Raw genomic sequence first — 56,783 nt, 5'->3', positions numbered from 1 at the left:
AAAGAAAAGGAAAAAAATTCCTAGTGCCCGCCACAAAATATTGCCTTGCGGTTTGTAAACACCGCAGGATGTGCCCGCGCCTCTCCTGTCAGTCATTTTTGTCTCTACCCAAAATTATACGACTTTAACGTTGAGTACCGGGATTGTTGGGGCTTGTCAAAAGCCCAAAAGACAACGCGGCCCAATGGGCCGCGCAACTGAATTTCCAAACATATTCAGGGAATCACAAAGATAGTACGTAGGCGCAAATAGCCCAGGCAACGGCAATGGCCCCAACGCTCAGGAACCGGTCCCAGTTCAGCGTCATCAAAAGGGTCAGGCCCTGATAGGATTGCTGCAGCGTGTTTAACATCGCCTTCTACTTCTCTTGTTCCACAAAGGTCTTTTGCGATGACAAATTTAGCCCACAATTGAGGCGACATTTTGTCATTTTCTGGGTAGCCGGGTCACAATCAACAGAAGAGGTCATTGCTCAGAGAAAAGACCATCAGCATCAAAATCAGGCTTATCCCGATTCCCATCAGAACCCGCAAAGCAGAATCGCTGGGCGGTTTTCCCACAACGGCCTCATAAGCGTAGAAGACAAGATGCCCCCCATCCAGAGCCGGTATCGGGAACAGGTTGAGCAACCCAACCGCTGTCGACAAAACAGCGATAAAGAACACAAAGCTCTGGGTACCCTGACTGGCCATCGCGCCTGACGTTTCGGCGATCCCGATGGGTCCGGAAATATTGCACGTGCTAATCGCACCGGTGATCATATGCCAGATGCCCGACAATGAACCATCGATAATACGTATGGTCTGGTTCACGCCGTTGGACAGTGATGCCCCCAACCCGGCAGGTTCTGTCGCCGGTTCCAGCATCATTCCCCCGACTATGCCAATCCGCCAATGGGTTACAAACCCCCCATCTGGCTGCGGTTCATCGGTGCGACGTGGCGCCAGCGCAAACTCAAGTTCCGTCCCATCACGCCATACATTCAGCAGCAAAACCCGCCCATCCGAAGATTCAACGTGCTCTTTCAACTGTTCAAAGGCAAAGATCGGCTCACCATCCACCGCGGTGATCACGTCACCGGGGCGTAGTTGTATATCCATTGCCGCACTTCTAGGCGCAACCTGTTGGATCAGCGGCGGGAACAGCCACGGCCCGGACACATTAACCTCCTGACCTTCACGCAGAACCGAATATTCCAGAACCGGCTGCACCGGCAATTCGTCGACAAAATCACCCCACTCACCACCTTGGTCAAAATCAGGTGTGCGGATGCCTTGGATTGCGACGATCTGATCGCCATCCCTGAGTTCCTGCACGGTCCCAGGCAGCGGCTTCAAATTTCCCACCGTTAACGGTTCTTTAGCCACCCCTTGTGACCAGAAGATCAAGCCGAAAACCAGGATGGACAGCACAAAGTTAAAGATCGGCCCAGCAGCAACCGTCGCCGCACGCGCCCAAAGCGGTGCACCGTGCATAGTGCGACGCAGCTCTTCCGGGTTTTGTTCGGAAAGCTCTTCCATCGCTTCCTCGTCTTTGCCTGAGGCCGCGTTGGCGTCGCCCAGAAACTTGACGTAACCACCGAATGGAAGAGCTGCGACCTGCCATTTGGTACCGTGTTTATCCACTCGACTCCAAAGAACGGGGCCAAATCCAAGCGAGAAGACCTCGGCATGAATGCCAGACCAGCGACCAACAATGTAATGACCGTATTCGTGCACGGCCACAATGACCGAAAGTGCCACGACAAACGCCGCGATTGTGTAAAGTAGCCCACCAAATTGCGGGATCAGAGATATGATGTCCAAGTGTCTATCCTGCTCGCGTGATCACGGCTTCATCCACCCACTTACGTGCCAGATGGTCCGTTTTAAGTACGTTATCAAGGGTCATGTCGGCATCAATCAGGCCGGTGGTCCTCTCGAACCGATCCAATACGGCCTCTACCACCCGAGCCATATCCAGAAATCCGATCCGCTTTTCGATGAACAGATCCAGTGCGCGTTCCTTGGCGGCATTGAATACAGCTCCGGACAACCCGCCTCTCTCCATAACATTCCGAGCCAGCCTCAGCGCCGGATACCGGGCAAGGTCCGGGTCTTGGAAATGCAGCTTGCCTAGCTTGGCCAAATCCAACCGAGCGACTGGCAGTTCACGCCTTGCGGGCCAGTGCAACGCGTATCCGATAGCGTGCCGCATGTCCGGCGCGCCCAGATGCGCCATCAGTGCGCCATCCCGAAAACCGACCAGCGCATGAACCATGGATTCAGGATGGATAAGAACCTCGATTTCACCCGGCGCCACCCCGAAATATTCCTTGGTTTCTATGACTTCCAACGCCTTATTGAACATAGAGGCACTGTCGATGGTGATCCGCTGACCCATGTCCCAGTTTGGATGGCTGGACGCTTGTTCGACAGTTGCCTTCGACAGTTCCTCCAGCGGCCAGTCGCGGAAGGCACCACCACTTGCGGTAATGACGATACGTTCAACTGACGCGATCTCTTCACCGACGAGCGCCTGAAACACTGCCGAATGTTCGCTGTCCACAGGCAACAATCGCGCATCGTGTTTTTTGGCGGTTTCAATCACCAGTGAACCAGCACAAACCAGCGTTTCTTTGTTGGCCAATGCCAGGGTCGCCCCTTGCTTCAGCGCCTCAAGACCCGGGTTCAGACCTGCGGATCCGACGATTGCCGACATGACCCAATCGGCGGGCCTAGTCGCGGCTTCGTTCAAGGCAGTTGTTCCTGCAGCAGCTTCGATCCCGGTCCCGGCAAGCGCGGCTTTTAGGTCTTCCAGACAATCATCAAAGGCCGTTACGGCCACCTTGGCGCCCAATGATCGGGCATCTTGTGCAAGCTGTGCAATGTTCCTGCCGCCGGTCAACGCAACGACATCATACGATGATCGGTCCCGAGAAATCAGGTCGATGGTGTTCTGCCCGACCGAGCCGGTGGCACCAAAAATCGATACCTTCCGCATCACATTCCTCCGGGAGAGAAAAACAGCCCCAGAATAAGAACCAGCAACGATGCGCCCATCATCCCGTCAAACCTGTCTAGAAACCCGCCATGCCCGGGGATAAGGTTCGAACTGTCTTTCACGCCCAGTTTCCTCTTGGTCGCACTCTCAACGATGTCGCCGGCCTGACTGGCCATGGATGCAAGAACCGACACCATGACAAAGGTAATGCCAAACCCCGCATGCACCGCAAAACCTGCCCCGACCAACGCGGCAGCGACCCAGCCACCGGCAGTGCCGGACCACGTTTTCTTTGGGCTGACTTTCGGCCAGAACTTTGGTCCGCCAACCGACTTGCCGACAAAGTACCCCGCAACGTCAGTCGCCACGACAACCGCGATCAACCAGACCATCCAGACAAGGCCCATATTTTCGCGAATCGAAATAAAGCCGAGCCCGGCTGCGGCAATCCAAACGGCAAACAGTGCATACAAACCCTTGTGCTGTTTCACCTGCCCCGCCCCAACCAAAGCCGGAGCCAACAACAAGGGCAATTTGTAAAGCGGCGGAACGTGATAGCTAAGCGCAATGGCAGCGCCAGTCAGAATAGCAAGCTGAACGGCAACGCCCATACGATCGGGGTCGACCATCCGCACCAATTCCCAGATCATCAATCCACAAGCGACAGCAATGAAACTCTCGAACCACAGCCCGCCCAGCCAAACTTCAATTGAGCCGATGCCAACCAGCACCAGAGCAGACAGTACCCGAGCGGTCAGATCGGACCACCTGCCGTCACTCATGCCAGAACCGCTCCAAACCGGCGCTCGCGCGATCCATAACTGCGGCACAACCGTTCCAGCTCATCCGCTGTGAAATCCGGCCACAGCGTGTCGATGAACTCGTATTCAGAATACGCGGACTGCCAAAGTAGGAAATTGGAAATCCTTGCTTCTCCGCTGGTTCTGATCACCAGATCCGGGTCCGGCAGGACATGGGTATCCAGATATTTTGGAAGCGTTTCCACGTCCACATCCTCGGGCCGCAGTTTTCCATCGGCGACATCCCGGGCCAACCGTTTTGTCGCCCTGGCAACCTCGTCCCGACCGCCATAGTTCAACGCTACTGTCAGATGAACCAGATCATTGTGGCTGGTCGCCTGTTCGAGCTTGTCCATAAGCTCGATCAGCTTGGCGTCCAGACGCATGCGATCGCCAATAAACCGCACGCGCACACCGTTTTCCTTCAGTGCGCGTGTTTCCTTGGTGATATAGCGCCGGAACAAGCTCATCAGGCCAGCAACTTCGACCTGAGTGCGTTTCCAGTTCTCGGTCGAAAAAGCAAAGACCGTCAGATACTTGATGCCAAGAGACGGGCACGCTTCGACGACCTCGCGTACGCGCCGTGCACCGGCGTGATGCCCAAACAATCGGGGGCGCCCCCGTGCCTGTGCCCAACGTCCATTTCCGTCCATGATGATGGCGACGTGCTGCGGGCCGACAGGCTCCAGGATATCCGGATCTTTGGGCATTATCAGGTCAGACCTGCATGATCTCGGATTGCTTGGTTTCAAGCGCTTCGTCCACGACCTTGATCATCTTGTCGGTCAGCTCCTGAACTTCGGCCTCCCAGAATTTCTGGTCATCCTCGGACAAACCGTCACTTTTGGCCTTTTTGATCTGATCCATACCGTCGCGCCGCACATTTCGGATCGCAACGCGTGCATGTTCCGCATACTGGCCTGCAACTTTGCCAAGTTCTCGCCGGCGTTCTTCGTTCAGCTCCGGAATGGGCAGCATGATGATGGTACCGTTGAGCTGTGGATTGATGCCCAGCCCACTTTCACGGATCGCCTTTTCCACTTTGCCCACCAGGGACTTGTCCCAAACATTGACAGTTACCATCCGAGGCTCAGGTACGTTGACCGTACCAACCTGATTGACCGGCGTCATGGAACCATAGGCATCCACCATCACTGGCTCAAGCATAGACGCCGACGCACGACCGGTACGCAAAGACGCAAATTCGGTCCGCAGATTTGCCATCGCGCCATCCATGCGGCGCTGGAGATCATCGGTGTCCAGTTCGAAATCGTCAGACATGCTGCTCACTCCCCGTTTTCAGGTACTGTTCCGATGGGTCATAAGACATCGGAATTGGGATGTATAGCAATCATGAACGGGAAATGTGACGATAGCGAGGGGTGTTTCACGGCTTTTTGGTGTTTTTCCTGCCCAACAGGAAAGCTGCCCGAAAAAGTGAGCGGACAGCTTTCGTTACAGGGATCGCTCAGCCGTTTACGTCGACAACAACGCGACCCTTTACCTGACCTTTCAAAATATCTGCTCCCAGCTGCGGCAGGTCGCTGAGGTTTGCAGGCTGAATCATTGCGTCCAGCTTATCCATCGGCAAATCGGTCGAGATTCTCTGCCAGGCGCGTACCCGGTTTTCATATGGCTGCATCACACTATCGATACCCAACAGGTTCACGCCTCGCAGAAGGAAGGGAATCACCGATGCCGGCAACGAAGCCCCTCCAGCCAGACCGACTGCGGCAACCGAACATCCATATTTCATCTGGCCCAGAACGCGCGCCAGCATTTCACCACCGACCGCATCAACGCACCCGGCCCAGTTCTCGCTCTCAAGTGGTCGCTTGGTTGTTTCGTTCAGTTCTTCCCGCGCAACGATTGTCGTAGCACCCAGCGATTTAAGATAATCGGCTGCTTCCGGACGACCGGTCACGGCAGCAACCTCGTAACCCAGATTGGCCAGAATGGCGGTTGCAACTGATCCGACACCACCTGCTGCCCCCGTCACCAACACAGGGCCATGATCCGGTGTCAGTCCATGATCTTCCAGAGCCATCACTGCAAGCATCGAGGTCAGGCCCGCAGTACCGACGGCCATTGCGTGCCTTGCATCCAAGCCCTCGGGCAGCGGTACCAGCCAATCCGCCAGCGCGTTGGCTTTTTGAGAGTACCCACCCCAATGTGCCTCGCCCACGCGCCAGCCGGTCAGCACGACCTTGTCGCCAGGCTTATAACGGTCGTCCGAAGATGACTCGACTGTTCCGGCATAATCGATTCCGGGTACATGCGGGTACTTTCGAACCAACCCACCACCACTGGGGCTCAGACACAGGCCGTCCTTATAGTTCACTGTCGAATATTCCACAGCGACGGTGACTTCCCCATGCGGGAGAGTATCCTCAGAAATCTGCTGAATTGCGGCACTTGCTTTGCCACTTTCTTCATTCTTTTCAACAACCAATGCGTTGAACATCATGCCACTCCTCTAATCTGGACGCGGTGCGCCCGGCATTTCATCTATCTTCCAAACGTCAACGATGATCACAGTCATCGCCAAAACCGTTCCTGTACAACGGCCCATCTCATTCCGTGTTCTGTCAGCACCTCGATGCGGGTACCCGGTGACCAATGCGATCGATCAATCATGCCAATGGCCACGTTAACTCCGAACTCGGGTGAAAAGACCGCCGAAGCTATCTGCCCAACCTGACTTCCTTTGGACATGAGTGGCCAGGCCTCGGAACAGGGTCCAATATCACCCTCGATCACAACGGGCCGAATCTGCCGCGGCGGGCCATCTTGGGCCTGCTCCACCAGCGCCGCCTTTCCGATGTAGCTTTCGGGCGAGTTGCAAAATCGACCCAGACCACATTCAAACGGCGTATTCTCGCGCGTCATGTCCGATCCGAAACTCAAAAGCCCGCTTTCAATGCGCTCAATGTTGTTCGGACAACCAGCCCGAACTTTTAGATCGCGTCCGGCGGCGAAAAGAGCGTCCCATAGTGGCATGCCATAATCGGACGCATCCACATAGATTTCAAACCCGCCCTGTTTTGACCAACCCGACCGGGCCACAACAAATTCACGATCTTCGAAAGCAAGGCGTTTGTATCTGAAGAACTTGATATCCCGGACCTGCTCGCCGAAAACCCGGGCCATCAGTTCGTCGGCCTTTGGCCCCTGCACTGCCAGCGGCGAGACATCCGGTTCTGCTACTTCGACATCGAGGCCAAGCGCGACAGCAATTCCCAATGCGAACTGCCACAAATCACCATCTGCCACCGACAGCCAATAGTGATCGTCTGCCAGTTTTACGGCCACCGGGTCGTTCAGCATTCCGCCGTTCTGATCAACGACCGGGACATAGTAACACTGATCTTTCTGCATCCGGTCCATATCGCGCGGACTGAGCATTTTCATCAGCCGCAACGCATCCGGACCCTTTATTTCAACCTGCCGTTCGCAGGCTACATCCCAAACCTGCACATGTTGCTTGAGGTGTGCCGCATCTGCTTCGACACTTTCAAAAAACGTCGGCAACAACATATGGTTATAGACAGTATATCCACCAACTCCGGCGGCTTCGACGCCGGGTGTAAACGGAGTTTTGCGGACGCGGCGACTGGGCGTGATTACTGCCATATCAGAACCCCTCGGGAAGGAATACCAGATCACTGACAGGTGCTTTTGATCCTGCCTCGGTCAGCATTTTGTGCAGCTGGCCGCGATGGTGCGTCTGATGATTGAACATGTGAATCGCGCATTGAGCGTATGATTTGGTTACGTCAGCCTCTTTTGCAGCCGAATACCACGTAAAATCCCCGGACAACGGCCCTTCTTCAAGGCCATGAGCCCAGCCTTTGATACGCTCATCAATCTCCTCGCGCATTGGCAACCATTCAGAAAGATCGCCACATATCGAAGTGCTTTCCGGAATGCCGCCTCCGGGACCTGGGCCTTTGTCAAAACGGGAAATCCAAATCCAGTCGCCCCACAGTAGGTGGTTCGCGGTGCCGAGTATCGAACCGAAAAAAGCGCCACGATCACGTGTCAGTTCAGCCAGCGCCAGCTTTTCAAGAAAGCCTGACAACTGATTGTTTTGCCAACGATTATAGCGCGACATCTCTTGTGCATAGGCCGCGGTGATCATCACTTGGGCCCGTGCCAGTCGATCTGACAGATTTCCGCCGAACGTCCTTCAAAATCCCAAACCCGACCAAAGGCGCGTACACGGCCCTTGCTGGCTGTGGCTACAGTGATGTCCGGACCCATCCAGTATTCGGTATTCGATATTACAATATCGCTTTCCTTATCCTTGCCCTGAACCGGAAAGACCGTGCCCTGAATTTTCTTACCAACGGTTATGTGGCGGTTCTTGCCATCGTTCACATAGGATACGGGCTGCCGTTCGGCGCCAAGGAACTCACCCACCAAAATCGAGAACAGCCCGGTCGTACCGCGTGCCTGCCCCGAGAATATCTTGACCAATCCTTCATAGGCTGCGTGGCTGGCGCGATCATCGATAAACACTGCAGCCTTCCAGTTGCCGCGCGACATCATTCCCGGAATTTCGATCAGCAAACCGATATTCAAACCAGACAGATCTTCGTCGCCATAATGGCCGCTATCGATGCGCACGCCACCCCAGGTCTGACAATGCCCTTCGGTTGGTTCATGCTTGCCCAGCGAAACCACGCACGGACAGAAAACCGTGCAATTGCAATTCAGTACAAGCTCGCCTTTAATTGTCCACGGCGTCAAACCGGGGTCTTTGCGATCCGCAGCCGGATGTCGGCTGTCGATCTTCTCGGCGACTTCCAGTCGATCGTTTGCCATTCTTAATCCTCCTTCAAATCAGGCCAAATCCGATTGCAACCGACGCGGCAATCAGTGCTCCACCCAAGGGCCGGGTAATCCAGCGCCCCAAGTCGGGCAGTTTCTCAAAAACCATGATGATGGTCGCCAGCCCCATGAAAGCCAGGTTCATGACACCACCCACAAAGGCCAAAAGCATCAGGGCCCAGCAACACCCAAGGCAAACCAGTCCCAGCCGAATGCCATTGCGCCACGGACCTTCATCCCAATGGGTCATGAAGAACATCATGGGTGAGCGGCATTTCTCCAGACAGGCATCCTTAACAGGTGAAAATTGATAGCCACCGGCAACCGCCAGAAGCCCTGCGGACAGAAAACGGGTGCCGCTTTGGCCCAAGGGATCGATTAGACCGGCCTGAAACAGGGCCATTTGCAACGCGGCAGCAGAGAGAGAAAACCCCAGCCAAACCAAAAGGTAGCCGCCAAGCAGGTGCCCCATATGGACGCCCGCACCAGTCTCACCCAGTTCTTCATATGTTGCGAGAGCCGGTAGAACAGTCGGGGCCATCATTGCGGCCGACATCAGTACCCACATCAAAACCATCCGGACAAATCCGGCGGCATCCGGGGTGACAACGCACAGACTTGACCAGAAGTCCGCCCCGTAAACCATTCCGATCTGACGCAATTCCGCTGGAACTGCCATCAAATATAAAACGGTCCACGCTCCGGCTATACCGATAAAAAGCGCCAGCCAGTGCGGCGCGGTCATGGCCCTGATGCGTTCCGACAGCATGGCTCTCCCTCCCTCGCTCCCGACTCATCTCTTGCTTTTCAAATGTCAGACTTTTAAATGTCAGACAAATAAAAAATTACATATCGCACGCCAAACATGAAAATCGACCCTTTGAAACCTGCCGATCTGTCGGCGCAAATCGCTCAGGCTATCCGCGATGCTATCGTCACGGGAAAGCTGATCGTAGACGAACGCCTGCCGTCCGAGGCGGAACTGGCGGACCAGTTCCAGGTATCACGCCCTACCGTACGCGAAGCCCTGAAAAGGCTTGCAGCGCAGTCGCTTATCCGTACTCAGCGCGGTGCAACAGGTGGCGCCTTCGTGAATCGCTTAAATTTCGAAGATGCGTATTCACAGCAGATTACGACCTCGACGTTACTATTGTCGATGAACGCCGTCAGCTTCGATACGGCATGCGAGGCCCGATATGCACTGGAGCGCGCATGTGCCCCCTTGTCTGCGCAACGACGCACGGCCGATCATCTGGCGACCATGCGTGCAGAGATATTCCGCCAATCGCAACCCGGCCTGACAGACGAGGCGTTTTGCGCATCGGATGTGGCCTTTCACCGTGCCCTTGTCGATGGCGCGGCAAATCCAGTTCTGTCATATCAGTTGGCTGGCGCGGTCGAGGCAATGCAACCCCTGATGAACATGATTACCTTCACGGCTCGTTCCCGCGAAGAAATTATCTTGTTGCATACTGCCATCGCAAACGCTCTTGAAACGCAAGATGCCAAAGCGGTCGACACCGCCCTGATCGATCTTGAAGGCTATACCCGCAAACTTGCCCGGGACATCGCGGAAAGCCGCCGCAAACACCCCTAATTATGGCAGTTGGAAAAGGCACTTGACGCAACTGGCCCCCCAAACGGACAATCAGTCAGGCAGCGTGACACCCGGCACGAAGACCGGAACTCTCAATAAAAATTGAATATCAATTATTTACGGGAGGAAGTTATGAACCTTAGACCGGACCCGACATTCTATCCGTCCCCAAAGTTGGCGATGGAAGGACCAACGGAAACATTGGCGTTCACGCTGATGCTCAGCCCGGATTTCTCGCAACCTGATGGGCTGGCTGTGGTAAACACTGACCCGAACTCCGGCGATTTTGGCAAGATCGTCCACACTGTCATCATGCCCGAAACCGGGGACGAGTTTCATCATTTCGGCTGGAACGCCTGCTCTTCATCTCTTTCACCGCTCAGCGGTCACGCCTTTCTTGAGCGGAGGTATCTGATCATACCGGGCATACGGTCCAGCCGGATATACGTGGTTGATGTCAAGAACCCGCTGGAAGCGAAGATACACAAGATTATCGAACCGGAAGAAGTGTTTGCAAAAACAGGATATTCCCGTCCGCATACCATTCATTGCGGACCGGAAGGCATATATGTCAGCACACTCGGCGGCGGTGGTCCGGATGGCACTGACGGCCCACCGGGTATCTTTATCATGGACTGCGAAACCTTCGACATCATCGGCCGGTATGAAATTGAGCGCGGCGTGCAGGACAAGCACTATGACTTCTGGTGGAACCTGCCACGCGACTACATGGTCAGTTCCGAATGGGCGCTGCCGCCGCAATTCGAAAACGGCATCGTTGCCGAAGACCTGCTGTCGAATAAATACGGACACCGCATTCATTTCTGGAACCTGCGGAATCGCACAAATATTCAGACCATTGATCTGGGCGAAAACCACCAGATGGCGCTGGAAATCCGCCCTGCCCATGATCCGGTCAAACAACACGGTTTTTGCGGAGTGGTCGTAGATACAACCAACCTCCAAGGTGCAGTATTTACATGGTGGCGGAATGACGACGGAACGTTCGAAGCGAAAAAGACGATTACGATAGATCCGCAACCAGCTGATCCGAACGACCTGCCCGAGCTTCTCAAAGGGTTTTCAGCCGTACCGCCGTTGGTCACCGACATCGATCTAAGCTTGGACGACAAATACCTTTACGTCTCGTGCTGGGGGACCGGCGAGATGCATCAATACGACGTTTCCGACCCAATGAACCCCACTCTTGCCGGCAAAGTTGATATCGGTGGGATCGTCAAAAAGACCAAGCACCCCAACGGCAACGACTTTGGTTATGGCCCCCAAATGGTCGAGATCAGCCGGGACGGCAAACGTGTTTACTGGACCAATTCGCTGTATTCCACGTGGGATGACCAGTTTTATCCCGGTGATCGCGGCGCTGCGATGGTCAAAGCGGATGTCGGGGAAAACGGAGGCCTGACGCTGGATCCAAATTTCTGGGTCGAGTTCCCAAAGGGTTATCGCAGCCACCAAATCCGGCTTGAAGGCGGAGACTGTTCGACTGACAGCTTCTGCTACCCGTCGGCCTGAGTTGGAGTATCTGACGACGACCACGGCCGGGCTTTGGCTGGCCGTGGTGTTAAGCGGACTCTATCACGGCCTTAACCCCGGTATGGGTTGGCCCTTGACGGTGTCTGCCGCGATGATGGAGCGCCGTCAGGCCGCGCTGTGGAAAGCGCTGGGTGCACTGGCCACGGGGCACTTTCTGGCCATGCTCGGTATCCTGCTACCATTCGCGCTTATGGCCGTGTTGGTCGAATACCAGTCAGAAATCCGCATCGCCGCCGCCCTATTGGTCATCGCGATGGGTCTTTATGTCATGATCACGCGCCGCCATCCCCGAATGCTGTCTCGAATTCCGCCCGGCAAGCTGATCTTGTGGTCCTTTCTTGTGGCACTGGCTCACGGAGCCGCATTGATGCTGGTTCCGATATACCTCGGCCTCTGTGGCCTTGACGAACTGGACACCGGCCACAGGGCCGTTTCTGAAATCATGGCAACCAACATGGCCCTGACACTGGCCGTGGCATCGATTCATACGCTTGCCATGGTCACTGCCGGGGGCGGACTGGCTTTTGCCGTCTATCGTTGGCTGGGGTTAAAGTTCCTGTCGCAAAGCTGGTTCGATCTGGAGCTCGTCTGGGCCTTAAGCCTTTTGGTTGTCGGAGGCCTGGGCTTATGGTCAGCGCTTTAGGGGATTTCACTGGCCGAAAACCGAGCTAAGTAACTAACCTTCAAACATTGCGAGGATCGGATGATACCCACCATTAACGCAGCAATTGCTGTTTTGACGATCGGTTTCGGACTGTTCGGGTTTCTGGCGCCGGCGTGGACAGCCGCTTCGCTGGACCTGGCGCCGACCAACAGCACAATGGGTTTGAGCGAAATGCGGGCGTCGGTTGGCGGTCTTTTTGTCGTTACGGGCGCTGCGGTTTTGTTGCTCAACAGCCCGACTGCGTATTTGATGTTGGGAATTGTCTATGCGGGCACTGCACTGGGTCGTTTTGTTTCCTTGGCGCTGGACAACCCACCAATTGCGAAAGCGCTGCTATTTGGAGGAATCGAGGCGGTACTGGCAGCACTACTGATCGCAGCGAACCTCAACAAGTCCGTATAAAGCATTCACAACAGTCATCTTTTCCTAAAAGATTCTGTATTTGCATCCCTCCAAGCCGTCACCTATATATGTCATGTCCTTCGGGACTATGGACATAAACGCGCTCGTAATAAACGGATCGGACCCGGGGGCGGTACCCGGCGACTCCACCATACATCCTTCATTTGGGGATCATGGGGTCGAAACAGGATCGACGGACGTCTAAAGGGGTTAGCTTTGTCTCGGCGGGGTGCCACCGTACCGGCCCAAACAGTACAATTGCAAATGACAATCGTGCTCCGGTTGCAGTTGCTGCGTAAGCAGTAACAAGACCGAAACTTAAGCCCTTGCGCCTAGCCGCGTAAGGCGGGGTTCGCAGGTACCTGGCAACAGAAACCTGCACTTACCTTTCATGTTTGCCCTTTTTGACCACGAACATCCTTTTGTTCATGGTTTTTTCACTCTCTTTTTGCACGGTGTTCGTCAAAGGTTGGAGAACGGACATGACGAAATCAGAATTGCTCAAAGCCTGGTACTCTGAAGTTTGGGAACAGGGAAACACAGACGCCATCGACCAGTACTTTTTACCGGATACGATGGCCGAAGGGTTGATACCGGAAATGCAGGTTGGGGCAGATGACTTCCGTGATCTGGTAACCGCGTTCCGGCACCTGCTGGGAGATATCCGTGTGGAGCTGCCGAAAATCATTGAGGAAAATGATTGGCTCTCTGCAATTCTGCATGTTCATACGTCTCGCGCCGACACCGGTGCTGCGGTCGAGGTCTCTGGTCAGGTCATGGCTCGGTTCAAGGACGGAAAAATGGTCGAAGCCTATAATCAATTCGACTTCGTTTCGTTCTTTGAACAACTTGGCCAGCTGCCGCAGGATACCCTGCCCGTTTGCATGACCGGACAAAGGCTCGACTGGGTCTGATAATATTGACGGTTCGGACCATTCCGCTGTACCTAAGTCTCATGGGGTAATGTTGCGAACACCCCGTGAGGCGACAGCCCAAGTTTCGCATGTATCCACGTCTGAAGGAGACATGCCATGGCTGCCCCAAATGCCATCAAGGTTCAGCAACTGTTGCGTCTAATCGGAACACCGCAGTCACCGATCATCGTTGATATCTGCCTGGAAGACGACTTTTCGGCCGACCCCTATCTGATTCCTGGTTCAGTTCGACGTTCGCACACCGACATGCAGGGAATTCGCGAGGTTTTTCAGGACAAACCCGGCGTTATCGTTTGTCAGCAAGGCAAAAAGCTTAGCCAAGGTTTGGTGTCCTTATTGCGCGGAGAAGGTTGCGACGCCGAATTTTTGGAAGGCGGGATGTTTGCGTGGCGGGATACTCCGGACGCTATGAGGGTGCCATTTGCTGCGCTCCCCAAGCCTAGAGGGGGAAGCACACTTTGGGTTACCCGACATCGGCCCAAGATCGACCGGATCGCCTGCCCCTGGCTTATCCGCCGATTTGTTGATCCGTCTGCACGCTTCCTTTTTGTCTCCCCTGCCGAGGTTGAAGGAGTGGCCGACCGGTTTGGCGCCACACCATTTGACATCGAAGGCCAATTCTGGAGCCATCGAGGCGAAAATTGTACTTTTGATACAATGTTGGACGAATTCGGGCTGCGAACCCCTGCCCTGAATCGCTTGTCCGAGGTTGTTCGCGCGGCAGATACCAATCGCCACGACCTTGCCCCCGAGGCCGCTGGCCTGCTCGCCGTTTCCGTCGGTCTGTCGCGTCAGTACAGGGATGATCACGAGCAGATGATGGCCGGAATGCACCTTTATGACGCTTTGTACCGCTGGGCGCGGGACGGATTCACTGAAACGCACGACTGGCCGTCGGAGCGCAAGAAATGACCCCGACAAATGGCGAACTCGTTGCCGTATTTGGCCGCATTGGCCTGCTGTCATTCGGCGGACCAGCTGCGCAGATTTCATTGATGCATCAGGAACTGGTGGAAAGACGACCCTGGTTGGACGAGCAAACCTATTTGCGCGCACTTTCGTTGTGCATGCTTCTGCCCGGCCCGGAAGCAATGCAGTTGGCCACGTATGCAGGCTGGCGTTTGCGGGGTGTGGCGGGCGGACTGATTGCCGGTGGTCTGTTTGTACTGCCTGGTGCACTGATCATTTCGGTGCTTGTCGGGCTTTATGCTGCGTTCGGGGAACTGCCTCTGGTTCAATCTGCCTTTCTTGGGGTCAAGGCAACGGTCATCGTGATCGTCCTGCAGGCACTCAGAAACCTATCGCGCAAGGCGTTGACGGACAGAGAGCATCGGATCATAGCTATATTGGGTTTTCTGGCCATTTTCGCCCTGAACATTCCTTTCCCGCTGATTATTCTGGGTGCTGCTATCTGGGGGTATCTGACTTCGGCTGAATCAGGTTCTGACGGGAGTTTCCCAGACGCGCCGCCAACCGCGCCAATTCGAACCGCGATCATCTGGCTGACCCTCTGGCTTGCGCCTCTGTTCACACTTTCGATGACCGGTCCCAAATTGTTGAGTGATCTGGGCTGGTTCTTCGCCCGACTGGCAGTTGTCACGTTCGGCGGGGCCTATGCCGTTCTGGCCTACATGACGCAAACAGTCGTGGAAAAATACAATTGGATCACCACAGATCAGATGATTGACGCGCTGGGTCTTGCCGAAACGACCCCTGGGCCGCTGATACTGGTCACACAGTTTGTCGCCATGCTCAGCGGGCAAGCGGCGGGTGGACCAGCCCTTGCGATCGCCGCTGGGATGATCGCGCTTTGGGCGACCTTCATTCCATGCTTTTTGTGGATTTTTCTTGCCGCACCTTATCTGGAACAAATTGCTGCCCGACCGCGCCTGTCGTCGGCTCTGCATGGGATCACGGCAGCCGTGGTCGGCGTGATTCTCAACCTGTCTGTTTGGTTTGGTCTGAATGTTCTTTTTAGCCGCGTTCCCGAATTACAATTCGGGCCGCTTTCCCTGCCAGCGCCGGGAATGGACTCGCTGAACATCACTGCATTGATTTTAACCCTTGTCGCCGGGCTATTGATTTTCCGACTAAAATTCGGGATTGGAAGGGCGTTAACCGTTATGATTCTGGCGGGCCTGATTGCTCACTTCGTATAACCAATAATGCGCAAGACGGCCTTTTGTTTCCAGTCGAATCCCCTATGCTGAATACAACCACTTTCGAGGATCAAACATGTCGCAAGACATCGACTATGGAAATCTGATGCACACGGCCATGCGGGGCCTGATCAAGACGGTCTTGCGCGACGTGTCCAAAAACGGGCTACCGGGGACGCATCATTTCTTCATCACGTTCGATACCCGCCATGCGGGAGTGGAATTGGCCGACTGGCTGCGGGAACGCTACCCAGATGAAATGACCGTCGTTATGCAGCACTGGTTCGAAAACCTGACCGTCGGCGATGAAGGGTTCTCGATCACGCTGAATTTTGGTGACACGCCGGAACCGCTGTACATCCCCTACTCTGCGATCAAGACATTTGTGGATCCGTCCGTGGAATTCGGCCTGCGCTTCGAAAGCTCAGAAGACGAAGACGAGATCGTGCAGATCGAAGACGATCCGGACCACTTGCAGACCGAAGAACCCGAGACACATCACGACGCCGATGTGGTTTCACTGGACAGCTTCCGAAAATAGTGCGCGGAAAAGACTGGCTATTGCCGTTTCAGGAACGTTTCGACAGAGCGTGATTTTTTGCCGTTGCGAAACCGTGAAAAGGACAGATCCAATCCGCCGTCCGCAAGCGTCCGATCAAACTGCTGCAACTCGTACCCACCGTTGTCATCGATAAACAGCGAGAACACCGTTAGGGTGTCACCTTTAATCCGCCCCCAAACAAAAGGCTCGCCTTTCATTGGGTTCAGTGGCACCTCATGTCCGAATACGTCACGCTTCATCGCGGCAGAAAAAACCTCGGTCCGGTCCGTAGGACGGAAATCTATCGAGTATTTCTGTTCTTTCACCCGTCCATCGGACTTATAAGTCGTCGTTGACCAACTGACATTGAACCCGGTTTTCAATTCGGAAATTGACACACTCATATCGCGTGGGGTTGACGTGCCATCGGCATCTACAAGTTCAGCCGATCCAACATAGTCACCAACGAAAGGCGTGATTTCCGAGGCAGCGGCCTGAAGCGTCAGCACCACCATCCACATAGACACGGTCAATGCGTATAATGCGATGAACAGCGCTTGAGGGCGGTTTGATGCACGCATGAGAGTCTCCGTCACAGATGGCCTGCCCATACTAACCACCACCCGGCTACGCACAATGGGGCTGTTTCGATGACCACGTATAATTGAACTGTCCTCTCGCCTATACCTTTGCACAGCTTAAGTTTATGGTGCGCGCAACTGGCCGATTGCACCAAGGCATGGTCCCGGTTAAACGGCATACAATCGCATACATGACGGAGTGACAGATGTCCCAGACCCGCACCGAATCCGACAGTTTTGGCCCGCTTGAGGTCCCCGCAGACAAATACTGGGGCGCGCAGACCCAACGCTCGATCATGAACTTTCCAATTGGCTGGGAAAAGCAACCCGTCGCCATCGTACGTGCGCTGGGCGTCATCAAAAAGGCCTGCGCCATGGCAAACAAGGCCAGCGGCAAACTGGAACCTGAACTGGCTGATGCAATCATTCAAGCCGCAGGCGAAGTTATAGAAGGCAAGTTTGACGACAATTTCCCCTTGGTTGTCTGGCAGACCGGTTCGGGCACACAGTCCAACATGAATTCGAACGAGGTCATCGCGAACCGCGCCATCGAGATTCTGGGTGGGGTGATCGGATCGAAAAGCCCCGTACACCCGAATGATCACTGCAATATGGGGCAATCCTCAAACGACACGTTCCCCACCGCCATGCATATCGCCACAGCGATGAGCGTTAGGGATGTGCTGATGCCGGGGCTAGAAAAACTGGCTGCCGGGCTTGAGCAGAAGTCTGACGAGTTCAAGGATATCATCAAGATCGGCCGAACCCACACGCAGGACGCGACCCCTCTGACACTGGGTCAGGAGTTCTCGGGCTATGCTCATCAGATCCGTCAGGGCATTGCGCGGGTTAACGCAGCCATGCCGGGAATTTATGAACTTGCGCAGGGCGGCACGGCGGTTGGCACCGGCCTAAATACCCAGAAAGGTTGGGGTGAAACCGTGGCGGCCAATATGGCTGAAATCACCGACCTGCCCTTTGTTACTGCACCCAACAAATTCGAGGCATTGGCCGCGCATGACGCCATGGTGTTCCTGTCCGGCGCTTTGGCAACAATTGCGGGCAGTTGCTACAAGATTGCCAACGACATCCGTTTTCTGGGTTCTGGCCCGCGTTCGGGTTTGGGCGAATTGATCCTGCCGGAAAACGAACCCGGTTCGTCGATCATGCCAGGCAAGGTCAATCCCACTCAGGCCGAGGCACTGACACAGGTTGCGGCCCATGTGATGGGCAACGATGCCGCCATCAAATTCGCCGGCAGCCAGGGGCATTTCGAGCTGAACGTCTACAACCCAATGATGTCCTATAACCTCTTGCAGTCGATCCAGTTGCTGGGTGATGCAACCGACAGCTTTACCGAGCGGATGTTGATGGGCACTCAGGCCAACGAGCCGCGTATCGACAAGCTGATGAAGGAATCCCTCATGCTGGTGACGGCGCTTGCGCCCACCATCGGCTATGACAATGCAACCACCGTGGCCAAAACGGCTCACAAGAACGGCACGACACTCAAAGAAGAAGCAGTTGCGCTGGGCTTTGTTGACGAAGCCACATTTGACGCCGTTGTGCGGCCTGAACAAATGATCGGTCCGAAAGACTGATGGGCAAGCCGGTAAATCTGAACCGGTTTCGAAAAGACAAGGCGCGGGCCGAAAAGAAGGCCCGCGCAGATCAGAATGCTGTCAGGTTCGGCCGATCCAAAGCAGAGAAGGATTTGGAAAAAGCCCGGCATCAAAAAGCGCTTCGCGATCACGATGGGCACGAGGTAGACAAATGAGCGGGCGCCCGGTCAAACGCTCCTTAACGCTCAAAGGCCATCGGACGTCGGTATCTCTAGAAGAGGAATTTTGGCGGGCATTTCGGGAAATCGCTGAAGAAAGAGAGCTTCCGATCAATGCCTTGGCATCTGAAATTGATGTAGAAAGAGACCCCGAAACAGGCCTCGCCTCGGCAATTCGCGTATTCATCCTGAATTGGTACCAAAGTCGGAAATGAGGCTTGCCAAATCCGGCGCGTGTGGGTTGAATAACCCATAGAACAAATAGGGTACATTTATGACCAAAGCTATTCCCGGCCCGGATGGGCAACTTCGTTGTGCCTGGTGTCAGAGCGCGCCGGAATTCTTTGATTACCATGATCAGGAATGGGGATACCCGGTTGGCGATGATCGGCGCCTGTTCGAAAAACTTTGCTTGGAGAGTTTTCAGTCAGGCCTGAGCTGGCGCACCATTCTGTCCAAACGTGAGAACTTTCGAAAGGCATTTTTGGAATTTGATTTCAATAAAATAGCAGAGTTTTCTGATGCGGATGTCGAACGCCTTCTTCAGGACAGTGGTATCATCCGCCATCGCGGCAAGATCGAAGCCGTTATCAATAACGCGCGCCGTGCTCAGGAACTGGTAGCATCCGAGGGGTCGCTTGCTGCTTATGTTTGGCGATACGAACCGTCGCCCGAAGGCTTTCCGGAACCGCAGACGGCATCCACCTCGCCGGAATCGCTGGCAATGTCAAAAGACCTCAAGAAACGCGGCTGGAAATTCGTCGGCCCGACCACCTTATTTGCCTTTATGCAGGCAATGGGACTGGTCAATGATCACGCAAGAGATTGCGTCATGCGCGAAAAATCGGCGCGTTTGCGCGGTGAGTTCACCAAGCCTGAATAAAGGCGCCCCGCAGGGCGCCTTATTCTATAATCACACCGACGCGCGATAGATTTTATCAATATTGGTGCCAAGAGCCGCGTTGAAATCGGCATCGCTCATCTGCTTGGACAAACCTTCGGTGAGTGCACGCGAAAAAGATGCGATCATCTTGGTGTTCTGGTTCAACAGATCACAAGCTTCTTCCGTTGAGTAACCGCCGGACAGGGCCACGACGCGCAAGACGCGCGGGTGATCCGCAAGTTCATCAAAAAGATTGGCGGTGGTCGGAATGGTCAGTTTCAGCATCACATCCTGTTCGTCGCCAAGCTGATCGAGGTTTTTGAGGATTTCCGCCTTCAGGATATCCTCGGCCTCGGCCTTGGTTTCAGAATGGATGTTCACCTCGGGTTCGACAATCGGAACCATGCCCGCTGAAATCACCTCGCGGGCAACATCAAACTGCTGCGCAACTACTGCAGCAATGCCCTCGGCATTTGCCTCATGGATGACCGAGCGTTCCTTGGTTCCAAAGACACCATTTGCCTTGGCCAGAGTTTCGGCCAGCCCCGGGATGGGTTTCATCATCTGAACACCATTGGCCTGTTCTTCCAGACCTTTGTCGATCTTCAGAAATGGTACCACCCCTTTGACCGACCACAGGTAGTCGGCAACCTTGCGGCCGTCGATCTCTTCGCCCAGTGTACGTTCAAACAGGATCGCGCCGATGACTTTGTCCTTGGTAAAGTCGTTCGCAAGAATGATACGCGCGCGCATCTTCTGCACCTCGCTGAACATTTCTTCTTCAGACCCGTATTGCGATGCGTCTACCCCATACAGCGCCAGCGCCTTGGGGGTCGAACCGCCGCTCTGATCCAGTGCAGCGATAAAACCCGCACCATTTGTCATCTGCTCGCGCTGATCTGCTTTGGACATAACACATTTCCCGTTCAATTTTGATTCCGCTTTGAGCATTCGCATACATCAAGGCGTTGATGGATGGTAGTTTGTTAGCGCTCAAGAAGCCTGAGCCAAATCCCGTCTTTCGCCCGAACCGTAAGATGAGCGACCGGAACAGGGTCGCGGCCTGCAATACGCTCAATCCGGAACCGGCGTAACAACATCGACAGTATCAGAGGGCCCTCGACCATCGCGAATCCGGCACCGGTGCAGACCCGCGGGCCAGCGGAAAACGGAATGAATGCTTTGCGCTGACACTCTCTGCCATTATCGCTGTGCCAGCGCGCCGGATCAAATTCATCCGGGCGTTCCCACAGCCGCTCGTGGCGGTGCAAATGCCATGGGCTGAGAACCACTTGCGACCGAACCGGAATGTCCCTGCCTCTGAATTGTTCCGGGCACGTCGTTTCACGCACCATCATGGGTACAGGTGGATAGAGCCGAAGCGTCTCGCGAAAGACATCCCGGCTGACCCTTAATTTTGACATGACTGCAAAGGACCGCTCGTCCAGTGCCTCGGCCTCGGCAGCCACCTTTTCCTGCCAATCGGGATAAAGCGCCATCAGGTACAGCGCCCAGGCCAGAGCCGACGCACTGGTCTCATGCCCAGCAAGAAAAAAGATGGCAACCTGATCCACCATTTCCTGAGTATCAAACACCGCGCCCGTTTCGGGATCACGCGTCGTCATGATCTTGGTTGCCAGATCATCAGGAGCTGTTCCCGCTGCTATAGCCGCTGCGCGCTCATCTGTCATTTTGCGGATCAGTGAGCGAATTCGAGCGGCGTTCTTTCTGGTCTCGCCAGAGTGAAACTTGGGAAACCAACCCGGAACCGGGATAAACGCGGCAAGGTTCAGCAGGGGTTGAGCACGTTGATAGGCCCGGAATCTTGAAAACACCTGCGCGGCGGTTTCATCCTCGATAGGGACCGAAAAGAGGGTGCGAAAGATCACGTCTGCGGCGGCGTGGCTTGTCACCTCCTCAATCTCTGTTTCCTCTCCAACCAAGGGGCGCAGGCGGTCCACACAGGATTCGGCCGCAGACCACATTGCCGGAAAGGTATCTTTCAACCGTCCGCCTTCGAAAGCTGGATCAATAATGCGCCGTTGCCGTTTCCATGTCTCGCCATTGGTCAGAAAGACCGAGTCGCCCAAAAGCGGTCGCAACCCTTCACGGATACGATCCGACTTTGGAAAATCTTCGGGGCGATCCTTCAAAACCGTATCGACCAGCTCAGGTTGATTTATGAGGTAGGAGCGAAAGAACGCGGTTCTGAATTCAGCCATCCACGCGCGATAAAGCCTTGCGGGCTGCGCCGACAGAATGTCCTGCCGAAACAGGCTCAGATAACGCCAGAGTGATACCCTGTCGGGTCGCGCATTTGGTTTGGGGGGGATCATGCAGCTATCGACCGGTGTTTTGACACGGCGATATCAATCCGTGACTTCGAGGGCGCGCGACCTTTGAAACGCTCCGCCAGGGTAACTGGCCCGGCGGTGATGCGGAAATAGTCGTACTCTCCGGGCCGATCAAAGGCGCAAAGATATTGGAAATGCAGCCGGAAAAACCGCCATCTCAATTCCGCCCAACGCTGCGGTGAAAGAGTTTGTGTAAAGGCTGCCGACAAAACCAGCGGCCAGCGTTTTTCCGGTGCCGCGACGCCGCTGACGGCAACGGGGTCACACAGGGCAAAAGCACACCCGTCGCCCGGAGCAGTCACATCTATCCAGGTCACCTCGTCACGCGTGCACAGATAGTTCAGATCCGCCCTTAACCGCTGCGCCATCGGTAGAAAGGAAACCATCGGCACGACCTGCCCCAGAGACAGAAACGCCAGCTTGGGGCCATTTTCCGGAACCCGCCCATCCCGGATCAGGTCGGCCAGTAAAGACACCCCCAGATTGGCGCCAGAACTATGGCCAACGACCAGAATCTCGTCTTCGTCACCTTGCAGGGCTCGCTCGACCAACTCTTTGAAATCCTGCAGACGGCTTTCCATTTCCGGCGGATACCTCCCCCAAAGACGGGCGGAATGCGCATAGTTATGAAGGAGGTAGTAAGCAAACAGCTTGTTGTCGATTTTTCGAAACCAGCGCAGCGCCCCATAGCCAAGCGCAAGCGACGGTACCAACGCGAACCACCCCACCAGCGGGAAAATGAGGGCTGCCAGTATCCATCCAACAAGGACCGCTGCCACCAACTGCAATATTAACATCGCGACAGGATAAAGGGCGGCAATAACCGGACCTTTCCGCAGACGCATCAGACGCCAAAGTGAACCGGAAGACATATATATCCAAGCTGTTCGCAGCATCTGCAGATAGGTTCCGGGAATGGAATTCGACATGCTGCTGCGAACGATGTCCGACCAAACCAAAACTTCGACTTTGGATTGAACATCCTGACCGTCCTGACAGGAAAACACCTGCCAACCATAGGGGCCGCTTGTAGATTTTGCCTCTATTGCGATGTCATAGCCGGAAATTTTCGCCTGCTCGCGACCCTCCTTGCGGTATAGCTCACGATAGCGGCGGGGATGAATCGGATCGTAGCCCGGAATGTAAAAAACCCGGCGTTTGTGAACGTTTGTTCGGGGTTCCTGACTGCTCATCACCATGACCTCTGCCGGGCACGTTAGCGCAGTCAAATGGCAAGTGTAAGGCTTGCCATATGCGTCACTTTCGAGGTTAGCCCAGAACAGCCAGAGCCGGGAACGTTTCCAAAAGCCACCAGCTGAATTCGGTGAACAAACCGGTAATCAGCATGATGCCGACAAACAGCAACAGCCCGCCCATCACCTTTTCGATCAGCCCCATGTACGGCTTGATACGGTTCATGACAGACATTGACCGGTTGACGAACATGGCGGCAAGCAGGAACGGAATTCCAAGCCCTGCAGCGTAAACGCCAAGCAGCACAGTTCCCCGTGCGACCGAACCTTCGGACGCCGCCAATGACAGGATCGCCCCCAGTTGCGGACCGATGCAGGGTGTCCAGCCAAAGGCAAATGCCAGCCCGAGAAGGTATGCACCAAAAACCGAACCACCTGCCTCTCCTGCGTCTACGCGCGCTTCACGGTCAAGGATCGGAATTCGGAAGACGCCCATGAAATGCAGCCCGAAAACGATGACAACCGCACCGGAAATTTTGGCGAACAACACCTGATTCGTCAGCACAAACGCCCCAAATGCCGAGGCCGTGAACCCCAGCAACAGAAAGACGGTGGACAGCCCCATAACAAAGAACATGGCAGCCAATGTCGCTTTGCGCCTCGCCTGAACCTCGTCCTGCATTTCATGAAGGGTTACGCCGCTCATATACGCCAGATAGGGCGGCACGATCGGCAAAACGCAGGGCGACAGAAAACTGATGATCCCGCCGATCATGGCGACGAACATGGCAGGCAGCAGACCCGCGTCGATGATTTCAATTCCGAACATGTTTCTCGACATATGCCATCGCTTGACCCGCGTCACGGGGCCAATCGGTCACATCCTCGTGGTCTGATGCTGGACAGCACAGAAAAGGCCGAATATCTGCAATGTATGAATGACGTGACCGATACTCTGGATGCATTGGGGCTGCTTTGCCCCCTGCCCGTCCTGAAAGCCCGAAAAAGACTTAAACATCTGCCTGACGGTGCCGTCTTGCGGGTGTTGGCAGATGACCCCGCAGCTGTCATCGACGTTCCGCATTTCTGTGCAGAGGCGGGGCACGGCTTGATTTCCCAAGGCGAGCAAGACGGCCACCAGTTCTATCTTATCCGCAAAGGCGGATGAAAACGGCGGGCCCGATTGGACCCGCCCTGTTCAGTTCATCAGCTTCCCAGCGACCACCATCCACGCCGCTTGGGCTTGGGTGGTTCCTCTGGCTGAGGCGGCTCTTCTGCCACCACCTCCAAAACCGGTTCCGGCTGTTTCTCGGCTTCTTCAGGCGCAGGTTCGACCTCAGATTCCGGTTCCACCGACTGCTGGGTTTCATCAGCGGACTGTTCTATTGCCTCTTCGGCTTCAGCCTCCGGTTCAGGGCTTTCGGCCTCGCTTGGCGCATCGTCCGTATTTGCCGTTGCTTCAATCGGGTCGGCGTTCACGTCAACCTCGCTTACCACAACGATTTCTTCAGCCTCTGCAGCATTCTCGGAAAGATTGTCCTCTGCGGCTGGCTCGGAAGCCTCATTCGATGCTTCCGCTTCTGCAGGAGCTGAGTCCACTGTGACTTCTACATCTTTCTTCTTCCGGCGCGGAGCACGACGCTTTTTCGGCTTTTGCGCCTTTTCAACGGCCTCTTCACTACTCTCACCTTCAGCGTCAGACGCGTCAGCCTCTGAGGGCGAAGCTTCCTGCGGCTGTTCAGCACCGTCTGCAGGCTCTGCAGATTCTTCGCTGGATTCGTCATTCACATCCGTCGCATCGGCGTTTCCACCACCCTTCTTGCGACGGCGACGACGGCGTTTCCGCTTGGGTTTTTGTTCTTCTTCGGTCTGAACGATTTCTTCTTCGTCCTCTGCCGCATCGACCTGATCCATCAACGAAGCATCCACCGAAACAACCGGCGCTGTTGCTTCCGGCACGATCCGGCTGGCGGTCTTGAACTTCTCCATCGAGAAGTCCGGGCTGACCAGATGCACATCACCTTCAATCCGAACCGACAAGCCGTACCGCGCCTCAATCTGAGCGATATGTTCGCGCTTCTGGTTCATCAGGAAGTTGGCGATGCTGACCGGGCAGCGCACCAAAACCTCACGCGACCGGCGGCGCGTACCTTCTTCTTCGATCTGTCGCAGTATCGACAGCGCCATATTGTCATCGGATCGGATCAGACCGGTTCCATGGCAGGATGGGCAAGGTTGCGTGGTCGCCTCAAGCATTCCCGGACGCAGACGCTGACGGCTCATCTCCATCAGGCCAAAACCCGAGATACGCCCCATCTGAATACGCGCACGATCTGTTTTCAGCTTATCTTTCAGACGCTTTTCGACCGCCGAGTTGTTCTTGCGTTCATCCATGTCGATGAAGTCAATGACAATTAGACCGGCCAGATCACGCAGACGCAACTGGCGCGCGACCTCGTCAGCCGCCTCAAGATTGGTCTTGAGCGCAGTTTCCTCGATCGAGCCTTCCTTGGTAGCCCGGCCCGAGTTTACGTCGATCGCCACCAGCGCCTCGGTCACGCCGATCACGATATAACCGCCGGACTTCAGCTGAACCGTCGGGTTGAACATCCCGGCCAGATAGCTTTCCACCTGATACCGTGCAAACAACGGCAGCGCATCCTCATACCGTTTCACGTTCTTGGCGTGGGACGGCATGATCATCTTCATGAAGTCCTTGGCAATGCGGTAACCGCCTTCGCCTTCAACAAGAACTTCATCAATATCGCGATTATACAGATCTCGGATCGACCGTTTGATCAGATCGCCTTCTTCATAGATCTTTGCAGGCGCAATGGATTTGAGCGTCAGTTCGCGAATTTGCTCCCACAGGCGCTGCAAATATTCATAGTCACGCTTGATTTCCGACTTGGTCCGCTTTGCACCGGCGGTTCTGACAATCAGTCCTGCTCCAGTCGGTACATCAATTTCAGAGGCAATATCTTTCAGCTTTTTGCGGTCTGCCGCGTTGGTGATCTTTCGGCTGATGCCACCGCCACGCGCCGTGTTGGGCATCAACACACAATAGCGCCCGGCAAGTGACAGATATGTCGTCAATGCTGCGCCTTTATTGCCGCGCTCTTCCTTTACAACCTGCACCAGAAGAACCTGGCGCACCTTGATAACTTCTTGAATCTTGTATCGGCGCGGACGCGGCTTGCGCGGCGGACGGATATCCTCGCTGTCGTCTTCGTCAGCGACGGATTCAATACTGTCGTCCTTGTCCGTTGCCTCAGAACGGGCAACCGTCGGCTTTTGGTCGTCTTCGTCCTCAGCCTCGGCAGCGGCGCCATCTTCCTCGCCCCCACGATCTTCCTCTACGGCCTCGGCCGAAGAATCTTCACTGGACGCTTCTTCGGTGGACGCTTCAGCGTTTTGTGCTTCATCGGTACCTTCCTCCGAGGAAGCAGCGTCTGTGTCACCTTCACCCGCAACTTCCGCCGCATCGTCCGGGTTCACATCTTCTGATGCAGACTCTTCAGGATCAGCTGGCGCGACTGTTTCATCGACTTCTGCCGCTTCACCATCATCCGGGGTTTCAACAGGCGTTTCCGCGACCAGCTCGATCGGCGAAGTCCCTTCCGGCACCGCCAGATCCACTTCTTCCTCACCCGAGTCCAGGTCAATGGTTTCCATCCCGGTCGGTTCGGACACCAATTCCTTGGTCTCGATAAGATCGTCAGATTTTACGTCTTCCGCTTTGGTACGGGACCGTGATCGCCGCCTCTTGGGCTTTGCCTCATCAGCCTCGTCCCTCGCCTTCATCGCCTCGGCATAGGCGCGCTCTTCTTCCATCAGCGCTTCGCGATCAGCGACCGGAATCTGATAGTAGTCGGGATGAATTTCGGAAAACGCCAGAAACCCATGCCGGTTTCCGCCATAGTCTACAAACGCCGCCTGCAACGACGGCTCAACCCGCGTTACCTTTGCGAGATAGATATTGCCTGCAAGCTGTCGTTTGTTCTCGGATTCAAAGTCAAACTCCTCAACCTTGTTTCCGTCCACCACCACGACGCGGGTTTCCTCCGCGTGGGTGGCATCGATAAGCATCTTCTTTGCCATGTTTCCTTGGTGCACCGCGCCAAAAACGCTGTCCTCCGCCGTCCGGGAGGACGGGCACTTTTGGGATGGTGTCTTGTCAGGGCGATTTCAGACGGCGCGCGGCAGGGTCTGGCGCATTGGCCCCCTGCCCGTTCATTCAATCGTCGCGCGCGCGTCATCGCGGTTCTTTCTCCGACAGGTGCGATACTAACCCGCTGCCTGCCCATTATTCCTTTCGCCCGACTACTCGGACAAAGGCATTCTACTGCCCACATCAGGGGCACAATCGGTCTGCTTTGCCTCGTGGGGACTATCGCCATCCGCGGCAGAGCAGCGAAACTCAAAGATTCGGGGCTTAGGGGCACCAAAACGGCCCGGCCCGTCCCGCCACAATAAAAGCAGTCTTGTGGAAAAGACAATGGGCAAACTGCAGTCCCACTGCTTCAAACACCCGATCAGAACCCATTCCCGTACACAAATGCACAGGCAACGACCTGATCAGACGGATCTCATCATCTGGCCAGAAGTACTTCGGGGGTGAATTGAGCCGCAGGCACAAGAGGGGGCTGGCCCCCTCCCGGCGCGACAGTAGCACTTCTACAGATAGTCTGAGCGCTGCAGCCCGTACTTTGCCATCTTCTCGTTCAGTGTGCGCCTCGGCAGGCACAATTCGTCCATCACAGATGCAATCGACCCCTTGTGGCGGCGCATGGTGTTGTCGATCAGCATCCGCTCGAACGCCTCAACATATTCCTTAAGCGGCTTGCCTTCTGTTGTCATGACCGGCTGCATCTCTTCGTGATCCGACATGAGCAACGACGCAATCGTTCCCGATCCCCGCCGCGATTGCAGCACGGCCCGTTCGGCTATGTTGATCAACTGGCGCACGTTACCCGGCCAAGGTGCCTGCAACAGCTGCGCGGCCTCCTGAGCGCTGACCTGCGGTGCGTCACATCCATATTCTTCGGCGAATTGCTCGCTCAGGCGGGTAAACAGCGTCAGGATATCCTCTCCCCGCTGTCGCAGCGGCGGCATCGTGATACGCAACGCCGCCAGGCGATAGAACAGGTCCGGGCGCAGAACGTCCTCACTGGTCTTGCCTGCCTCCTGCAGATTCGAAATGGCCACGATCCGTGTTTCGGCGGGCGTGCCCTGCTCATTCATCATGCTTAGCAAACGGGCCTGAAGCGTATCACTTAACGCTTCGACATCCTCCAGAACCAGCGTTCCGCCTCTTGCCTCTTCGACTGCGGGCAGCTGAGCGTCCTCGGGCATCATCGGCCCAAACAGACGCTTCGACAGCGCCTCTTCCTCAAGCGCCGCGCAGGAAACCAGAACGAACTTCTTACCCGCCCGGCTGCCAACCGCATGCAACGCATGGGCCACAAGTGTCTTGCCTGTGCCGGTTTCGCCATCAATCAGCACATGACCATCGGCCTGTCCCAGATCCAGAATATCCTCGCGCAGGCGTTCCATCACCGGGCTGGCGCCGATCAGTTTGTTCATGATCTGGGTGCCGCCCGACAACTCACGCCGCAGCGCCCGGTTATCCAGTGTCAGACGTCTGGCGTTGCTAGCGCGTTTTGCCAATTCGGACATACGGTCCGGATTAAAGGGCTTCTCAAGGAAGTCGAACGCGCCAACGCGCATCGCTTCTACTGCCATCGGCACATCCCCGTGACCGGTAATCATGATAACCGGCAGGGTGCTGTCTACGCCCATGAGCTTCTTCAAAAGCTGAATACCGTCCATACCCGGCATTTTGATGTCCGAGATCACAATCCCGGGATAATCGGCGCCCAACACCTTCAGCGCCTCTTCGGCACTGGCAAAGGTTTCAGTGTCGTATCCGGATAGTGCCAGCCATTGGCTGATCGACTGACGCATGTCTTGTTCGTCGTCCACAATGGCGATTTTCATGGCCTGTGCCATAATAATTCCTCGTTTATTCAGCGGCCTCGAGGCCGTCTTTGCCAAGTATCGGCAATTGCATTTCAAACACTGCACCACCGAGTTGTCCATTGCGCGCGGTCAGCCGTCCCCCGTGGTCGTTCACGATCCCGGACGAGATGGCAAGCCCCAGTCCAACGCCGTCCCCGGGCTGCTTGGTCGTGTAGAACGGTTCGAACAGGTTCTCGATATCCTTGATCCCGTAACCGTTGTCGCGCACCGTAAGGACCGCCATGTCCCCCGCTGCAAGGATGATTTCAACATCCGGCTCTGCAACAGATTTGGTGGCATCCAGCGCATTTCGCAAGAGGTTCACCATAACCTGTTCGATCCGCATCCTATCCCCCAAGACTAACACAGGTTCCTCGGGAATGATTTGAGTGATCTTAACATGGCGCTGGCGCAACTGTGGCTCCATCATCGAAAGCGATGAAGCCAGTGCTTCGCTAAGATTTACTGGGGAAAACGCATCCGCCCCTTTTCGCGCATAGGATTTCAGCTGGCGTGTAATCGCGCCCATTCGCTCAATCAGGCCGTCGATACGGCCAAAGCTTGCCAGCGCTTCTTCCGGCCGGTTACGGCGCAACAAAAGGCGTGCGCCAGCAAGATAGGTTTTCATCGCCGCCAGCGGCTGATTCAGCTCATGACTGACGGCCGCAGACATCTCACCCAAAGCCGCCAATTTTGAACTTTGCGCCAGCGTCTGTTCGGCAACTTCCAGCGTCTTTTCAACACGTTCCCGCTCAGCAATTTCCCGCTGTAGCCTTGCGTTCAATGCGCGAAGCTCCGCCGACTCGCGCTGAAACAACGTCATGCGAAGCGTCGCCCTGCGGCTCAAAGCATAAAATGCCAGCGCCAGAAGAATCGCAAAGCCCATGATCTCCAGCGCCAGCACGCTGTTCACCTTTTCCCGAATCGAGGCGTAAGTGGTGAACGACGTCATCTGCCAGCCACGGAACGGTATCCGGGTTTCCATCCGCATCACCGCCTCGCCTTGCAGGTAGGCATCGGGTGGCAGAGAGGTCCAGTCGGTCGTTGCACGAATTGCCTTCAGTATGGCGTTCTGGGGTGGTTGCCTCAGCATTGCGGCGTTTTCGTCCAGCCCCCGCCATTGTGGCTCTGTCGACAGGATAATCGTACCCGTACTGTCGGTCACCATGACCGCGTCGGATATCCCGGCCCAGGCTCGTTCGAATTTTTGCAGATCAACTTCGACAACGATTACGCCAAGAATTTCCGACCCTGCTTCCATTCGCCGGGAATAGGAAAAACTGTACCCACCGGAATCGCGCTGAATGACCGAAAATAGTGTGGCATTCGATCGTATTGCATCGACAAAGTATGCCGAATTTCGGTGTGCCTCGCCCAATCGGTTCCGATCTGTGGCCGCTACCGTGCGACCATCCCGGTCCAGTAGCATCAATGACGCCGCACCAATTTCCTCCACAAACGAAATAAGGCGCTGCGTCGATAATGAGTAATCGCTGGACTGTAGGGCGGATATGAGCGTCGGATCTCGCGCCAGCAACTGCGGAACAATTGCGTTTCGGCGCAGTTCGCTCAGCAGGTTACCTGAATAAAGCGCCAATCTAAGCTCGGCGCGATTACGGGTGGATTCGGTAAATCTGTCTGTCAGAAGACGGTTGGTGATCCACACCGTCGCGACCGCGCACAACAACAGGACAACCACAGCAAAACGCAAGCGCCACCCCAATGGCGGGCCGCTAAACAGGTTCCTAAGCTTGCTATGTTCAGGTTGGGTTTCCGACGTCATGGCCAGAAGCTACGCCCCTGAACCAGCGTACTCAAGTCACGCCGGTGCGAGGACACCTGACAATGCGCGGAAGAGCGCCACCCCATCCGTTCCGCCGTGGCCCTCATCCGCCGCCCGTTCAGGGTGCGGCATCATGCCCAATACCCGTCGGTTGTCGGACAGAACCCCCGCGATGTCGTCGCACGAACCGTTTGGGTTGTCGGCATAGGTGAAAGCGATGCGATCCTGATCGCGCAGGGCTGCCAGTGTTTCGTCATCTGCAAAATAGTTGCCATCGTGGTGTGCGATCGGAATGTTGATCACGTCACCCGCGTTGTAACCTTCGGTGAACGCACTGTCGCTTGTTTCTACCTTCAGTCCAACGGTTCGGCAGATATATTTAAGTCCCGCATTGCGAAGAAGAGCCCCCGGCAGAATGCCGGTTTCCGTCAAAATCTGAAACCCGTTGCAAATCCCGACAGCATAACCACCCCGAGCAGTGTGCTCGACCACCGCCTTACAGATCGGTGACTGTGCCGCGATGGCGCCGCAACGCAGATAGTCGCCATACGAAAAGCCGCCCGGAACGCCGACGATATCGACACCATCCGGCAGCGACGCGTCCTTGTGCCAGACCATGTCCACCTGAAATCCGGCCTGTTCGAAGGCGACGGCCAGATCACGGTCACAGTTGGAACCGGGAAAAACAACAACGGCTGCGCGCATGGCAAAACCTCCTGGGTCTCAAATCAATTGGGTTGCCGCATCCGCGGCCCGAGAGGGTCAGACCAGCTCGATCTCGTAGCGTTCGATCACAGTGTTGGCGAGCAGCTTTTCGCACATCTCGGTCACATCCGCCTCGGTCGCACCTTCGGTCAGTTCAAGATCGATCACTTTGCCCTGACGCACGCCCTCGACCTTGTCAAAGCCCAAGGCACCCAACGCGTGACGCACCGCCTCGCCCTGCGGGTCCAGAACCCCATTCTTGAGCATCACATGTACCCGTGCTTTCATTTCCTGCAACTCCACCTGTGCCCCGCCAACCAACGGAACCTTTTCCTTTGCGCGGGGGATACCCTGCTTCAAATAATTGGACAACCCTTTGCCATGAGGACTGATGACCGCAGGTAAGTCGCGCTCAGTTCGATCCGGCGCCAGTCTGCCCGGAACTCAACCCCGGATAATGCGCGTCAATGGCGTGGAATGTTCCGGTCAGTACCATCTCGACCGATACTGCGACCAGAATTATCGCCATAATACGGGTAATTACACTGATCATTGTCGGGCCAAGAAACCGCGAAATACCATCCGCAAAAATCAACCCAAGCCCGACGATAGTACAGGCAATCAGTACCGCAGAACCCAATGTTACAACCTCGGCACCCGTGGGAAGCATATGGGCAAACACAATCGTCGTTGCGATCGTCCCGGGTCCGATCGTCAGGGGAATCGCCAATGGCACCACGGCGATGCTTCCCTTCCTGGCATGTCCGTCCTTGGCCGCATCCTGATCTCCCTGTGATCTGTCCGAGGCGTTCAGCATGGTCAGACCAACGCCAAAGATTATGATCCCGCCCGCAATTCGGAATGACGGAATATCAATTCCAAATATGGCAAGCACCTCTTCTCCGACCATTACGGCGACCAAGGCCACTACGGTCACCGTCGCCGTCACGATCAGGGCAATGCGCCTCCGCTCGGTCTGAGAGTAGCCTTCGGTCATTCCCAGAAAGATCGGAATGCCATAGAGCGGATTGAAGATTGCCAGCAAAGCCGCAAGGAACTTCAAAAATATCGCCTGATCAAACAGTTCGCCCATTTTTTGATTACCCTTGTTCCAACTGCTCTCAGAAAAGATCGAAACCAGACTGCACTGTCAATCTGACTGAGCGGGCCAATAAAAAAACGCGAACCGTCAAAAAGGCGATTCGCGTTTCATTTCTTGTGGCCACAAACCCGTGGCGGATACGAAGTCAGTTGATCAGCGTTGGCTTGGTTACCGCTGACTTGGGCAGCACACCCAAACGGCGCGCAACTTCGGAATATGCGTCTGTCAGGCTTCCCAGATCCCGGCGGAAAACGTCCTTGTCCAGTTTCTGGCCAGTTTCTATATCCCACAACCGGCAACTATCCGGGCTGATCTCATCCGCCACGATCAGGCGCTGGAAGTCACCATCGTACACGCGACCAATCTCGATCTTGAAATCGATCAGACGGATGCCCACTGCCAGCATCATGCCGCTCATGAAATCATTCACGCGCAGCGCCAGACTCAGAATATCGTCCATGTCCTGCTGACCAGCCCAGCCAAACGCGGCGATATGTTCTTCGGTCACCAAAGGATCACCCAGCGCGTCATCCTTGTAGCAGTATTCAACAATCGGACGCGGCAATTGCGTGCCTTCGGCAATGCCCAGACGTTTTGTCAGCGACCCGGCTGCATAGTTGCGCACGATCACCTCCAGCGGGACGATTTCGCAACTGCGCACCAGCTGTTCGCGCATGTTCAGACGACGAATGAAATGCGTCGGCACACCGATCTGGGCCAGACCCGTCATGAAGAATTCGCTCAGACGATTGTTCAGAACGCCTTTGCCTTCGATTACGTCTTTTTTTTCCGCGTTGAAGGCGGTGGCGTCGTCCTTGAAATACTGAACGATAGTACCCGGTTCCGGGCCTTCGTACAGAATCTTGGCTTTGCCTTCATAAATCTTCTTGCGACGCGCCATAAGCGACCCTTCCAGTCTGGAGCGAGGGATTGAGTCCCTTCGCGTTGGCGCCCTCATAAGCCAAGCCCCCCTTTCCCGCAAGTTTACATGCCCGAGGGGGTTTGACGCAGCGCAAATACCTTGCGCACCGTGGCGCGTATGGTCATATCATCAGGAAACAAAATGTCACCCAAAGAGGTCCTAAATACCATGACCACATTTGACGAACGCGAAACAGCGTTTGAAAACAAATTCGCCCATGACGAAAAAATGCAGTTTCTTGCCCGCATGCGCCGTAACCGGTTCATGGCTGTTTGGGCTTCTGCACTGAAAGGTGAAACTGTCGAGAAAGCCCGGAAATATGGGCAAGAACTGGTTCAGACCGATCTCCAGCACGTCAGTGAAGATGATGTGGTCAATGCCGTACTTGGCTATTTGGGCAATCTGACCGATGAGCAGACCGTTCGTCAAAAGATGGCCGAATTGTTGGTTGAAGCAAAAGAACAGGTTCTCAGCGAATCTGAGTAACTTGACCAAAAACTCATGATCTTCATGAGCTTTATGAATTTGATTTGACGCCCCGTTCATGAAACATGGGGCGTCTCTTTTTTGGTGTGCAGGAAACACCACTTTTTTGGATCACAACAATGACAAACGCACTTTCCAAACTGCTCGACACCGCTGATGCCATCCTTGCGGACGGTGCGACCGGGACGAATTTGTTCGACATGGGCCTTCAATCCGGCGACGCACCTGAATTATGGAATTGCGATGCGCCCGAAAAGATCACGGCGCTGTACAAAGGCTCTGTCGATGCGGGCAGCGATCTGTTTCTGACCAATACCTTCGGAGGATCGGCGGCACGTCTGAAATTGCACGATGCGCAAGGTCGCGTTCGTGAGTTGAATCGCGCAGGCGCAGAAATTGGCCGGGAAGTTGCAGACAAAGCGGGTCGAACTGTGATCGTCGCAGGATCAGTTGGCCCGACCGGAGAGATCATGGAGCCCGTTGGCAGCCTGTCTCATGCCGAGGCCGTCGAAATGTTCCACGAACAGGCCGAGGGTCTGAAAGAGGGAGGTGTTGACGTTCTGTGGTTGGAAACCATCAGTGCACCCGAGGAATTCCGCGCTGCGGCCGAAGCATTTGCCTTGGTGGATATGCCCTGGTGCGGCACCATGAGCTTTGACACAGCCGGGCGCACCATGATGGGCGTTACGTCCTCAGATCTGGCGCAGTTGGTTGAAACGCTGCCCAACCCGCCGATTGCATTTGGGGCAAATTGCGGAACTGGCGCATCGGACATTTTGCGCACGGTATTGGGGTTTGCGGCCCAAGGCACCGAGCGCCCGATTATTTCCAAGGGAAACGCCGGTATTCCAAAATATGTCGACGGACATATTCACTATGACGGAACCCCGGAGCTCATGGGCCACTATGCTGCGATGGCGCGGGATTCGGGTGCGACTATCATCGGCGGCTGCTGCGGTACAAAGCCTGAGCACCTGCGCAAAATGCGTGAAGCTCTGGATACGGAAACACGCGGAAACCGCCCGACGCTTGATCAGATTACCAGCGCGTTGGGACCTTTCTCGTCGGCATCAGACGGAACTGGCGACGACGCAGAAGCCACCGAGCGTCGCAGTCGTCGTCGCCGCAGAGCCTAAAAGCTGAACTTCGCCAAAAGTTACGAGCCGCCCAAAGGACGGCTTGTTTTATTGTGACGGTTCGAATTCAGCAAGTAATGCCCTGACCTGAGCAGTCGGCACACCCAGATTCGATCCGCCAAACTCGGGAATGATGGCGGCATTCACCGCCACGACCTCTCCTGACAGGTTCAGAACCGGACCGCCGCTGCCGCCATGCGTGGTTTCTGCATCGTAGACAATGGCGGCGTCGGTGGCCTGCCCAACAATCCCCCTGCTGGAAAGCGGCGACATCAATCCGGCCTCTGACAGGCGCGCAGCAACCTGCCAGAACCCTGTTTCACCTTTCTCCCGAAGCTGTTCCACGAAGGCCTCACCCGATTGCGCCAATAGCGACATAAGACCTGTGGGATACCCCATCACAAGCACTTCCTGTCCCGGCTCGGGAACCTGATCGGCCAAAAGTAAACCGTCAGGCAACTTCATGTCCTGCACAGGCCTGATCAGCGCCAGATCCGCTGAATCACTGACCGCAACCCGGGAAAGATCGATGGGGCCGGTCTGATCCGGAAAATAGGCCACAAAGCGGATCATCCGAGGCTCCATCGATTCACCACCCACGCTGACCCCCGGCTCCCCCTCCCACGGAACGGCGACGTGCCTGTTGGTGACGATCAGGCCGGTTTCGCGCAGAACAAACCCTGTTCCGTTAAACTGCACTTCGGCAACAGGTCCGTTCCCGTCCAGTGACAGCATTGGTTTGCCATTGGGTAACCGCATTGGCACCCCGCTTGGGTCGAGAACCTGCCGCAACATGCGTTTCGATTCTACGTGCATCAATCCGTACCCGCCCTGAATAAACGCGATTGCTTCGGTCGCCTGACCAACAACTCGCGTGGCTGCCCCCGATCGCGCCTCCAGCGACTGCAACCGTTCGGCATGCACCGATACCCGCGCACGCAACTCTTCCTGCAAAGCCGCCAGATCACCGGGCCGGATAACCTGTCGCTGTGTTTCGGACAGTGCGGCGGCGACAGCTTCCACCTGAAACTGACCACTTTGGATTTGGGCCTTCAGGTTTCGGTCTGCCTGAAACTGGGCAAAGACCGCCATCGCCAACAAAAGCAGCGAGATCAGAACGCCGGTACGAAACAACAGCGTCCTGTCTCCAACTATGCGTGAAAATACCCCGGATACTGAATGAACAATCCGGCTTGCAAACGGTTTTCGACTGCTGCGCAGGTAGGATACGGCGTCGTCTAGGACTTCTCCAAAGGTAGGCTTGGGACAACTATCGTCGTCGTAAACCCTGAACCTGGATAATGGACCGATGTCCCCGAATTCGATCGTGTCGCCCTGAGAAAGCGGCGTTTGCAACACCGGATTTCGATTGACCCAGATTTCCGCACCATCAACGGCCTCGACCGAAAAAACCTCACCATCACGCAACATACGCGCAACGTGCCGTCCCTCTGGCAGTCTTGCACCCGGTAACAGAACGCGCAGGCCACCATCCGGATCCAGCCAGATGTCCATGGCGTCTGTTGTGATCCACGAGTAATGGCCCCGGTTTCGACCGGTGAGATGTTCCAGAACTGCGGCACAGGGGCTTGGTGTCGGGACTGTCATCGCCCGAGTATCACGCCCCTGCGCCAGAGCTTTGTCAATGTCTTAGCGTCCTTCAAACCTCGCGGGACGCTTTTCAAGAAAGGCGACGACACCTTCGGTGAAATCACGCGTGCGCCCGCAATCGCCCTGCAGATGCGCCTCGATCGTCAACTGCTCGGACAGGTTCTTGTCATACGTGCCGCGGATCGCCTTTTTGATTGCACCGAAACCTGCTGTGGGGCCTTTTGCGAGATAATCAGCCCGCTTGCGCCAATGAGCATCGAACTGGTCATCCGCTACTGCTTCCCAGATCAACCCCCAGTCATCGGCCTGACGGGCGCTGATCTTGTCTGCGAAAAGTGCAGCTCCCATGGCCTTGGCAAGGCCCATCTGGCGCGGCATGAACCATGTACCGCCTGCATCCGGCATCAGGCCGATCCGGGCGAAAGCCTGTAAGAAATACGCACTTTCAGTTGCAATGACGACATCGGCGCACAACGCCAAATTCGCCCCCGCTCCTGCGGCAGGGCCATTCACCGCAGCAACAGTTGGAACGGGGCAGTCGTACACCGCCTCAAGCATGGGTTCGTATTCGTCCCGCAGGGAGCGTTCGAGGTCGATGTTACCCGTACTCGACGCGTCGCCCAGATCCTGCCCGGAACAAAACGCCCCTCCTGCCCCTGTCAGTACGATTGCGCGGGCATGGCGCGCCGCATGTTTCATCGCATGGGTGATCTCGGCCCGCATCTGGGCTGTCAGCGCGTTCATCTTGTCCGGCCGGTTCAAAGTCAGAACCGCAAGATCGTCAGTAATATCGAGAAGAACGGATTCGTATTCCATGAAAGACCCTCGCGTGCGTTTTGGCTGCCTGCAAACTGACGTAAGCTAACGTGAAGGGAAAGCGGAACCGCGCGTCACTCGTCCAGAATTTGACGCAGCCGCTCCTTTTCCTCGTCACTCAACCCGGCGCTTTCGGGGTTTGAGGACGACCGCGACCGCCCTCTGAGGAAATTCCAACCAAGCCCGGCCGCAATCAACATCATGATCGGCCCAGAAAGCCACAACAGCATGTTGGCGCCTGTATTGGTCGGCTTGAGAAGTACATATTCGCCATACCGGTCAACGATGAATGCCACGGCTTCTTCATCAGTATCACCTGCCACTAGCCGTTCACGCAGCAGGATACGCAGGTCGCGGGCCAGATCGGCGTTGCTTTCGTCAATGCTTTCATTGCGGCACACCAGACACCGCAACCCAGTACTAAGATCACGCGCGCGCGCCTCAAGTGCCGGATCATCCAGAACTTCGTCGGGCTCGACCGCGAACAGCGGTGATGCCGCAAGCAACAGGATCAGGATAAACCGTTTCATTCCGCAGGCACTCCCTTAACCGGGGTCTTGCGCGCACCGGCTGCGACACGAAAGCGCCGATCCGACAGGCTGAGCAAGCCACCAAGAGCCATCAGAATGCAGCCCCCCCAAAGCCAGTTGGCCAGCGGTTTGATATAGGTCCGCATGATCCAGCTTCCGTCGTTCTGGCGGTCGCCAATCACGACATAGACGTCACGCAAGAAGCGATAGTCGATAGCGGCCTCGGTCGTCGGCATACGCGCCACCGGATATTCTCTTTTTTCGGGGTGCAATGTAGTTACGAAACGGCCATTCTTTTCCACCAAAACTGACGCCATCGTCGAATTGTAGTTTGGCCCCTGAACACGCTGAACGTCCTGAAGTGTCAGAGTAAAACCACCGACCTCGAAGGGTGCGCCAAGGTTCGTGACGCGAATATCCTCGACCTCCCACGACGTCAGACCCGCAATGGCAAAGATCGTGACCCCCAAACCGGTGTGTGCAACGGCCTTACCCCAATCGGCACGTGGAAGGCGCATCAGGCGCGCCAGATTCCCCTTGCGACCAGTGCGGCTCCATAAATCAACGGCTGCACCGAAGGTGATCCATGCGCCAAGGAACAGCCCGACCGGTCCCAACGCACTGCGCCCGCTTTGCATCGCCCAAACCAGCAGCGCCAGCGCCAACGCCAGTCCAAACGCGTAACGCAGAGACCAGGCGACACGCCCCAGCTTGCCCCGCTTCCACGGCAGCATCGAACCCAGAGGCAGAACCAGTCCCAGAACGACCATGAATGGCGTGAATGCAGCGTCGAAGAACGGCGCCCCGACTGACAGTTTCCGATCAAACAGCATCTCGGCCACAATCGGCCAAAGTGTTCCGAAGAACACCACAAAGCAGCTTACGGCCAACAGAATGTTGTTTACCACCAGGGCGCTTTCACGGCTGATCATGCCAAATACACCCTTGGCCTGCATCGCCTGAGCCCGCGCGGCGAAAAGGGTCAACGCGCCACCGATGAAAATGATCAGGATGAACAGGATAAAGACACCCCTTTCGGGATCATTGGCAAAGGCATGAACCGAGGTCAGCAAGCCCGAGCGCACGATGAACGTGCCAATCAGCGAGAAACCAAATGCAATGATCGCCAGCAGGATCGTCCAGCTTTTCAACGCCTCGCGCTTTTCGACCACAATGGCCGAATGCAACAGCGCGGCAGCCAACAACCACGGCATGAAAGAGGCGTTTTCAACAGGGTCCCAGAACCAGTACCCGCCCCAACCAAGCTCGTAATAGGCCCACCATGACCCCAGTGCGATACCGATGGTCAGGAACATCCAGGCCGTCAGCGTCCATGGGCGAACCCACCGCCCCCATGCGGCGTCCACACGCCCCTCGATCAGCGCGGCGACGGCAAAGCTGAACGCCATACTCAGGCCCACGTATCCAAGGTACAGAAACGGCGGATGGAATGCGAGGCCGGGGTCCTGCAATAGTGGGTTCAGGTCCTGCCCGTCAAAGGGCGGTACAGCCAATCGGACAAACGGGTTTGACGTAAACAGAATGAACGCAAAAAACGCGACGCCAATCGCCGCCTGAACGGCCAATACGCGCGCCTTCAGCGTAGGCGGAAGCCCACCCCCAAACCATGCTGCCAATGCGCCGAACAGTGTGACGATCAGGACCCACAACAGCATAGAGCCCTCGTGGTTCCCCCATGTACCGCTGATCTTGTACAGCATCGGCTTGGCAGAGTGGCTGTTCTCGACCACCACGCGCAACGAGAAATCCGACGTGACAAACGCCCAGACCAGCGCACCGAATGCAAAGGCTGTCAGCAGGAACTGCGCTGTGGCAGCGGGCTCGGCAAATGCCATCCATCCGGACCAGCGTTTACCGGCGCCAACCAGTGGGACAACGGTCTGAACAATCGCGACGAAGAACGCGAGGATGAGGGCGAAGTGACCAAGCTCTGTAATCATGGTGTGGGTATAATCCCACGCTCAGACAGGCGCCAATCACTTTCGCCGGTTTCAGGCGCACATAGTGTCGCGGTTTAGCTGTTTTTCTGCTTCAGCCATGCAGTCAGAGCCGGATTGTCATCAGGTTCAATCGACTTCATCGCAAGTTCCGCATCGCCATTGGTTTCAGCATTTCCAGGGTTGTCATGCCGCAGCCTTTGCAACGCTCGGGTATTCGCTGCAATTTCAGGCGCTCGTATCATCGTCGCCGCGATTTCACGGTGCAAATCCTGCGCTTTGGACTGATGACGCGCACCGAAATAGAACGAAACAACCACTCCGAACAGCCACCAAAGCGGTTCTGGCACCAGCGCAATCCCCTGCATCCGCGCAGCAAACCACAGCGGATCGACCATCGCAGACACAAAAAGCCCGATGGCCCCCAAGGCCAGCGCCGGACGCGGAATACGGTTGATCCCATCCATAAAGCGATCAAAACCGCCCTTTCGCGGCACCTGAAACTCGGCCGCGAACTGAGCCATCGCCTGCCCGTGCACAGAAACCGCCCTTTCGGCCCCTGCCTCTGCGTTCTCGCGAAAAACTTCGGCTGTCTCGCGCACTACGTTTCGCCCGTTACCGAACAACAAGCTCAAGAAACCCGATATCAGGCCCATGCCGCCACCCTGCGCTGAAACTCTGCGTCGCTCATGTGGTATTTTGGCGAAAGGAACTCTTCCGCCCGGCGTATCCACCCGCCTTTGCCCCCTGACCTGTTGCGCGCGTATTTTCTCGATGCAGGTCTGCCGTCAGCAAGTCGAAAATAATAGTTCCGTCGCGCTATGCCGTAGGCGTCCCTCAAAAGGACCGGGTCGGGCTGGGCCGCGTTTTGTGCCGCGGCTTGGGTCTGAGGGCCAATTACACCATCCACGGCAACATCAAACCCCATGTCCCGCAGTAACCGTTGCAGAATTTTAACGGCCTGCGCCCCGGCATTAACATACATATCAAACAGCGACGGTTGCAGCGTTTCGGGCATACGCTCCAAGCAGGGTTGCTGATAGTAATGACTCAAGAAGATTTCTACCGCATCATCGCGGCTGAGGGCGTGAACATCCGCCAATCCAATCCGCCCATCGCCGGTCAGGTCCAGCCCAAGCCTGCGAAGGGTGTGGATTGTAACCCCGTATTTCGTGGCGCCGCCGGGATCGTCTGGGTCGTTAACGAAGCCCCCTTCGCGAGCCACGATATCCTCGGCAATCTGCCGTACAGTCTGCATCTAACCACCTCCGGTAAATACAGGGACGGTCCCGAAAAGAGTTTAAGATTGGCGATACAAAACGAGCGCTGCGTGGTTCTTCCACGCAACGCTCTTGGTTATCGGAGCTCGAATTTCGACAGGAATATGGGGCGGATCAGCTTTCGCCGGCCTCTTGGTACACACCTTGTTCTTTAAGGGCATCCATGACTTCTTTCGGCATATATGTTTCGTCGTGTTTCGCAAGAATTTCAGTAGCTTCGAACACACCGTTCACATACTTTCCGGTGCCGATCATTCCCTGATTTTCGGCGAACAGATCCGGCAAAACTCCGGTGAAAACCACCGGTACAGTTTCACCGCCATCCGTCACTGAAAACCTCACGACCTCTCCTTGACCGCGAACCAAAGTCCCCTCTTCGACAAGTCCACCGATGCGGAACACTTCAGTCGGTTCCGGCGGCTCAGCTATGATCTGACTGGGTGAGCGGAAAAAGTTAATGCCGTCGCGCATCGCATACCCAATCAGTCCCGTCGCAATCGCAAGAGCCAAAGCTGCCAGCACGATTACCTGAATACGGCGACGTTTCTTGAGCGATTTCATCTCGTCCTCACGGGAACAATGGGGCCATCATCAGGCCCGTGGTTTCGTTTTCACCTAACATCAGGTTCGCGTTCTGCAAGGCTTGCCCGCTGCTACCTTTTGTCAGGTTATCCAAGGCGCCGATTACGATCGCACGGCGTTCGATCCGATCTGCAGCCACGCCGATATGGCAAAAGTTCGATCCCCGCACGTGGTGCGTCGACGGAGCCTCGCCAAATGGCAACATCTGTATAAAGGGTTCGTTTTCATAGGCGTTACACAAGGCCTCATAAACACTCTGCGGGTCACCCTTTACGTAGGTCGTCGCAAGAATTCCCCGGTTCGCGGGAACCAGATGGGGCGTGAACTGCACATGGACGGTGCGCCCCGCAAGCTTCGAGAATTCCTGATCGAACTCACCCAGATGCCGGTGAGTACCGCCAACCGCATAAGCGTTGTAACCTTCGCTTAGCTCTGCGTGCAGAAGGTTTTCCTTCAACGACCGGCCAGCCCCGGAAACGGCGCATTTCAGGTCCAGAATGATATCATCCAGATCAATCACACCAGCCCCAATCAGCGGACGCAGGACATACTGACCAGTTGCCGCGTTGCATCCTGTGCCAGCCACAACACGTGCCTGCCGGATTTCCTCGCGATAAAATTCAGTCAGGCCATAAACCGCCTCTTGCTGCTGCATCAGCGCAACATGAGGATTGCCGTACCACTTTTCATATTCAGCCGGGTCACTCAGGCGAAAATCTGCGGACAGGTCCACGATTTTCAGGTTTTTGGGCAACTCACGAATAACTTCCTGACTTGTCTTGTGCGGCAGCGCGCAAAAGCACAGGTCGATCTGTGAGAAATCAATCTCGGATATCTTGCACAAATCCGGCAGGTCGAGGTGCCGCAGATGCGGAAAGACCTGAGCCATGCTTTGCCCGGCCTTACGCTCGGCCGCCAGTGCAACGATGTCCATGTTGGGGTGCTCGGCGATCAGCCGCACCAACTCTGCGCCGGTATAACCGGAAGCGCCAAGGATTGCGATTTTATGGGTCATGTCAGACCTCTTGTCTTGATGTGTCACATGTCACGACCGCCGATGCGACGGCCTTGGGAATACGGGATGGGTTAAGCGCGGTCCTTGACCGAAGTCAGGCGGCTTCAAAGGTGATAGGTCGTCGGAGGAACTGCGTCGCCCGGTCACTAACAAAGCCTGGTTTGCCTGTGGTCAGAAAGCCGCCTGTGCCTTCGCCCAACATGTTCGGATGTCGCCGCAGGTAGTCCGCAAGACTTGCGGCTACCAGATCACCCTGACTGAAAACCTTCACGTCCGGTCCAAGTGCGGCCTGAAACGTTTCGGCCATCAGCGGGTAATGCGTGCACCCAAGTATGGCAGCTTGCGGATGCGGCATTTTGCGTTTCAGCGCATCCACATGAGAGCGCACCAGCGCCTCAGCCAGAATCATGTCGCCATCTTCGATGGCGTCTACAACGCCACCGCAACTTTGTGCCTCAACATCAACGCCAATCGCACGGAACGCCAGTTCGCGCTGAAATGCGCGGCTTGCCACGGTTGCAGGGGTCGCAAAAAGCGCAACATGCTTTACCTCAACCTCGCGCGGGGGCGAGTTGTCGCCCCACTGCCGCTCGGTCAGGGCCTCGATAAGCGGAACGAATACGCCCAGCACGCGCTTTCCGTCCGGCACACCTTCTTCCTGCATCCGACGAAGCGCTGCAGCACTTGCAGTATTGCAGGCGAGGATCACCAGATTGCACCCCCGGTCCCACAGTGCATGCACAGCGTTGCGGGTCAGAGAATAAATATCCTCGGCGTCACGAACGCCGTAAGGCGCGTGTGCGCTGTCTGCATAATACAGGAAATCCACGCCGGACAGATGTTCCTGCGCGGCGCAAAGGACGGTCAGCCCGCCCAATCCGGAATCAAAGATGCCTACTGCCATTAGCCCCTTCAGGCGCGATGCCGTTCCTCAAATTCATAGCCATAGTCATAAGACTTCAGCGGCTTCGGGGACAGCTCATACGTGGCTTTGCGCAGAAAATCCATCATCTTGCGCGTGTCAGTAGCCAAAGGGTCCAGAACATCGCGCCCAATGGGGTCACCCACAACCACTCTGACCGGTGCATCGACCCTTTTCTTGAACTCTTTGATCAGCAGTCCCATGCGCAGCGTGTAATGCAAATGGCTGGCGATCTGGAACAGGCGCGAGGTATGTCCATCAAAGAAAAGGGGAACAACTGTTGCATTTGATTTGGCAACCATCCGCGCTGTAAACCCGCGCCAACCCGGATCCATCGGATGAGAAAACGGCGTTGCGGCGGTACTGACGGTACCTCCAGGAAAAATACCGATTGCTCCACCCTGCCCCAAATAATCCAAAGAGGTCTTGCGGGTCTGCAAATTCAGCTTCATCGCCTCTTTCGTATCGTCGAACGAAATCGGCAGAATGATTCTGTTTAGGTCTTCGGCTTTGCGAAACACCTGATTGGCCAGGATACGAAAGTCACCGCGCGTCTCCGACAGGATGTGCCCCATCATCAGACCATCCAGAATGCCGTACGGATGATTGGCGATCAGGATCAATGGACCGTCTTTGGGGATATTCGACAGCGCACCGCCGACCACATCTAGCGACAGGCCATAGCGCTCGACCATGACCGCCCAGAAATCACGCCCGCTGGCGACTTCTTTTTCATACCCATCCGCACGCTTGATCAGCCTCAACCGACCAGTTGTATTTTCCATCAGCTTGATCATCGCCTGCCCACCCTTGGTTTCGGCGGAAAAGGCGTATGAAATGTCACGAGCGACATGTCGGCGCGAAGGCATGGGCAACTCCGATGGTTTGTCGGCAAAATATGCGCAGACAGCGATTTTGCCCAGACTTCGTGACAGGCGTGTGACGATTTACTCGGCTGCAGCCTTCAGCTCTGGCCCTCCCTGGCGGATGGTTGCAAGCAACTCTTCCCGTCTTTTCGCCGCTTTGGCTTCATTCGCCATTTTCACCGGACCAAATCCCCGAATTTCAAGCGGTAGTTGGCCCAACGCCACAATCGCATCGCGCGTGTCGGCTGACAATTTCGGAAGGACGTCCTTCATGTCCTTCTCGTATTGACGGATCAAAGCCCGCTCCAATTTGCGCTCGGCACTATAGCCAAAGACATCCAGCGGTGTGCCTCGCACCCACCGCATCCGCGACAACAGTTTAAGCGGACCAAGCATCCACTCTTTGTATTCCCGTTTCTTGGGGCGGCCATCCGCGCCTTTGCCTCCCAGAAACGGCGGCGCGAGGTGCAGGGTCATCTTCAGATCACCGTCAAACTCGGCCGCGGCCTTTTCGCGGCTGCTCATCAGCAATCGCGCGACCTCGTATTCGTCCTTATAAGACAGCAGTTTGTGGTATCCCTTGGCAACCGCCTCTTTCACAGCAGCGTCGTCGATACCCTCAAGCAGCTTTCGATACCGTCTGGCCAATCGCTCGCCCTGATACGCGATCAGATGATCGGCACGGAATTCGATTTTCTCATCAAGTGATTTTGGAAGTTCGACAACGCCCGGCTTCAGGATTTTGCCTACCTCGTCAGGATGCAGTACGGCCCAGCGTCCGACTTCGAAAGCCCGCTTGTTGCGTTCGATTGCCGTTCCGTTCAGCTCAATCGCCTGCGATATCGCGTCATGACTGACCGGAAGCAGCCCGCGCTGCCACGCTGCTCCAAAGACCATCATGTTCGAATAGATCGAATCGCCCATTACAGCACGCGCCAATTCGGTTGCGTCGAATAGAGCGACCCCATCTTTCAACCGCGCCTCGAGTGCCAGCTCCAGCTGATCGCTCGGGATGTTGAACTCGGTATCACGGGTAAAATCACCGGTTATGATCTCATGATTGTTCACAACGGCGCCGGTCACCCCAGTTTTCGTCAGACCCAGAGTTTTGGATCCCGCCGACACAACCAGATCACCACCGATCAGCGCGTGCGCTTCTCCCGTCGCCACCCGAATGGCGCTGATATCATCAGGGGAATTGGCAAGACGGCAGTGGATGTGCACCGCGCCGCCTTTCTGGGCAAGGCCAGCCATTTCCATCATGCCCGCGCCCTTGCCATCGATCTGGGCGGCTTGCGCCAGCACGGCGCCGATGGTCACAACCCCGGTTCCACCGACACCGGTGATTACCACGTTGTGCGTGCCATTGATTTGCGGCAGTTCCGGCATGGGCAGGTCCGGCAGTTCAATGTGCGTCGTCGCCTCTTTGCGGATTTTTGCGCCTTCGAGTGTGATGAAGGACGGGCAGAACCCGTTCAGACACGAGAAATCCTTGTTGCAGCTTGACTGATCAATGGCCCGCTTGCGCCCCAGTTCGGTTTCCTTGGGAACGATCGAAACACAGTTTGACTGAACACCACAGTCGCCGCAGCCCTCACAAATGTCCGAATTGATAAAAACCCGCTTGTCCGGATCGGGAAACGTTCCACGCTTGCGGCGGCGGCGCTTCTCGGCGGCGCAGGTCTGAATGTAGACAATGGCAGAAACACCTTCGATATCCCGGAACCGCTTTTGCACGTTCATCAGTTCCGACCGTTCAGAGGTTTCAACACCGGCAGGCAATGCCTTGAAATTCACATCCTCTTTCTCGTCGTAAACGACCGCTATGTGTTTAACGCCCATGGCCGTCAGTTCGTTGACGATCCGTTCCGAACTCAAATCCCCTTCATTTTCCTGCCCCCCGGTCATGGCAACCGCGTCGTTAAACAGGATTTTGAAGGTGATATTTGTCCCAGCCGCCAATGCGGCCCGAATTGCCTGAACGCCCGAGTGATTGTAGGTACCGTCCCCAAGGTTCTGGAAAACGTGGTTGGTCGTGGAGAACGGTGCCTCGCCGATCCAGTTCGCACCTTCACCGCCCATTTGGGTGAAGCCTGTCGTTTCCCGATCCATCCACTGCACCATGTAGTGGCAGCCGATCCCCGCATAAGCTCGGCTTCCATCTGGAAGCCTTGTCGAACTGTTGTGCGGACACCCAGAACAGAAATAGGGCAGACGCGTCGCGATTTCCTGAGCGTTATCAGCCCGGCGCGCATCGGAAAGTTTCGCCAAACCGGCCCGGATTCCATCTGTATCGTGGCCTTCTTCGATCAGGATTTGCCCAAGTTTCTCGGCAATCATCACCGGGTCCAGGGCACCCCGTGTCGGGAACAGCTCCTCTCGGTGCATGGTTCCTGCGCCGCCCTTGTACCACCCGTAAACCCTCCGGCCGCGACGGTCGTCAAAGATGGCCTCCTTGACTTGTACCTCAATTAGCTTGCGCTTTTCCTCGACAATGACGATCAGATCCAGCCCTTCGGCCCAGTCGTGGAACCCCTTCATGTCCAACGGGAAGGTCTGACCGATCTTGTACGTGGTTATGCCTAAACGTTCGGCTTCATGCTCGTTGACATTCAACAGGGACATGGCGTGCGTCAGGTCCAGCCAGTTCTTGCCAGCGGCCACAAAACCAATCTTGGCGCCCGGTTTGCCCCAGACCCGCTTGTCCAGTTTATTGGCATGCGAAAATGTCTCTGCCGCGAAACGCTTGTAATCGATGATCCGCGATTCCTGCAGATGCGGTGTATCGCCCAGCCGGATATTCAATCCACCGTCGGGCATATCAAATTCCGGCATCACAAGCTGCATGCGGTCCGGGCGACCGTCTACCACCGACGTGACCTCAATGGTATCCTTCATTGTTTTGAGGCCAACCCAAACGCCGGCAAACCGGCTGAGTGCGAAGCCGTAGATGCCATAGTCTAGGATTTCCTGCACACCCGCCGGACTGACCACTGGCATATACATATCGACCAGCGACCATTCGGACTGATGCAATACGGTCGAGCTTTCCCCGGTATGGTCATCGCCCATCGCCATCAAAACGCCGCCATGCGCAGACGTTCCGGCCATATTCGCGTGCCGCATCACGTCACCGGACCGGTCAACCCCCGGCCCCTTTCCGTACCAGAGGCCAAAGACGCCATCGAACTTGCCGTCGCCACGCAACCCGGCCTGCTGACTGCCCCACAAGGCAGTTGCCGCCAGATCTTCGTTCAATCCGTATTGAAAGGTTATGTCATTTTCGACGAGCTGTTTCTGCGCCCGGGTCATTTGCAGATCGACCGCCCCCAAGGGCGAACCTCGATATCCCGTAACAAGACCTGCTGTATTCAGCCCCAGCGACTGGTCCCTGACCTTCTGCATCATCATGAGACGCACAAGCGCCTGCGTTCCGTTTAACAAAACGGGACTTTTTGACAGGTCAAACCGGTCATTCAGAGTTATTTTCGGCTGACTCATCTGACGTCTCCCCTCGCCTGATTAGTGTGCTCCAACTTCCCTCATATTAGGTCATAATTTCTGACCTGTATAGTAAATTCCCTATATTCCGTAACGATTTCGCCTTTTGAATGTAGAAATTGTTACGTGTTTCATATAGGGCTGCAAAAGGATATCGAAAGTTTCGAAGATGGATTGGGACAAGCTCAGAATATTTCACGCGGTAGCCGACGCGGGCAGCCTGACTCATGCTGGAGACAAGCTAAATCTATCCCAATCTGCGGTCAGCCGACAAATTCGCGCCCTAGAAGAATCACTGAATGCCACCCTGTTTCATCGTCACGCACGCGGTCTGATCCTGACCGAACAGGGTGAGCTGTTGTTCGATGCAACATCGGCAATGTCGAAACGGCTCGACTCGGCCGCCGCCCGGATCCGTGACAGTGAAGAAGAGGTTTTTGGCGTTCTGCGCGTAACCACGACATTCGGGTTCGGTACCTTGTGGCTGGCCCCCCGACTTCCGAAACTCTACGAGAAGTACCCCGAGCTGAACATCGATCTGATGCTGGAAGAGCGCGTTCTGGACCTGCCCATGCGCGAGGCTGACGTCGCCATCAGGATGAAAGAGCCAAGCCAGGCTGATCTGGTGCGAAAGCGCCTTATGACCGTGCAGATGCTGCTGTACGCAACCCGCAGCTATCTGGACGAGCACGACGGTCCGCCAAAAACGCTGGAAGAAATGACCGCACATCGCCTGATTTGCCAGAACCCCTCGGCACCACAGGTCGGGGCGAGTGCGACGATGGTCAAACATCTGATGACCTATAACCCCGGTTCGCTGCTGACAGTGAACAACTACTTTGGCGTCCTTCAGGGAGTTCTGCACAATCTGGGTATCGGCGTCCTGCCCGACTATGTGACTGAGGATTTCCCGGATCTGGTTCCGGTGCTGTCGGATATCGAAAGCGCAGATGTACCAGTGTATCTCGCTTATCCCGAAGAATTACGGCACTCCAAGCGGGTCGCGGCTTTTCGGGATTTCGTTCAGGACGAGATCATAGCGCATCGTAAGCACCTGAGGCAGATGGGAAAACTCTAGCTATGCACACCGAACATAACGGAGTTGCTACGATTGCAGCCTGATAATCCTTGAACGTACACAAAACGCCCCCTAAATGAGCTCTCGAAGGCGGTGATGCTGAAACGCTCATCATCTTCATACCTCCCTGTTGGACTACGGCCGAGCTTAGTGCTCGGCCTTTTTTTTGCTTACGACACCCAATAACGCGATCAGCCCTCCCAAATTCTCTAGGATTTTCGACGCATTAGCGTATGATATGGGAAACAAACAAAATTCCGCGTTCGAGGGCAAATTCAATGTTCCATCCATTCCGGCTATTTTTGACGCTGGCTTCCGTATTCTTCTTGGCGTTTCCCACTTTTGCTCAAGTACCCGGGGCATCGGGCAGCGCTAACACTTCGTCATCAGTGGCCGTCCCCGAGGACCTGACGCCAGAACAGGTCGACGATCTTGTCGCCCGCATGTCGGATGATCAGGTTCGATCCCTGTTGCTTGAACGTCTTGACGCGGTCGCAGCGCAGCAGACAGAAGTAGCCAAGTCCAAGAAGGGCGTCGTCAAGACAATTGCCGATACCGGTAGCGCCATGGCGGCCTCGTGGGTGGATGTAGTCCGAAAGCTGCCGACTCTTGTCAGCAAACAATACGAGGCATTTTCAACCTTTGCCTCGACATTTGGCCCAAGCGGGTTGACCACGTTGTTCGGCTATACATTCCTGGCGCTCGCCATCGGTTTCGCTGCGGAAAAGGCGGTGGGCCTTTGGACCCGCCGCTGGGTCAAGGTTGTGGACGGCGACGCCTCGACCGATTTGCGTGGTGCCGTGACGTTTTTGGTTAAGCGTTTTCTCTGCGAGTTTCTTGGCCTTCTCGTGTTTTACTACACGCTGGTCTTTGTCGGGCGGCAGTTGCTGGACGAACAGCAGATCGCGCAAGCGGCACCGTTCGTGTTCTATCTGATCTGGATTCCACGTCTTGGTGCGGCCATTTCGCGTTTTATTATTGCCCCCAACCAATCCGCATTGCGGCTTGTAAATATCAGCGACCACTGGGCAAAATACTTGCACCGAAACCTGATCGGCCTGTTCCTGTTGATTGGCTTCACGATGTTCATCATCACGTTCAACGCCCTTAACGGCGTTCAGATGAGTGAAACGCGGCTGGGTTTCTGGCTTAACACTTCGATACATATCTACATCGCACTCATCGCCTGGACGGCCCGCGAAGGGCTGAGTGATATGATGCGCGGCACGGACCCCGATCGGACCGAGTTCGACGAGCGTGCAGCCTTTTTCTACCCCTATTTCGCAATCGGCGTGTCGGCAGTCATGTGGCTGATCGTGGAATACCTTGCGGCAACGAATGCTCCGCAACTGGCCGCTGCCGCTGCCGAAGGGGCCCACTTTGTAACGATGTTCTGGCTGCTGATCGCTCCGGCATTGGATACAGCAATCCGCGGTCTGGTTCGCCATTTGCAACCGCCAATGATCGGCGGTGGTCCAATTGCCGAACGCGCATACAAATCGACCAAGCGCAGCTATATTCGGATCGGTCGGGTACTTGCGGGTATTTTCGTTGTCCTGATGATCGCAAATGCATGGGATCTGGATTTGCAGGAAATTGCCGGTGCTGGCTCAGATGCTGGTGGCAAGGTCATTCAGTTCTTTATCATTGCGGCGATCGGATACATCCTTAACGAAGTTGTTTCGCTTTGGATCAACCGTCGGCTTGCAAAAGAACAAACTGAAGCCGAGCAAAGCCCGGACGAAGAGGCCGGTGAAGGCGGCGGGTCTGGCGGTTCGCGCCTGGCAACAGTTCTGCCTTTGCTTCGTGTCACAGCACAGGTGGCCATCGCCGTGATCTTTAGCCTTTTGGCACTTGGGGCTTTGGGGCTTGATATCACGCCACTGCTTGCTGGTGCAGGTATCCTGGGTCTGGCCATCGGTTTTGGTGCACAAAAGCTGGTTTCGGACATCGTGGGCGGTATCTTTTTCCTTGTCGATGATGCCTTCCGCGTTGGCGAATATGTCGACGTTGGAGGCACCACCGGAACCGTCGAAAAGATCTCGATCCGTTCGATGCAATTGCGTCACCACCGTGGCCCGGTTCACACCATTCCCTACGGTGAAATTCAAAAGCTGACGAACTATAGCCGTGACTGGGTGATCATGAAGCTCAAGTTCACGGTGCCCTTCGACACTGACCCCAATAAGGTCAAGAAGATCTTTAAAAAGATCGGTGCCGAGATGATGGCGGACGAAGTGCATAAGGATGGCTTCCTGCAACCATTCAAGTCGCAGGGCGTTTTTGATTTCGACGATGTCGGCATGATTATTCGCGGAAAATTCATGGCCAAGCCGGGTAAGCAATTCACTCTGCGCAAGGAAATCTTCAACAGGGTCAAAGCTGCGTTTAAGGAAAACGGGATCGACTTTGCACGTCGAGAGGTGCGGGTCGCAATCCCTGGTCTGGACGAGTCTGAAAATCTGACCGAGGAACAGAAAACGGCGATTGCAGGTGCGGCAAGCGATGCCGCTGCCCAGCAGGCGCAACAGCAGCAGGAACAGGGAAAAAAATAGAGGCGCAGATATGATACAGACTGGCCACCGGAAGGGTTGAGATGCTTCGACATGTATCGCAAATCACCTTGTTCTGCCTGGCCAGTCTTTTTGCCACTCAGGCTGCACCGCAAAGCTCAAGGGGTGTTGTCGATACTCATACTGGTGGGTTGGGCAATACCGGCAAGGAAAATACTATCGGTTTTCGGCGCGGATCGTTTGTTCTGGCCCCTATTCCCTTTTCCAACCCCACAATCGGCTCTGGTCTGATCCTTGGCGCCGGGTATCTGTTCAACCTTGATGAGGGCTCGAAACCGTCCGTTATCGGCGTTGCGGCCCTAAAGTCAGATAATGGCAGCAGGGTCGGCGGCGCATCCGTCAATATCAACTTCAATGACAACAGATGGCTTATCAAAGCGCTGTATGCCGAAGCGGACGTTCACTACGATCTGTACACTGACGTCGGCATCTTGCCGATCCGACAGGATGGTGTTCTAGGCAGGTTCAGCCTTGCCTATGGTGTCACGCCCGATCTCTCGTTTGGGGCATCATTCCGCTATCTGGACACGACTGTTTCTCCGGGATTCGCCAATCTTCCGCCTATCCCCCCACCTTTTGATCAATTTCTGAACACAAGAATTGGCAATGTCGGGCTGTTGTCAGACTGGGACACCAGAGACGACACGATTTACCCAACCAAAGGGCAAAGCCTGCACGTCGAAGCATTCCAGGGTTTTGCGCTTCAGGGGCTGGTGGACGATTATTCCAAAGCTTACGCGAATTACACGCATTACTTCAGCCCTGCCTCAAAAACCGTAATCGCTGCCCGTTTTTCGGTTTGCGGATCCTCATCGCAAACTCCGTTCTTTGACCAGTGCAGCCTTGGGACCGTCGATGCATTCCGCGGCTTTTCGGCGACCCAGTATCTGGACTTCTATTCTACCTCTGTGCAGGTCGAAGCCCGGCAGCGTTTAACGAAACGGCTTGGCGTCGTTGTTTTCGGCGGCTCCGGATTGACCGGCCCAAGTTTCGGTGAACTAGGCGACGGCGGCACCCACAGCGCGGTTGGCCTTGGTGCGCGGTACCGTGTGTCCAAGAAGTTCCCATTGGATTTCTCAGTGGATGTCAGCCGCAATGATGAGCAGGAAAACAACCTGTATATCTACGTCGGACAACGGTTCTAGGACCGCTGCGCGTTCTTGACACTTCCCCCCGGCGCGCCATTGCCCTAAAAGGCGCGCAATATCGGCCAGCTTGGGGACAGGACAGACGATGCAAGAGCCCGCAATAACACCGGATCTGATTGCTGCGCACGGGTTGAAACCCGAAGAATACGACATGATCCTAGACATCATCGGGCGCGAGCCGACATTTACCGAGCTTGGTATTTTCTCGGCCATGTGGAACGAGCATTGTTCGTACAAGTCGTCGAAGAAGTGGCTGCGCACCCTGCCCACGTCCGGACCGCAGGTCATCTGTGGCCCCGGTGAAAACGCCGGTGTCGTGGATATCGGTGACGGTCAGGCCGTCGTGTTCAAGATGGAAAGCCACAACCACCCTTCGTATATCGAACCCTATCAGGGCGCGGCGACTGGCGTGGGTGGTATCCTGCGCGATGTCTTTACCATGGGCGCGCGCCCGATCGCCTCGATGAACGCGCTGTCGTTTGGCGAACCGGGCCACCACAAGACCCGCCAGCTGGTAAATGGCGTGGTTGAAGGTATCGGTGGTTATGGCAACTGCTTTGGCGTGCCCTGTGTTGGCGGTGAAGTTCGCTTTCACCCTGCCTACAATGGCAACTGCCTCGTGAATGCCTTTGCTGCTGGTCTCGCCGACAGCGACAAGATTTTCTATTCCGCTGCCTCTGGTGTTGGCATGCCCGTCGTCTATCTGGGCGCTAAAACCGGCCGTGACGGTGTGGGCGGCGCTACCATGGCCTCGGCCGAATTTGACGACACCATCGAGGAAAAGCGCCCCACCGTTCAGGTTGGCGACCCCTTCACAGAAAAGCGCCTGATGGAGGCGACGCTGGAACTGATGAAAACCGGCGCCGTAATCTCGATTCAGGACATGGGCGCAGCCGGCCTTACCTGTTCGGCGGTTGAAATGGGCGACAAGGGCGGCCTTGGCGTTCGTCTGGATCTGGAAAACGTACCTCAGCGCGAAGAGGACATGACAGCCTATGAAATGATGCTGTCGGAATCCCAGGAACGCATGCTGATGGTTCTCAAGCCCGAGCTCGAGGCCGAGGCACGCGCCGTTTTCGAGAAATGGGATCTGGACTTTGCGATCGTCGGCGAAACCATCGCCGAAGACCGCTTCCTGATCATGCACAACGGCGAAGTAAAAGCAGACCTCGTTCTGTCCAAACTGTCTTCGACTGCCCCTGAATATGACCGCCCGTGGGAAGCTACTCCGCCTGCAGAAGAGCTGTCGGAGGTTCCCCAGATCGATCCCATCGACGGTCTGCGCGCCCTGCTCTCTTCGCCCAACTATGCGGGCAAGCAATGGGTCTATGAACAATATGACACGATGGTCATGGCCGACAGCGCCCGCACACCCGGTTTGGGCGCGGGCATGGTCCGTGTTCACGGCACAGACAAGGTGCTGGCCTTTACCTCGGACGTTACCCCGCGCTATGTCCGGGCCAATCCCGAAGAAGGCGGCAAACAAGCGGTGGCCGAGGCCTATCGTAACCTGACCGCTGTCGGGGCCAAACCGCTGGCCACGACTGATAACCTGAACTTCGGAAACCCCGAAAAGCCCGAAATTATGGGTCAGTTCGTTGGCGCAGTCAAAGGGATCGGTGCCGCAGTGGCCACTCTGGATATGCCGATCGTATCCGGCAACGTCTCACTTTATAACGAGACCGACGGTCAGGCCATCCTGCCCACCCCGACTATTGGCGCGGTTGGCCTGTTGGCCCATACGGATGAGATCATCGGCAACGAGGTCCGCGAGGGTCATGTTGCACTGGTCATCGGTGAAACCAACGGTCATCTCGGGCAATCCGCCCTGTTGGCCGAGGTTTTCAACCGCGAAGACGGTGATGCGCCTCATGTTGATCTGGAGGCGGAAAAACGCAACGGCGACTTCATCCGTTCCAACCGCGAAATGATCAAGGCCTGCACTGATCTGGGCGACGGTGGGCTGGCGCTTGCTGCATTCGAGCTTGCAGAGGCGGCAGGTGTTGGTATCAATCTCGATGGCGCTTCGACAGATTTCCTGTTTGGCGAAGATCAGGCACGCTATCTTGTCGCCTGCAACTTCGATCAGGCCGAGGCATTGATGATCGCCGCCAGCCAGGCCGGTGTTCCCCTGACCTCGGTTGGCCGTTTCACCGGCGACACCGTGAAAATCGGCGGTTCCGAGGCCCCCCTATCCGAGTTGACCGAGACCTTCCGCAGCAGCTTTGCAGCGGCTGTGGCCTGATCGCGGCGCCTTCTTCTCGTTCCAAATACGGAATTTCCTGCGCTTGACCGCAAGCGCAGGTTTTACCGGATCGGACCCTCCGCCACACCTTGCGCGGCCCTGCGCATCGCTCTACATCTTGATAAAGACCTTCAGGAGTTACCTACATGCCGATGAGCGCCTATGAAATCGAACACCTGCTGCGCGAAGCCTTTCCTGACGCGGAAATTCAGGTGGGTGGCAACGATGGCGTTCACATGTCTGCAATGGTGGTGGACGAGAGCTTTCGCGGTAAAAATCGCGTTCAGCAGCAGCGTGCCGTATATGCCGCGCTGAAGGGCAAGATGGACGGCCCCGATGGCGAACTTCACGCGCTGGCATTGACCACAAAAGTGCCTGAATGACGTTTGCCACTTGGGCATACACCGGTTTCGCGCTGTTGATATCTGTCGGGAGCGCACTGGCTATCCGTTCATCATTTGGCATTTTTTGGCCTCGAACTGAGCGCGGAGCCATACCTGATCAAAACGCCATCGTTGTTTCAACAAACCACTTAGCCAGAGATAGCGACCGAACTTCGGCTATTTTCGTGCCAGGCGTTCCACACCAATACTTCAAAGCAATGGTGCCAGGAAAATGAACAACGGCCTGATCTGGATTGGCGGAATAGCGGGATTGATAGTTGCCGCTGCGCTGATCGAGGCCTATGTGAAGCGAAACAGAAAACGGAATCTTGCGGACATGCGCCCCGATCCGGACGACATCAGCAAGATTGCGGGCATCGACAGACACGGGCTTGATCCGGTGACTTTGGCACAAGCCGAACACCGCAGGCTGGAAGAAGAAGGATGGGTACCAGGCTCATCTGAAAATGGAACATCCGCCGCAGAGAATGGCGAAAAGGAAGAGCAAAATGACCGACGTTAAGACCCAGATCGACGAGACCGTCAAAGCCAATGACGTGGTGCTGTACATGAAAGGCACCAAGGAGATGCCGCAATGCGGATTCTCCTCGCGCGTGGCCGGTGTACTGAACTACATGGGTGTCGATTATACGGACGTGAACGTTCTTGCTGATGAGGATGTTCGTCAGGGCATCAAGGACTATTCTGACTGGCCGACCGTACCGCAACTGTTTGTCAAAGGCGAATTTGTCGGTGGATGCGACATCATCACCGAGATGACACTGTCAGGCGAGTTGGACACTCTGTTTGACGAAAACGGCGTCGGCTACAACAAGGAAGCCGCCGACAAAATCCGCGAAGC

General features: G+C 55.8%; 57 protein-coding genes and 1 other RNA gene (2 of these 58 running past the window's edge). 23 read left to right on the top strand and 35 right to left on the bottom strand.

Features of this window, described 5'->3' with window-relative positions:
* The 12 genes from bamA to ACR0D6_RS08700 form a co-directional block, all read right to left on the bottom strand.
* Window positions 1–96, bottom strand: the beginning of a protein-coding gene (bamA, locus tag ACR0D6_RS08755; protein ID WP_480765217.1) for an outer membrane protein assembly factor BamA. Its footprint begins 2,265 nt before the window's first position; 96 of the gene's 2,361 nt are visible here — the first part of the coding sequence; the start codon lies at window positions 94–96; its stop codon lies off the left edge, out of view.
* 127 nt (window positions 97–223) lie between these two features.
* Window positions 224–352, bottom strand: coding sequence for a hypothetical protein (locus ACR0D6_RS08750; RefSeq protein ID WP_480765216.1), 129 nt, complete (start codon window positions 350–352; stop codon window positions 224–226).
* A 100-nt stretch (window positions 353–452) separates the two neighbouring features.
* The gene (rseP, locus tag ACR0D6_RS08745; RefSeq protein ID WP_480765215.1) at window positions 453–1,805 is read right to left on the bottom strand and encodes an RIP metalloprotease RseP; all 1,353 of its coding nucleotides are present in this window, start codon (window positions 1,803–1,805) and stop codon (window positions 453–455) included.
* 4 nt (window positions 1,806–1,809) lie between these two features.
* Entirely contained in the window at window positions 1,810–2,982 is a 1,173-nt protein-coding gene (gene dxr / locus ACR0D6_RS08740) for a 1-deoxy-D-xylulose-5-phosphate reductoisomerase (protein ID WP_480765214.1), read from the bottom strand.
* The gene (locus ACR0D6_RS08735) at window positions 2,982–3,764 is read right to left on the bottom strand and encodes a phosphatidate cytidylyltransferase (protein ID WP_480725027.1); all 783 of its coding nucleotides are present in this window, start codon (window positions 3,762–3,764) and stop codon (window positions 2,982–2,984) included. Before ACR0D6_RS08735 ends, dxr begins: the two co-directional genes overlap by 1 nt.
* Window positions 3,761–4,492, bottom strand: coding sequence for an isoprenyl transferase (locus ACR0D6_RS08730; RefSeq protein WP_480765213.1), 732 nt, complete (start codon window positions 4,490–4,492; stop codon window positions 3,761–3,763). The genes ACR0D6_RS08735 and ACR0D6_RS08730 overlap by 4 nt, the downstream gene beginning before the upstream one ends.
* Window positions 4,493–4,499: 7 nt before the next feature.
* Entirely contained in the window at window positions 4,500–5,063 is a 564-nt protein-coding gene (gene frr / locus ACR0D6_RS08725; protein WP_170652471.1) for a ribosome recycling factor, read from the bottom strand.
* A 187-nt stretch (window positions 5,064–5,250) separates the two neighbouring features.
* Window positions 5,251–6,246, bottom strand: a complete 996-nt coding sequence (gene acuI, locus ACR0D6_RS08720; protein WP_480765212.1) for an acryloyl-CoA reductase — start codon at window positions 6,244–6,246, stop codon at window positions 5,251–5,253.
* Window positions 6,247–6,320: 74 nt separating this feature from the next.
* On the bottom strand, window positions 6,321–7,415 hold the full coding sequence (locus tag ACR0D6_RS08715) for a dimethylsulfoniopropionate demethylase (RefSeq protein ID WP_480765211.1): 1,095 nt from the start codon (window positions 7,413–7,415) through the stop codon (window positions 6,321–6,323).
* Between the two features lies 1 nt (window position 7,416).
* Complete coding sequence (locus ACR0D6_RS08710) at window positions 7,417–7,923, bottom strand: DinB family protein (RefSeq protein ID WP_480765210.1); 507 nt, start codon at window positions 7,921–7,923, stop codon at window positions 7,417–7,419.
* Entirely contained in the window at window positions 7,923–8,609 is a 687-nt protein-coding gene (locus ACR0D6_RS08705) for a DUF1326 domain-containing protein (RefSeq protein ID WP_480765209.1), read from the bottom strand. Before ACR0D6_RS08705 ends, ACR0D6_RS08710 begins: the two co-directional genes overlap by 1 nt.
* Before the next feature lie 13 nt (window positions 8,610–8,622).
* Window positions 8,623–9,360: a DUF2182 domain-containing protein gene (locus ACR0D6_RS08700; protein ID WP_480765254.1), complete on the bottom strand. Its 738-nt coding sequence runs from the start codon at window positions 9,358–9,360 to the stop codon at window positions 8,623–8,625.
* 120 nt (window positions 9,361–9,480) lie between these two features.
* Here ACR0D6_RS08700 and ACR0D6_RS08695 point away from each other — a divergent pair, with 120 nt between their 5' ends.
* The 9 genes from ACR0D6_RS08695 to ACR0D6_RS08655 all read left to right on the top strand — a co-directional run bounded on the left by ACR0D6_RS08695 (window position 9,481) and on the right by ACR0D6_RS08655 (window position 16,467).
* On the top strand, window positions 9,481–10,212 hold the full coding sequence (locus ACR0D6_RS08695) for a FadR/GntR family transcriptional regulator (protein WP_480765208.1): 732 nt from the start codon (window positions 9,481–9,483) through the stop codon (window positions 10,210–10,212).
* A gap of 132 nt (window positions 10,213–10,344) precedes the next feature.
* The gene (locus ACR0D6_RS08690) at window positions 10,345–11,745 is read left to right on the top strand and encodes a selenium-binding protein SBP56-related protein (protein ID WP_480449673.1); all 1,401 of its coding nucleotides are present in this window, start codon (window positions 10,345–10,347) and stop codon (window positions 11,743–11,745) included.
* 1 nt (window position 11,746) lies between these two features.
* Window positions 11,747–12,409: a hypothetical protein gene (locus ACR0D6_RS08685; RefSeq protein WP_480765207.1), complete on the top strand. Its 663-nt coding sequence runs from the start codon at window positions 11,747–11,749 to the stop codon at window positions 12,407–12,409.
* Window positions 12,410–12,469: 60 nt separating this feature from the next.
* Window positions 12,470–12,832: a DUF4345 family protein gene (locus tag ACR0D6_RS08680; protein ID WP_480765206.1), complete on the top strand. Its 363-nt coding sequence runs from the start codon at window positions 12,470–12,472 to the stop codon at window positions 12,830–12,832.
* A 36-nt stretch (window positions 12,833–12,868) separates the two neighbouring features.
* Window positions 12,869–13,215, top strand: a transfer-messenger RNA (tmRNA) gene (ssrA, locus tag ACR0D6_RS08675).
* Window positions 13,216–13,314: 99 nt separating this feature from the next.
* A complete protein-coding gene (locus tag ACR0D6_RS08670) occupies window positions 13,315–13,746 on the top strand; it encodes an ester cyclase (protein WP_170652453.1) in 432 nt (143 codons plus the stop codon).
* Between the two features lie 117 nt (window positions 13,747–13,863).
* The gene (locus tag ACR0D6_RS08665) at window positions 13,864–14,679 is read left to right on the top strand and encodes a chromate resistance protein ChrB domain-containing protein (RefSeq protein WP_480765205.1); all 816 of its coding nucleotides are present in this window, start codon (window positions 13,864–13,866) and stop codon (window positions 14,677–14,679) included.
* Window positions 14,676–15,926 carry a chromate efflux transporter gene (gene chrA, locus ACR0D6_RS08660; protein WP_480765204.1) on the top strand — a complete coding sequence of 417 codons (1,251 nt, stop codon included), beginning with the start codon at window positions 14,676–14,678 and terminating at the stop codon, window positions 15,924–15,926. Before ACR0D6_RS08665 ends, chrA begins: the two co-directional genes overlap by 4 nt.
* Window positions 15,927–16,002: 76 nt before the next feature.
* On the top strand, window positions 16,003–16,467 hold the full coding sequence (locus tag ACR0D6_RS08655) for an SspB family protein (RefSeq protein ID WP_480765203.1): 465 nt from the start codon (window positions 16,003–16,005) through the stop codon (window positions 16,465–16,467).
* 17 nt (window positions 16,468–16,484) lie between these two features.
* Here the strand turns inward: ACR0D6_RS08655 and ACR0D6_RS08650 are convergent, their stop codons facing one another.
* Entirely contained in the window at window positions 16,485–17,048 is a 564-nt protein-coding gene (locus ACR0D6_RS08650) for a hypothetical protein (protein WP_480765202.1), read from the bottom strand.
* 206 nt (window positions 17,049–17,254) lie between these two features.
* On the opposite strand from ACR0D6_RS08650, the gene fumC reads away from it, so the two are divergent.
* From fumC to ACR0D6_RS08630, 4 genes are read left to right on the top strand one after another with little or no spacing between them, the layout of a single operon-like run.
* On the top strand, window positions 17,255–18,649 hold the full coding sequence (fumC, locus tag ACR0D6_RS08645; protein WP_480765201.1) for a class II fumarate hydratase: 1,395 nt from the start codon (window positions 17,255–17,257) through the stop codon (window positions 18,647–18,649).
* Window positions 18,649–18,825, top strand: coding sequence for a DUF4169 family protein (locus tag ACR0D6_RS08640; RefSeq protein ID WP_480765200.1), 177 nt, complete (start codon window positions 18,649–18,651; stop codon window positions 18,823–18,825). The genes fumC and ACR0D6_RS08640 overlap by 1 nt, the downstream gene beginning before the upstream one ends.
* Window positions 18,822–19,043 carry a ribbon-helix-helix domain-containing protein gene (locus tag ACR0D6_RS08635; RefSeq protein WP_480765199.1) on the top strand — a complete coding sequence of 74 codons (222 nt, stop codon included), beginning with the start codon at window positions 18,822–18,824 and terminating at the stop codon, window positions 19,041–19,043. The genes ACR0D6_RS08640 and ACR0D6_RS08635 overlap by 4 nt, the downstream gene beginning before the upstream one ends.
* Window positions 19,044–19,102: 59 nt before the next feature.
* Window positions 19,103–19,711 (top strand): DNA-3-methyladenine glycosylase I, encoded by a 609-nt coding sequence (locus tag ACR0D6_RS08630; RefSeq protein WP_480765198.1) that lies wholly within the window; start codon window positions 19,103–19,105, stop codon window positions 19,709–19,711.
* Window positions 19,712–19,741: 30 nt separating this feature from the next.
* Here the strand turns inward: ACR0D6_RS08630 and ACR0D6_RS08625 are convergent, their stop codons facing one another.
* From ACR0D6_RS08625 to ACR0D6_RS08610, 4 genes are all read right to left on the bottom strand, one after another.
* The gene (locus ACR0D6_RS08625; protein WP_480765197.1) at window positions 19,742–20,623 is read right to left on the bottom strand and encodes a fructose bisphosphate aldolase; all 882 of its coding nucleotides are present in this window, start codon (window positions 20,621–20,623) and stop codon (window positions 19,742–19,744) included.
* A 74-nt stretch (window positions 20,624–20,697) separates the two neighbouring features.
* Window positions 20,698–22,047, bottom strand: a complete 1,350-nt coding sequence (locus ACR0D6_RS08620; protein ID WP_480765196.1) for a cytochrome P450 — start codon at window positions 22,045–22,047, stop codon at window positions 20,698–20,700.
* Window positions 22,044–23,258 carry a hypothetical protein gene (locus ACR0D6_RS08615; protein WP_480765195.1) on the bottom strand — a complete coding sequence of 405 codons (1,215 nt, stop codon included), beginning with the start codon at window positions 23,256–23,258 and terminating at the stop codon, window positions 22,044–22,046. The genes ACR0D6_RS08620 and ACR0D6_RS08615 overlap by 4 nt, the downstream gene beginning before the upstream one ends.
* A 76-nt stretch (window positions 23,259–23,334) precedes the next feature.
* Window positions 23,335–24,087: a cytochrome c biogenesis CcdA family protein gene (locus tag ACR0D6_RS08610; RefSeq protein ID WP_480765194.1), complete on the bottom strand. Its 753-nt coding sequence runs from the start codon at window positions 24,085–24,087 to the stop codon at window positions 23,335–23,337.
* 105 nt (window positions 24,088–24,192) lie between these two features.
* Between ACR0D6_RS08610 and ACR0D6_RS08605 the strand changes: the two genes are divergently transcribed.
* Window positions 24,193–24,426, top strand: coding sequence for a sulfurtransferase TusA family protein (locus tag ACR0D6_RS08605; protein ID WP_480765253.1), 234 nt, complete (start codon window positions 24,193–24,195; stop codon window positions 24,424–24,426).
* Window positions 24,427–24,464: 38 nt separating this feature from the next.
* On the opposite strand, the gene ACR0D6_RS08600 is transcribed toward ACR0D6_RS08605, so the two are convergent.
* The 7 genes from ACR0D6_RS08600 to purC form a co-directional block, all read right to left on the bottom strand.
* The gene (locus ACR0D6_RS08600) at window positions 24,465–27,359 is read right to left on the bottom strand and encodes an Rne/Rng family ribonuclease (RefSeq protein WP_480765193.1); all 2,895 of its coding nucleotides are present in this window, start codon (window positions 27,357–27,359) and stop codon (window positions 24,465–24,467) included.
* A 576-nt stretch (window positions 27,360–27,935) separates the two neighbouring features.
* Entirely contained in the window at window positions 27,936–29,270 is a 1,335-nt protein-coding gene (locus ACR0D6_RS08595) for a sigma-54-dependent transcriptional regulator (RefSeq protein WP_170652427.1), read from the bottom strand.
* A 13-nt stretch (window positions 29,271–29,283) separates the two neighbouring features.
* Complete coding sequence (locus ACR0D6_RS08590) at window positions 29,284–31,062, bottom strand: sensor histidine kinase (RefSeq protein ID WP_480765192.1); 1,779 nt, start codon at window positions 31,060–31,062, stop codon at window positions 29,284–29,286.
* A gap of 36 nt (window positions 31,063–31,098) precedes the next feature.
* Window positions 31,099–31,767, bottom strand: a complete 669-nt coding sequence (purQ, locus tag ACR0D6_RS08585; RefSeq protein ID WP_480449693.1) for a phosphoribosylformylglycinamidine synthase subunit PurQ — start codon at window positions 31,765–31,767, stop codon at window positions 31,099–31,101.
* A 57-nt stretch (window positions 31,768–31,824) separates the two neighbouring features.
* Complete coding sequence (purS, locus tag ACR0D6_RS08580) at window positions 31,825–32,055, bottom strand: phosphoribosylformylglycinamidine synthase subunit PurS (RefSeq protein ID WP_170652422.1); 231 nt, start codon at window positions 32,053–32,055, stop codon at window positions 31,825–31,827.
* Window positions 32,056–32,179: 124 nt separating this feature from the next.
* On the bottom strand, window positions 32,180–32,860 hold the full coding sequence (locus tag ACR0D6_RS08575) for a MarC family protein (RefSeq protein ID WP_480765191.1): 681 nt from the start codon (window positions 32,858–32,860) through the stop codon (window positions 32,180–32,182).
* A 154-nt stretch (window positions 32,861–33,014) separates the two neighbouring features.
* Window positions 33,015–33,770: a phosphoribosylaminoimidazolesuccinocarboxamide synthase gene (purC, locus tag ACR0D6_RS08570; RefSeq protein ID WP_170652418.1), complete on the bottom strand. Its 756-nt coding sequence runs from the start codon at window positions 33,768–33,770 to the stop codon at window positions 33,015–33,017.
* Window positions 33,771–33,908: 138 nt separating this feature from the next.
* Between purC and ACR0D6_RS08565 the strand changes: the two genes are divergently transcribed.
* Both ACR0D6_RS08565 and bmt read left to right on the top strand, forming a co-directional pair.
* A complete protein-coding gene (locus tag ACR0D6_RS08565; protein WP_480765252.1) occupies window positions 33,909–34,277 on the top strand; it encodes a DUF1476 domain-containing protein in 369 nt (122 codons plus the stop codon).
* 119 nt (window positions 34,278–34,396) lie between these two features.
* Window positions 34,397–35,413, top strand: coding sequence for a betaine--homocysteine S-methyltransferase (bmt, locus tag ACR0D6_RS08560; RefSeq protein ID WP_480765190.1), 1,017 nt, complete (start codon window positions 34,397–34,399; stop codon window positions 35,411–35,413).
* 48 nt (window positions 35,414–35,461) lie between these two features.
* On the opposite strand, the gene ACR0D6_RS08555 is transcribed toward bmt, so the two are convergent.
* The 11 genes from ACR0D6_RS08555 to ACR0D6_RS08505 all read right to left on the bottom strand — a co-directional run bounded on the left by ACR0D6_RS08555 (window position 35,462) and on the right by ACR0D6_RS08505 (window position 48,494).
* Complete coding sequence (locus ACR0D6_RS08555; protein ID WP_480765189.1) at window positions 35,462–37,021, bottom strand: S1 family peptidase; 1,560 nt, start codon at window positions 37,019–37,021, stop codon at window positions 35,462–35,464.
* A gap of 42 nt (window positions 37,022–37,063) precedes the next feature.
* Window positions 37,064–37,840, bottom strand: coding sequence for an enoyl-CoA hydratase-related protein (locus ACR0D6_RS08550; protein WP_480765188.1), 777 nt, complete (start codon window positions 37,838–37,840; stop codon window positions 37,064–37,066).
* Window positions 37,841–37,914: 74 nt separating this feature from the next.
* Window positions 37,915–38,370, bottom strand: a complete 456-nt coding sequence (locus ACR0D6_RS08545) for a cytochrome c-type biogenesis protein (protein WP_170652409.1) — start codon at window positions 38,368–38,370, stop codon at window positions 37,915–37,917.
* Entirely contained in the window at window positions 38,367–40,331 is a 1,965-nt protein-coding gene (locus ACR0D6_RS08540; protein ID WP_480765187.1) for a heme lyase CcmF/NrfE family subunit, read from the bottom strand. Before ACR0D6_RS08540 ends, ACR0D6_RS08545 begins: the two co-directional genes overlap by 4 nt.
* A 74-nt stretch (window positions 40,332–40,405) precedes the next feature.
* Window positions 40,406–40,984, bottom strand: coding sequence for a holin family protein (locus ACR0D6_RS08535; protein ID WP_480765186.1), 579 nt, complete (start codon window positions 40,982–40,984; stop codon window positions 40,406–40,408).
* Entirely contained in the window at window positions 40,975–41,586 is a 612-nt protein-coding gene (locus ACR0D6_RS08530) for a holin-associated N-acetylmuramidase (RefSeq protein WP_480765185.1), read from the bottom strand. Before ACR0D6_RS08530 ends, ACR0D6_RS08535 begins: the two co-directional genes overlap by 10 nt.
* A 136-nt stretch (window positions 41,587–41,722) precedes the next feature.
* A complete protein-coding gene (ccmE, locus tag ACR0D6_RS08525) occupies window positions 41,723–42,169 on the bottom strand; it encodes a cytochrome c maturation protein CcmE (protein WP_170652401.1) in 447 nt (148 codons plus the stop codon).
* Window positions 42,170–42,176: 7 nt separating this feature from the next.
* Window positions 42,177–43,205: an N-acetyl-gamma-glutamyl-phosphate reductase gene (argC, locus tag ACR0D6_RS08520; protein ID WP_480765184.1), complete on the bottom strand. Its 1,029-nt coding sequence runs from the start codon at window positions 43,203–43,205 to the stop codon at window positions 42,177–42,179.
* Window positions 43,206–43,299: 94 nt separating this feature from the next.
* Window positions 43,300–44,109 (bottom strand): glutamate racemase, encoded by an 810-nt coding sequence (locus ACR0D6_RS08515; RefSeq protein WP_480765183.1) that lies wholly within the window; start codon window positions 44,107–44,109, stop codon window positions 43,300–43,302.
* Between the two features lie 8 nt (window positions 44,110–44,117).
* Window positions 44,118–44,996: a lysophospholipid acyltransferase family protein gene (locus tag ACR0D6_RS08510; protein ID WP_480765182.1), complete on the bottom strand. Its 879-nt coding sequence runs from the start codon at window positions 44,994–44,996 to the stop codon at window positions 44,118–44,120.
* A 78-nt stretch (window positions 44,997–45,074) separates the two neighbouring features.
* Entirely contained in the window at window positions 45,075–48,494 is a 3,420-nt protein-coding gene (locus tag ACR0D6_RS08505) for an indolepyruvate ferredoxin oxidoreductase family protein (RefSeq protein ID WP_480765181.1), read from the bottom strand.
* Window positions 48,495–48,663: 169 nt separating this feature from the next.
* Here ACR0D6_RS08505 and ACR0D6_RS08500 point away from each other — a divergent pair, with 169 nt between their 5' ends.
* The 7 genes from ACR0D6_RS08500 to grxD form a co-directional block, all read left to right on the top strand.
* The gene (locus ACR0D6_RS08500; protein ID WP_170652392.1) at window positions 48,664–49,572 is read left to right on the top strand and encodes a LysR family transcriptional regulator; all 909 of its coding nucleotides are present in this window, start codon (window positions 48,664–48,666) and stop codon (window positions 49,570–49,572) included.
* Between the two features lie 389 nt (window positions 49,573–49,961).
* The gene (locus tag ACR0D6_RS08495) at window positions 49,962–52,127 is read left to right on the top strand and encodes a mechanosensitive ion channel family protein (RefSeq protein WP_480765180.1); all 2,166 of its coding nucleotides are present in this window, start codon (window positions 49,962–49,964) and stop codon (window positions 52,125–52,127) included.
* Window positions 52,128–52,168: 41 nt separating this feature from the next.
* Window positions 52,169–53,290: an outer membrane protein assembly factor gene (locus tag ACR0D6_RS08490; RefSeq protein ID WP_170652388.1), complete on the top strand. Its 1,122-nt coding sequence runs from the start codon at window positions 52,169–52,171 to the stop codon at window positions 53,288–53,290.
* Between the two features lie 88 nt (window positions 53,291–53,378).
* Window positions 53,379–55,538, top strand: a complete 2,160-nt coding sequence (gene purL, locus ACR0D6_RS08485) for a phosphoribosylformylglycinamidine synthase subunit PurL (RefSeq protein WP_480765179.1) — start codon at window positions 53,379–53,381, stop codon at window positions 55,536–55,538.
* Window positions 55,539–55,684: 146 nt separating this feature from the next.
* Window positions 55,685–55,921 (top strand): BolA/IbaG family iron-sulfur metabolism protein, encoded by a 237-nt coding sequence (locus ACR0D6_RS08480; protein ID WP_170652384.1) that lies wholly within the window; start codon window positions 55,685–55,687, stop codon window positions 55,919–55,921.
* Between the two features lie 232 nt (window positions 55,922–56,153).
* A complete protein-coding gene (locus ACR0D6_RS08475) occupies window positions 56,154–56,444 on the top strand; it encodes a hypothetical protein (RefSeq protein ID WP_480449713.1) in 291 nt (96 codons plus the stop codon).
* A protein-coding gene (grxD, locus tag ACR0D6_RS08470) for a Grx4 family monothiol glutaredoxin (protein ID WP_170652380.1) crosses the window boundary here: on the top strand, window positions 56,431–56,783 show its 5' portion. It continues 10 nt past the right edge of the window; 353 of the gene's 363 nt are visible here — the first part of the coding sequence; the start codon lies at window positions 56,431–56,433; its stop codon lies beyond the right edge, outside the window. Before ACR0D6_RS08475 ends, grxD begins: the two co-directional genes overlap by 14 nt.

The organism is Ruegeria sp. BJ6 (assembly GCF_056537885.1).
This window is presented reverse-complemented; position numbering and strand designations above follow the sequence as displayed.

What these genes read in the sequence shown, in the direction of transcription:
- ACR0D6_RS08750 (WP_480765216.1), bottom strand. Translation starts at nt 352, where the DNA reads ATGTTAAACACGCTGCAGCAATCCTATCAGGGCCTGACCCTTTTGATG.
- dxr (WP_480765214.1), bottom strand. Translation starts at nt 2,982, where the DNA reads ATGCGGAAGGTATCGATTTTTGGTGCCACCGGCTCGGTCGGGCAGAAC.
- ACR0D6_RS08735 (WP_480725027.1), bottom strand. Translation starts at nt 3,764, where the DNA reads ATGAGTGACGGCAGGTGGTCCGATCTGACCGCTCGGGTACTGTCTGCT.
- ACR0D6_RS08730 (WP_480765213.1), bottom strand. Translation starts at nt 4,492, where the DNA reads ATGCCCAAAGATCCGGATATCCTGGAGCCTGTCGGCCCGCAGCACGTC.
- frr (WP_170652471.1), bottom strand. Translation starts at nt 5,063, where the DNA reads ATGTCTGACGATTTCGAACTGGACACCGATGATCTCCAGCGCCGCATG.
- acuI (WP_480765212.1), bottom strand. Translation starts at nt 6,246, where the DNA reads ATGTTCAACGCATTGGTTGTTGAAAAGAATGAAGAAAGTGGCAAAGCA.
- ACR0D6_RS08715 (WP_480765211.1), bottom strand. Translation starts at nt 7,415, where the DNA reads ATGGCAGTAATCACGCCCAGTCGCCGCGTCCGCAAAACTCCGTTTACA.
- ACR0D6_RS08710 (WP_480765210.1), bottom strand. Translation starts at nt 7,923, where the DNA reads ATGATCACCGCGGCCTATGCACAAGAGATGTCGCGCTATAATCGTTGG.
- ACR0D6_RS08705 (WP_480765209.1), bottom strand. Translation starts at nt 8,609, where the DNA reads ATGGCAAACGATCGACTGGAAGTCGCCGAGAAGATCGACAGCCGACAT.
- ACR0D6_RS08700 (WP_480765254.1), bottom strand. Translation starts at nt 9,360, where the DNA reads ATGACCGCGCCGCACTGGCTGGCGCTTTTTATCGGTATAGCCGGAGCG.
- ACR0D6_RS08695 (WP_480765208.1), top strand. Translation starts at nt 9,481, where the DNA reads ATGAAAATCGACCCTTTGAAACCTGCCGATCTGTCGGCGCAAATCGCT.
- ACR0D6_RS08690 (WP_480449673.1), top strand. Translation starts at nt 10,345, where the DNA reads ATGAACCTTAGACCGGACCCGACATTCTATCCGTCCCCAAAGTTGGCG.
- ACR0D6_RS08680 (WP_480765206.1), top strand. Translation starts at nt 12,470, where the DNA reads ATGATACCCACCATTAACGCAGCAATTGCTGTTTTGACGATCGGTTTC.
- ACR0D6_RS08670 (WP_170652453.1), top strand. Translation starts at nt 13,315, where the DNA reads ATGACGAAATCAGAATTGCTCAAAGCCTGGTACTCTGAAGTTTGGGAA.
- ACR0D6_RS08665 (WP_480765205.1), top strand. Translation starts at nt 13,864, where the DNA reads ATGGCTGCCCCAAATGCCATCAAGGTTCAGCAACTGTTGCGTCTAATC.
- chrA (WP_480765204.1), top strand. Translation starts at nt 14,676, where the DNA reads ATGACCCCGACAAATGGCGAACTCGTTGCCGTATTTGGCCGCATTGGC.
- ACR0D6_RS08655 (WP_480765203.1), top strand. Translation starts at nt 16,003, where the DNA reads ATGTCGCAAGACATCGACTATGGAAATCTGATGCACACGGCCATGCGG.
- ACR0D6_RS08650 (WP_480765202.1), bottom strand. Translation starts at nt 17,048, where the DNA reads ATGCGTGCATCAAACCGCCCTCAAGCGCTGTTCATCGCATTATACGCA.
- fumC (WP_480765201.1), top strand. Translation starts at nt 17,255, where the DNA reads ATGTCCCAGACCCGCACCGAATCCGACAGTTTTGGCCCGCTTGAGGTC.
- ACR0D6_RS08640 (WP_480765200.1), top strand. Translation starts at nt 18,649, where the DNA reads ATGGGCAAGCCGGTAAATCTGAACCGGTTTCGAAAAGACAAGGCGCGG.
- ACR0D6_RS08635 (WP_480765199.1), top strand. Translation starts at nt 18,822, where the DNA reads ATGAGCGGGCGCCCGGTCAAACGCTCCTTAACGCTCAAAGGCCATCGG.
- ACR0D6_RS08630 (WP_480765198.1), top strand. Translation starts at nt 19,103, where the DNA reads ATGACCAAAGCTATTCCCGGCCCGGATGGGCAACTTCGTTGTGCCTGG.
- ACR0D6_RS08625 (WP_480765197.1), bottom strand. Translation starts at nt 20,623, where the DNA reads ATGTCCAAAGCAGATCAGCGCGAGCAGATGACAAATGGTGCGGGTTTT.
- ACR0D6_RS08620 (WP_480765196.1), bottom strand. Translation starts at nt 22,047, where the DNA reads ATGATCCCCCCCAAACCAAATGCGCGACCCGACAGGGTATCACTCTGG.
- ACR0D6_RS08615 (WP_480765195.1), bottom strand. Translation starts at nt 23,258, where the DNA reads ATGAGCAGTCAGGAACCCCGAACAAACGTTCACAAACGCCGGGTTTTT.
- ACR0D6_RS08610 (WP_480765194.1), bottom strand. Translation starts at nt 24,087, where the DNA reads ATGTTCGGAATTGAAATCATCGACGCGGGTCTGCTGCCTGCCATGTTC.
- ACR0D6_RS08605 (WP_480765253.1), top strand. Translation starts at nt 24,193, where the DNA reads ATGAATGACGTGACCGATACTCTGGATGCATTGGGGCTGCTTTGCCCC.
- ACR0D6_RS08600 (WP_480765193.1), bottom strand. Translation starts at nt 27,359, where the DNA reads ATGGCAAAGAAGATGCTTATCGATGCCACCCACGCGGAGGAAACCCGC.
- ACR0D6_RS08595 (WP_170652427.1), bottom strand. Translation starts at nt 29,270, where the DNA reads ATGGCACAGGCCATGAAAATCGCCATTGTGGACGACGAACAAGACATG.
- ACR0D6_RS08590 (WP_480765192.1), bottom strand. Translation starts at nt 31,062, where the DNA reads ATGACGTCGGAAACCCAACCTGAACATAGCAAGCTTAGGAACCTGTTT.
- purQ (WP_480449693.1), bottom strand. Translation starts at nt 31,767, where the DNA reads ATGCGCGCAGCCGTTGTTGTTTTTCCCGGTTCCAACTGTGACCGTGAT.
- purS (WP_170652422.1), bottom strand. Translation starts at nt 32,055, where the DNA reads ATGAAAGCACGGGTACATGTGATGCTCAAGAATGGGGTTCTGGACCCG.
- ACR0D6_RS08575 (WP_480765191.1), bottom strand. Translation starts at nt 32,860, where the DNA reads ATGGGCGAACTGTTTGATCAGGCGATATTTTTGAAGTTCCTTGCGGCT.
- purC (WP_170652418.1), bottom strand. Translation starts at nt 33,770, where the DNA reads ATGGCGCGTCGCAAGAAGATTTATGAAGGCAAAGCCAAGATTCTGTAC.
- ACR0D6_RS08565 (WP_480765252.1), top strand. Translation starts at nt 33,909, where the DNA reads ATGGTCATATCATCAGGAAACAAAATGTCACCCAAAGAGGTCCTAAAT.
- bmt (WP_480765190.1), top strand. Translation starts at nt 34,397, where the DNA reads ATGACAAACGCACTTTCCAAACTGCTCGACACCGCTGATGCCATCCTT.
- ACR0D6_RS08555 (WP_480765189.1), bottom strand. Translation starts at nt 37,021, where the DNA reads ATGACAGTCCCGACACCAAGCCCCTGTGCCGCAGTTCTGGAACATCTC.
- ACR0D6_RS08550 (WP_480765188.1), bottom strand. Translation starts at nt 37,840, where the DNA reads ATGGAATACGAATCCGTTCTTCTCGATATTACTGACGATCTTGCGGTT.
- ACR0D6_RS08545 (WP_170652409.1), bottom strand. Translation starts at nt 38,370, where the DNA reads ATGAAACGGTTTATCCTGATCCTGTTGCTTGCGGCATCACCGCTGTTC.
- ACR0D6_RS08540 (WP_480765187.1), bottom strand. Translation starts at nt 40,331, where the DNA reads ATGATTACAGAGCTTGGTCACTTCGCCCTCATCCTCGCGTTCTTCGTC.
- ACR0D6_RS08535 (WP_480765186.1), bottom strand. Translation starts at nt 40,984, where the DNA reads ATGGGCCTGATATCGGGTTTCTTGAGCTTGTTGTTCGGTAACGGGCGA.
- ACR0D6_RS08530 (WP_480765185.1), bottom strand. Translation starts at nt 41,586, where the DNA reads ATGCAGACTGTACGGCAGATTGCCGAGGATATCGTGGCTCGCGAAGGG.
- ccmE (WP_170652401.1), bottom strand. Translation starts at nt 42,169, where the DNA reads ATGAAATCGCTCAAGAAACGTCGCCGTATTCAGGTAATCGTGCTGGCA.
- argC (WP_480765184.1), bottom strand. Translation starts at nt 43,205, where the DNA reads ATGACCCATAAAATCGCAATCCTTGGCGCTTCCGGTTATACCGGCGCA.
- ACR0D6_RS08515 (WP_480765183.1), bottom strand. Translation starts at nt 44,109, where the DNA reads ATGGCAGTAGGCATCTTTGATTCCGGATTGGGCGGGCTGACCGTCCTT.
- ACR0D6_RS08510 (WP_480765182.1), bottom strand. Translation starts at nt 44,996, where the DNA reads ATGCCTTCGCGCCGACATGTCGCTCGTGACATTTCATACGCCTTTTCC.
- ACR0D6_RS08505 (WP_480765181.1), bottom strand. Translation starts at nt 48,494, where the DNA reads ATGAGTCAGCCGAAAATAACTCTGAATGACCGGTTTGACCTGTCAAAA.
- ACR0D6_RS08500 (WP_170652392.1), top strand. Translation starts at nt 48,664, where the DNA reads ATGGATTGGGACAAGCTCAGAATATTTCACGCGGTAGCCGACGCGGGC.
- ACR0D6_RS08490 (WP_170652388.1), top strand. Translation starts at nt 52,169, where the DNA reads ATGCTTCGACATGTATCGCAAATCACCTTGTTCTGCCTGGCCAGTCTT.
- purL (WP_480765179.1), top strand. Translation starts at nt 53,379, where the DNA reads ATGCAAGAGCCCGCAATAACACCGGATCTGATTGCTGCGCACGGGTTG.
- ACR0D6_RS08480 (WP_170652384.1), top strand. Translation starts at nt 55,685, where the DNA reads ATGCCGATGAGCGCCTATGAAATCGAACACCTGCTGCGCGAAGCCTTT.
- ACR0D6_RS08475 (WP_480449713.1), top strand. Translation starts at nt 56,154, where the DNA reads ATGAACAACGGCCTGATCTGGATTGGCGGAATAGCGGGATTGATAGTT.